The sequence below is a fragment of the Thiobacillus sp. genome (genome assembly GCF_018780105.1).
Taxonomy (GTDB): Bacteria; Pseudomonadota; Gammaproteobacteria; order Burkholderiales; family Thiobacillaceae; genus Thiobacillus.
Genome location: NZ_JADMKC010000033.1, coordinates 1 through 57,162, shown reverse-complemented (window position 1 = coordinate 57,162; position 57,162 = coordinate 1). Strand labels below are relative to the sequence as shown.

General features: G+C 63.2%; 52 protein-coding genes (1 of these 52 only partly in view). 12 read left to right on the top strand and 40 right to left on the bottom strand.

Going from position 1 to position 57,162, the window contains the following annotated elements:
* The 18 genes from IV098_RS13725 to IV098_RS13640 all read right to left on the bottom strand — a co-directional run.
* A protein-coding gene (locus tag IV098_RS13725; RefSeq protein ID WP_296890013.1) for a TonB-dependent siderophore receptor crosses the window boundary here: on the bottom strand, positions 1-208 show its start. The gene continues 1,814 nt to the left of window position 1, outside the view; the window shows 208 of its 2,022 coding nt (coding positions 1-208); it begins with the start codon at positions 206-208; the stop codon falls past the left edge of the window.
* 148 nt (positions 209-356) lie between these two features.
* Complete coding sequence (locus tag IV098_RS13720; RefSeq protein WP_296890011.1) at positions 357-3,305, bottom strand: alkaline phosphatase family protein; 2,949 nt, start codon at positions 3,303-3,305, stop codon at positions 357-359.
* A gap of 338 nt (positions 3,306-3,643) precedes the next feature.
* A complete protein-coding gene (locus IV098_RS13715; RefSeq protein ID WP_296890009.1) occupies positions 3,644-3,934 on the bottom strand; it encodes an energy transducer TonB in 291 nt (96 codons plus the stop codon).
* A gap of 1,182 nt (positions 3,935-5,116) precedes the next feature.
* Complete coding sequence (locus IV098_RS13710) at positions 5,117-6,385, bottom strand: DUF6596 domain-containing protein (RefSeq protein WP_296890007.1); 1,269 nt, start codon at positions 6,383-6,385, stop codon at positions 5,117-5,119.
* Positions 6,382-6,753 (bottom strand): DUF1428 domain-containing protein, encoded by a 372-nt coding sequence (locus IV098_RS13705; RefSeq protein WP_296890005.1) that lies wholly within the window; start codon positions 6,751-6,753, stop codon positions 6,382-6,384. The genes IV098_RS13710 and IV098_RS13705 overlap by 4 nt, the downstream gene beginning before the upstream one ends.
* Position 6,754: 1 nt before the next feature.
* On the bottom strand, positions 6,755-7,156 hold the full coding sequence (locus tag IV098_RS13700; protein ID WP_296890003.1) for a VOC family protein: 402 nt from the start codon (positions 7,154-7,156) through the stop codon (positions 6,755-6,757).
* 17 nt (positions 7,157-7,173) lie between these two features.
* Complete coding sequence (locus IV098_RS13695) at positions 7,174-7,812, bottom strand: glutathione S-transferase family protein (protein ID WP_296890001.1); 639 nt, start codon at positions 7,810-7,812, stop codon at positions 7,174-7,176.
* A gap of 164 nt (positions 7,813-7,976) precedes the next feature.
* Positions 7,977-8,351, bottom strand: coding sequence for a YciI family protein (locus IV098_RS13690; RefSeq protein ID WP_296889999.1), 375 nt, complete (start codon positions 8,349-8,351; stop codon positions 7,977-7,979).
* A gap of 174 nt (positions 8,352-8,525) precedes the next feature.
* A complete protein-coding gene (locus IV098_RS13685; RefSeq protein WP_296889997.1) occupies positions 8,526-8,813 on the bottom strand; it encodes a MoaD/ThiS family protein in 288 nt (95 codons plus the stop codon).
* Positions 8,814-8,850: 37 nt separating this feature from the next.
* Positions 8,851-9,963: a sialidase family protein gene (locus IV098_RS13680; RefSeq protein ID WP_296889995.1), complete on the bottom strand. Its 1,113-nt coding sequence runs from the start codon at positions 9,961-9,963 to the stop codon at positions 8,851-8,853.
* A 27-nt stretch (positions 9,964-9,990) separates the two neighbouring features.
* Positions 9,991-10,395 carry an SRPBCC family protein gene (locus IV098_RS13675; RefSeq protein ID WP_296889993.1) on the bottom strand — a complete coding sequence of 135 codons (405 nt, stop codon included), beginning with the start codon at positions 10,393-10,395 and terminating at the stop codon, positions 9,991-9,993.
* 66 nt (positions 10,396-10,461) lie between these two features.
* Positions 10,462-10,947, bottom strand: coding sequence for a VOC family protein (locus IV098_RS13670; protein ID WP_296889991.1), 486 nt, complete (start codon positions 10,945-10,947; stop codon positions 10,462-10,464).
* Positions 10,948-11,065: 118 nt separating this feature from the next.
* Complete coding sequence (locus IV098_RS13665; protein WP_296889989.1) at positions 11,066-11,422, bottom strand: YciI family protein; 357 nt, start codon at positions 11,420-11,422, stop codon at positions 11,066-11,068.
* Positions 11,423-11,474: 52 nt separating this feature from the next.
* Positions 11,475-11,861 (bottom strand): VOC family protein, encoded by a 387-nt coding sequence (locus IV098_RS13660; protein ID WP_296889987.1) that lies wholly within the window; start codon positions 11,859-11,861, stop codon positions 11,475-11,477.
* A 117-nt stretch (positions 11,862-11,978) separates the two neighbouring features.
* On the bottom strand, positions 11,979-12,428 hold the full coding sequence (locus IV098_RS13655; RefSeq protein WP_296889985.1) for a VOC family protein: 450 nt from the start codon (positions 12,426-12,428) through the stop codon (positions 11,979-11,981).
* A gap of 61 nt (positions 12,429-12,489) precedes the next feature.
* Positions 12,490-12,837, bottom strand: coding sequence for a GFA family protein (locus tag IV098_RS13650; RefSeq protein ID WP_296889983.1), 348 nt, complete (start codon positions 12,835-12,837; stop codon positions 12,490-12,492).
* 17 nt (positions 12,838-12,854) lie between these two features.
* Positions 12,855-13,325 carry a VOC family protein gene (locus tag IV098_RS13645; protein ID WP_296889981.1) on the bottom strand — a complete coding sequence of 157 codons (471 nt, stop codon included), beginning with the start codon at positions 13,323-13,325 and terminating at the stop codon, positions 12,855-12,857.
* Between the two features lie 56 nt (positions 13,326-13,381).
* Positions 13,382-13,789 (bottom strand): YciI family protein, encoded by a 408-nt coding sequence (locus tag IV098_RS13640; protein ID WP_296889979.1) that lies wholly within the window; start codon positions 13,787-13,789, stop codon positions 13,382-13,384.
* A 158-nt stretch (positions 13,790-13,947) separates the two neighbouring features.
* On the opposite strand from IV098_RS13640, the gene IV098_RS13635 reads away from it, so the two are divergent.
* Complete coding sequence (locus tag IV098_RS13635) at positions 13,948-17,367, top strand: DUF2126 domain-containing protein (RefSeq protein WP_296889977.1); 3,420 nt, start codon at positions 13,948-13,950, stop codon at positions 17,365-17,367.
* Positions 17,368-17,409: 42 nt separating this feature from the next.
* Complete coding sequence (locus tag IV098_RS13630; RefSeq protein ID WP_296889974.1) at positions 17,410-18,114, top strand: hypothetical protein; 705 nt, start codon at positions 17,410-17,412, stop codon at positions 18,112-18,114.
* 121 nt (positions 18,115-18,235) lie between these two features.
* On the opposite strand, the gene IV098_RS13625 is transcribed toward IV098_RS13630, so the two are convergent.
* The 8 genes from IV098_RS13625 to IV098_RS13590 form a co-directional block, all read right to left on the bottom strand.
* A complete protein-coding gene (locus IV098_RS13625; protein WP_296889971.1) occupies positions 18,236-18,796 on the bottom strand; it encodes a YSC84-related protein in 561 nt (186 codons plus the stop codon).
* Positions 18,797-19,038: 242 nt separating this feature from the next.
* Entirely contained in the window at positions 19,039-19,329 is a 291-nt protein-coding gene (locus IV098_RS13620) for a hypothetical protein (RefSeq protein ID WP_296889969.1), read from the bottom strand.
* 101 nt (positions 19,330-19,430) lie between these two features.
* On the bottom strand, positions 19,431-20,663 hold the full coding sequence (locus IV098_RS13615; RefSeq protein WP_296889967.1) for a hypothetical protein: 1,233 nt from the start codon (positions 20,661-20,663) through the stop codon (positions 19,431-19,433).
* Between the two features lie 4 nt (positions 20,664-20,667).
* Complete coding sequence (locus tag IV098_RS13610) at positions 20,668-21,624, bottom strand: alpha-E domain-containing protein (protein WP_296889965.1); 957 nt, start codon at positions 21,622-21,624, stop codon at positions 20,668-20,670.
* The gene (locus IV098_RS13605) at positions 21,624-23,075 is read right to left on the bottom strand and encodes a circularly permuted type 2 ATP-grasp protein (RefSeq protein WP_296889964.1); all 1,452 of its coding nucleotides are present in this window, start codon (positions 23,073-23,075) and stop codon (positions 21,624-21,626) included. The genes IV098_RS13610 and IV098_RS13605 overlap by 1 nt, the downstream gene beginning before the upstream one ends.
* Before the next feature lie 307 nt (positions 23,076-23,382).
* A complete protein-coding gene (locus IV098_RS13600) occupies positions 23,383-24,768 on the bottom strand; it encodes an alkaline phosphatase PhoX (protein ID WP_296889962.1) in 1,386 nt (461 codons plus the stop codon).
* Positions 24,769-25,174: 406 nt separating this feature from the next.
* Positions 25,175-25,621: a rhodanese-like domain-containing protein gene (locus IV098_RS13595; protein WP_296889960.1), complete on the bottom strand. Its 447-nt coding sequence runs from the start codon at positions 25,619-25,621 to the stop codon at positions 25,175-25,177.
* 49 nt (positions 25,622-25,670) lie between these two features.
* Entirely contained in the window at positions 25,671-26,108 is a 438-nt protein-coding gene (locus tag IV098_RS13590; protein ID WP_296889959.1) for a rhodanese-like domain-containing protein, read from the bottom strand.
* A gap of 125 nt (positions 26,109-26,233) precedes the next feature.
* Here IV098_RS13590 and queD point away from each other — a divergent pair, with 125 nt between their 5' ends.
* Positions 26,234-26,590, top strand: coding sequence for a 6-carboxytetrahydropterin synthase QueD (gene queD / locus IV098_RS13585; RefSeq protein ID WP_296889957.1), 357 nt, complete (start codon positions 26,234-26,236; stop codon positions 26,588-26,590).
* 327 nt (positions 26,591-26,917) lie between these two features.
* Positions 26,918-28,147, top strand: coding sequence for an META domain-containing protein (locus IV098_RS13580; RefSeq protein ID WP_296889954.1), 1,230 nt, complete (start codon positions 26,918-26,920; stop codon positions 28,145-28,147).
* A gap of 137 nt (positions 28,148-28,284) precedes the next feature.
* Here IV098_RS13580 and IV098_RS13575 read toward each other — a convergent pair whose 3' ends face one another.
* The 5 genes from IV098_RS13575 to IV098_RS13555 form a co-directional block, all read right to left on the bottom strand.
* Positions 28,285-28,455, bottom strand: a complete 171-nt coding sequence (locus IV098_RS13575) for a hypothetical protein (RefSeq protein ID WP_296886207.1) — start codon at positions 28,453-28,455, stop codon at positions 28,285-28,287.
* 225 nt (positions 28,456-28,680) lie between these two features.
* The gene (locus IV098_RS13570) at positions 28,681-29,013 is read right to left on the bottom strand and encodes a hypothetical protein (RefSeq protein WP_296889952.1); all 333 of its coding nucleotides are present in this window, start codon (positions 29,011-29,013) and stop codon (positions 28,681-28,683) included.
* 57 nt (positions 29,014-29,070) lie between these two features.
* The gene (locus IV098_RS13565; protein WP_296889950.1) at positions 29,071-30,246 is read right to left on the bottom strand and encodes a hypothetical protein; all 1,176 of its coding nucleotides are present in this window, start codon (positions 30,244-30,246) and stop codon (positions 29,071-29,073) included.
* A gap of 167 nt (positions 30,247-30,413) precedes the next feature.
* Positions 30,414-33,071, bottom strand: a complete 2,658-nt coding sequence (locus tag IV098_RS13560; RefSeq protein WP_296889948.1) for an outer membrane beta-barrel protein — start codon at positions 33,069-33,071, stop codon at positions 30,414-30,416.
* Between the two features lie 143 nt (positions 33,072-33,214).
* A complete protein-coding gene (locus tag IV098_RS13555) occupies positions 33,215-33,916 on the bottom strand; it encodes a Crp/Fnr family transcriptional regulator (protein WP_296889945.1) in 702 nt (233 codons plus the stop codon).
* A 1,068-nt stretch (positions 33,917-34,984) separates the two neighbouring features.
* Between IV098_RS13555 and IV098_RS13550 the strand changes: the two genes are divergently transcribed.
* On the top strand, positions 34,985-37,666 hold the full coding sequence (locus tag IV098_RS13550) for a molybdopterin oxidoreductase family protein (RefSeq protein ID WP_296889943.1): 2,682 nt from the start codon (positions 34,985-34,987) through the stop codon (positions 37,664-37,666).
* Between the two features lie 98 nt (positions 37,667-37,764).
* Here the strand turns inward: IV098_RS13550 and IV098_RS13545 are convergent, their stop codons facing one another.
* Positions 37,765-38,466, bottom strand: a complete 702-nt coding sequence (locus IV098_RS13545; protein WP_296889941.1) for a CZB domain-containing protein — start codon at positions 38,464-38,466, stop codon at positions 37,765-37,767.
* 169 nt (positions 38,467-38,635) lie between these two features.
* Here IV098_RS13545 and nirB point away from each other — a divergent pair, with 169 nt between their 5' ends.
* From nirB to IV098_RS13525, 4 genes are all read left to right on the top strand, one after another.
* Positions 38,636-41,083, top strand: coding sequence for a nitrite reductase large subunit NirB (gene nirB / locus IV098_RS13540; RefSeq protein WP_296889939.1), 2,448 nt, complete (start codon positions 38,636-38,638; stop codon positions 41,081-41,083).
* 36 nt (positions 41,084-41,119) lie between these two features.
* On the top strand, positions 41,120-41,452 hold the full coding sequence (gene nirD / locus IV098_RS13535; RefSeq protein WP_296889937.1) for a nitrite reductase small subunit NirD: 333 nt from the start codon (positions 41,120-41,122) through the stop codon (positions 41,450-41,452).
* 71 nt (positions 41,453-41,523) lie between these two features.
* Positions 41,524-42,735, top strand: coding sequence for a NarK/NasA family nitrate transporter (locus IV098_RS13530; protein WP_296889935.1), 1,212 nt, complete (start codon positions 41,524-41,526; stop codon positions 42,733-42,735).
* A gap of 131 nt (positions 42,736-42,866) precedes the next feature.
* On the top strand, positions 42,867-44,549 hold the full coding sequence (locus IV098_RS13525) for a bifunctional protein-serine/threonine kinase/phosphatase (RefSeq protein WP_296888221.1): 1,683 nt from the start codon (positions 42,867-42,869) through the stop codon (positions 44,547-44,549).
* 12 nt (positions 44,550-44,561) lie between these two features.
* Here the strand turns inward: IV098_RS13525 and IV098_RS13520 are convergent, their stop codons facing one another.
* From IV098_RS13520 to IV098_RS13510, 3 genes are all read right to left on the bottom strand, one after another.
* A complete protein-coding gene (locus tag IV098_RS13520) occupies positions 44,562-45,071 on the bottom strand; it encodes a DUF4124 domain-containing protein (protein WP_296888200.1) in 510 nt (169 codons plus the stop codon).
* Positions 45,071-47,377 (bottom strand): mechanosensitive ion channel domain-containing protein, encoded by a 2,307-nt coding sequence (locus IV098_RS13515; RefSeq protein ID WP_296888202.1) that lies wholly within the window; start codon positions 47,375-47,377, stop codon positions 45,071-45,073. The genes IV098_RS13520 and IV098_RS13515 overlap by 1 nt, the downstream gene beginning before the upstream one ends.
* Before the next feature lie 61 nt (positions 47,378-47,438).
* Positions 47,439-48,239: a dienelactone hydrolase family protein gene (locus tag IV098_RS13510; RefSeq protein WP_296888204.1), complete on the bottom strand. Its 801-nt coding sequence runs from the start codon at positions 48,237-48,239 to the stop codon at positions 47,439-47,441.
* Positions 48,240-48,314: 75 nt separating this feature from the next.
* On the opposite strand from IV098_RS13510, the gene IV098_RS13505 reads away from it, so the two are divergent.
* On the top strand, positions 48,315-49,064 hold the full coding sequence (locus tag IV098_RS13505) for an energy transducer TonB (RefSeq protein WP_296888206.1): 750 nt from the start codon (positions 48,315-48,317) through the stop codon (positions 49,062-49,064).
* Positions 49,065-49,093: 29 nt separating this feature from the next.
* Here IV098_RS13505 and IV098_RS13500 read toward each other — a convergent pair whose 3' ends face one another.
* The 4 genes from IV098_RS13500 to IV098_RS13485 all read right to left on the bottom strand — a co-directional run bounded on the left by IV098_RS13500 (position 49,094) and on the right by IV098_RS13485 (position 52,924).
* Complete coding sequence (locus IV098_RS13500; protein ID WP_296888208.1) at positions 49,094-49,513, bottom strand: hypothetical protein; 420 nt, start codon at positions 49,511-49,513, stop codon at positions 49,094-49,096.
* A gap of 334 nt (positions 49,514-49,847) precedes the next feature.
* Positions 49,848-50,255 (bottom strand): Cu(I)-responsive transcriptional regulator, encoded by a 408-nt coding sequence (gene cueR, locus IV098_RS13495; protein WP_296888210.1) that lies wholly within the window; start codon positions 50,253-50,255, stop codon positions 49,848-49,850.
* Entirely contained in the window at positions 50,252-52,624 is a 2,373-nt protein-coding gene (locus tag IV098_RS13490) for a heavy metal translocating P-type ATPase (protein WP_296888212.1), read from the bottom strand. Before IV098_RS13490 ends, cueR begins: the two co-directional genes overlap by 4 nt.
* A 99-nt stretch (positions 52,625-52,723) precedes the next feature.
* Positions 52,724-52,924, bottom strand: coding sequence for a heavy-metal-associated domain-containing protein (locus tag IV098_RS13485; RefSeq protein ID WP_296888215.1), 201 nt, complete (start codon positions 52,922-52,924; stop codon positions 52,724-52,726).
* A 271-nt stretch (positions 52,925-53,195) separates the two neighbouring features.
* Here IV098_RS13485 and IV098_RS13480 point away from each other — a divergent pair, with 271 nt between their 5' ends.
* Positions 53,196-54,215, top strand: a complete 1,020-nt coding sequence (locus tag IV098_RS13480) for an ABC transporter substrate-binding protein (protein ID WP_296888217.1) — start codon at positions 53,196-53,198, stop codon at positions 54,213-54,215.
* 128 nt (positions 54,216-54,343) lie between these two features.
* Positions 54,344-57,025 carry an EAL domain-containing protein gene (locus IV098_RS13475; protein WP_296889933.1) on the top strand — a complete coding sequence of 894 codons (2,682 nt, stop codon included), beginning with the start codon at positions 54,344-54,346 and terminating at the stop codon, positions 57,023-57,025.
* A gap of 48 nt (positions 57,026-57,073) precedes the next feature.
* Here IV098_RS13475 and IV098_RS13470 read toward each other — a convergent pair.
* Positions 57,074-57,162: rubredoxin (locus tag IV098_RS13470; protein WP_296890021.1), on the bottom strand; the 89-nt coding region annotated here is incomplete at its 5' end.

Below are 57,162 nucleotides of genomic sequence, written 5' to 3'. Positions count from 1 at the left end.
GGGTGGTGCCGGTATTGGCCTGCTCGACAGCCAGATCATCCAGCACGGTCACCGCTTGGGGGGTGTTGAACACCTCCCGCTCAACGCGGGTGGCGGTGACCACTATCTCCGGAGTGGGTTCGCTGTCGGCGGCGCAGGGCGGGCTGGAAAATACGGTCAGAGCGAGGAAAAGCGCGTTAAGAGAATAGGGAGTGTGATGGGGTTTCATTTTTCAGACTGTGTACTGAGCAGAAGGTCGAAAATGGTGCTGATAGTCGGCTTGAAGCCCGACTTGCAGACGTGGGGGTGGAGTTGTGGGGTTAACGAAAATGGGCGGACAGCCATGGCTGTCCGCCCAAAAGCCTGTTAGCGCAGCTCTAGCGTTGCTGTAGGCTCAAGCTGTCAGGCAGCTTGGTACGCTCTTCGGACAGGTCGCGGCCATGACGTTCGCTGGGGTAAGGCGCGTCCTTCAACCCCTGCCATAGGGTGCGGTTAAAGCGCGGTTCGTCCAGGTTGTCCTCAACGGAGAAGTCCTGGCCTCCCATGGCCTCGGCCCAGTATTCGGCGCTGTGCTTGGGCTTGGCGTAGATCATGGTCAATCCGGTGGGTGGCAGAGAGTTAGCGGCTGTGCGCTCCGGCAATGGCAACCCGGTGGTACGCAACACCTCGGGAACCAGGGCTGAGTAGCCCCAGGGACGCTTCTTCTTCTCGAACAACTCCGCCATGGGAAGGGCCAGGCCATCGGTGATGCCCATAGGCTTGATGCCCAGGATATCTTCGATGGTGCGCAGCATGCTCACCGTGGTGTAGTGCTCGGACACCAAGGCGCCCTGTTTCACATAGGGTCCCACCACGTAGGCGATGCTGCGGTGGGCATCCACATGATCGGGACCATTCTGAGCGTCGTCCTCGACGATGAAGATCAGGGTGTCGTCCTTGAATGGACTGTTTGCCACCTTCTCCACCAGCAGCCCGATGGCATAGTCATTGTCAGCCATTTGTGTCTCCACGGTATTCACCCCGAACTTGGCTGTGGCGTAGTTGCCGAAGTGGTCGTGGGGCAGTCGCACAAACGACAGGTTGGGCAGTTCGCCTTTGGCTGCGTACTGGTCGAACTCTCGCTCCCACTCTTTCAAAAGATAGAAGTCGGCGTTGTTTTGATCGTAGCCGCGGTAGTAGAGATCGGTGTGCGGGGCAAGCGCCTGCTTGCGGGATCCAACCTGCACCAAGTTGTTGTCATAGGGGCGAGCCAATTGCTCTTCGGTCATAGCGTTGGAACTGGCTAGGTTGCCTACGAAGAAGCCGTAGTTGCGAATACTCAGCCCGGCGCGCAAGGCTCCGTCCCACAAATAACCGGCGCCAGCCTCCTCGGCGGTGTCCGGCGCGGCCACGTCCGCCGTACCAGCCAGCAGGTCTGGGTCGTTGGGATTGGCCGGGTCCTGGGCGATACGCTCGGCGGTGGTGGGCAGGCTCACGTTGATGTTGCGATTGGCACCTTCCCAGTCGTAAGTAAAGCCGCGCCCGGCGTAGTTCACCATGATCGTTTTCTCGGTGTAATCGGTTGTGCGCGCTGCGGTCGTCCAGTTCCAACCGTCGTTGCTTGTACTGCCGCTGTCATGAAAATTGTCGAGGGTCACGTACTTGCGGGCCAAGGCGTGATGGTTAGGGGAAATGGGTTCGGGGAAGAGCGTCAGGCTAGGGTCGCCGTTGCCTTTCTCCAGATCTCCCAGCACCTGATCGTAGGTGCGATTTTCCTTCACCACGTAGATCACGTGTTTGATCTTGTTGCGCAGGAAGGCCATCGCCTCTTGGGCTTGGTCGTGTTTGTCGGTCTTGGAGAAGCCGTTGTTCTTCGCCACCTGCCAGGTGAGCTTGGCCAGCTCCCGCTCTTCGGGCATGGGCATACTCAAAAAGCCCGCCTTGGTGATCTGCCAAACGTATTGGTTGTTGGCGTTACAGTCATTGAGAGAGCCCGCCACGATGGATGTGGTGTTTCGGCAGGCGCCCGAGTTGGGGCCGGTGTTGCTCTTGCCGTTGACTACGTAGAGCGTGTCGCCGTTCTTGCTCAGACTCACTGAGTTGGGGTACCAACCGGTAGGGATCAGACCAATCACTCTGCTCTTGCGCTCATCCTCGCGTGCCTCGTCACGGCCTTCGTACATGGCGCGGCCTTCGTGTTCCATCCGGCCGAGCTTCACCACGGCCACGGAGTTGGTACCGCCGTTGGTGACCAGAAGGAAGCGCTCGTCCGGTGTCAAAGCCAAGCTATTGGGGTTGGCGCCGCGCAGCTTTTCGGCTTTGGATAGCACGCGCTTGGGGGCGGTGACGTTGAATTCATCCAGCACGGTGTCGGTATTGGTGTCGATCACCGAGACGCTGTCGCTGTTGCCGTTTGCCACGAACAGGCGGGACTGATCGCGGTTCAGCAGCATCTTGTTTGGCTGCCCACCTACGCTGAAACGGTTGACCACAGCTGGCTGAGCGGCGGCGATGTCCAGCACTACCACCTCGCTGTCGCGCTGACTGGTTACATAGGCTTTACCGTTGCCCTTGATCGCCACCCAGTAGAGATAGGAACCGCCCGGCACACCGGTCTGAGTGGGATCGATCTTGCCGGGGCGCAGATCTAGTTCGGCAATCTCGGCACGGGTCACCAGATCGACCACGCTGACGCTTTCGTTCTGCATGTTGGCGACCACCAGGCGTTTTCCGTCCTGGGTGACGGCCATGCCAGCAGCGACAGGGCGCACGTTGATACCAAGGCCAACATTGCCATGCCCCAGCGTGATGGCGGCCTGTTCGGTCCAGGTGTCGGCTTGCAGGCCATAGACATGGATGTTGTCGTCGACGCCGCCGGAAACGTAGAACTCAAAGCCGCTGGGATTCCAGGCAATGCCGTTGAAGGTGTTGGGTACCTGGATGACCTGGCGTTTGACAGGCTTGTCGGCGGATATGTCATAGACGAAGACGTACTCGTTGGACTCAGTGGCGACGCGGCTGCCGGTTGGGCCGTTATTGCGGTTATAACCACTGGTAAGGATGAGCAGTGTGTTGCCGTCCGGGCTGGTGCTGGTAGCCACTGCCTGGCCGGCCACGAAATCGGGGTTGGTTGGCAAATCGGGGTTGAGGGTCTGGAACATGGCACCGCTGGCCGCCTCGGGGGTAATGCGTACGCCGGTGGGAAGCATTTCGCCTATTAGCAGATCATTGCCGTGCTTGTAGGGGAGGCTGACAGAATCCTTGGCCAGAGCGGCGCCGGAGGTGGCGGTGAAGCTGGCAGCGATGAGCAGGCTCAGGGTCTTGCGTTTGATTTGGAGGTGATGCATATGAATCTCCTGAATACAGTTGGGTGGGGTGGCGTCCGTAGGGGATGCCGGGGTGTCGGTCCAATCGACCAACACCGGTTTCCGCTGGGAAGGAAACCGGCTTACTTGAGCGGCGTCATGCCCTCGCCGATCCATGTCTGATGTTGTTCAGCACCTGCGGCGTGAGGAGGCCTCGCGCAGCTTGAGTTCGCTATATCGGGGCGGCTGAAATCGGAGGAGCTTCATAGCTTTTTCTTCCTAACAAAATTTGAGGGTTAGCGCGCGCTGGGTGCAGTGGTTCCGCGCTTGAAATGGGTGTCTGCTCTGAGTGCCGATCAGGTATGTCTTCTGCCAGTGCATCAGGTCAATTCGAACCGGAAAAGGTAGCGGTACCAAGAGGCAGGTGCCCCTCCCGTAGGGAGTACAAAACGCCAATGGCGCAACGACTCCACCGCTGCCGCATCCAGGTCGGCATGGCCAGAGGAATGCAGCATCCTGACCTCGACCACCGAACCGTCGGCCTCCACGCGAAAGCCCAGGGTCGCCAGCCCCGTCCGCTTCTCCCAGCGGGCCTCTTCGGGGTACTCGGGGGCAATGGAACGCAGGACCTTGGGCGCCTGGTAGGGGGCAGCGAGCGTGCCCGCCAACATGCTTGTGGCCTTAGGTGAGTCGCCGCCAGGCGACCCCGGCAGGCTGCCGATTACTGCAGTGCTGGGAAGTGCAAGAGGCAATAGGGCTGACGTTCCTGGAGTGGGTAGAGCAGCGCTATCCAACGGTTCGGAGTGACGCACCTGACCCTTTACAGTCTCAGATAGGCGCGCGACCTCCGCTGCAGGCGTCACAGCCGACGACTCCTCTGCTGGTGCCATGGCAGGAGAGTGGAACGACGAACCCACAGAGGCATGGCGGCTTTGGGGTGGCTTGGGATGCAATGCCTGGGCGGTTCTGGTGTCTGGTATACCGACAGGGATCGGCCCAACTAACTGGATAGGATGCTCATCAAGCAGACGGACCTGGATGGACAGCGACGGCAGGGCAGTGGTAGGTGGTGGCGCGAAACCTGACAAGGCTACGGCATGCAGCGCGCCGGACAGGCCGAAAGTCAACGGTAGACGCATCGCATCTGGGATCATCGTCATGGTTGGCTGCACACTGCCGCTTCCCGCAGCCTCGTGCCACCTCGTTCTTCCAGGAACTATTTGAATTTGCCCATCATTGCAAGGGAATATGACAAGCAATCGGATGACCAACCTGATCCCCCGCTTTTTGTATCCGACATCCTCTGATCAGCAATCACCGTCAGATTTTGTCAACACTGCTGTCGAAAATTACAAAGAAGTTTTGGATTAGTGAACGGTAACCTACTGATGTCAGCCAGAATTAGCCGACTGAATATCCTGGGCTGGATGACCGTTTCTGATCCCGAATCGGACTTTCACACACCGGCGCTTAACAGTCCTAAGTGGGTCTGGAGTACGCATTCGCTGAAGTTGAAAGCGGCCATTAAGCGGCATTTCTAGCCAATGGCCGGTGCGCGGTGCACTGACCTAGGTGGCGCAGTACGCCACCGTCGGTTCTGGCCGAGCACCGGACAGATGAAGCGGTCTGCTGGAAGACAGAATCGGGTCGAAAGCTGTAGCTGGCGCGAACGGAATGTCTGTCCTGACAAGCGCTGTATATCAGATGGACGAATCGAACATGTAGTAACGCCGTTTCTATTCTCAGCTCGCCATCTGCCCCGCCCCTTGTTTGTAACAGATAGTCCGCTTACTGACTGTCACCATACGCATCCACGATGCAGCGCGCGCCAGGGTGAACCGGGCCTGGCTCACTCACTTCCCGGTTTTCGCCGCCCGCGCCAGCAACAAAGCCCGCTCCCGCGCGTTCTGCGCCAACTGTGCAGCGCGCGCGAATTCGGCGCGCGCTTCTTCGATGCGATCCAGCTTGGCCAGCAGATCGCCGCGTACCGCCGGCAGCAGGTGATAGGTCTTGAGCGCCGGTTCGGTAACGAGCGCCTCGACCAGTTCCAGCCCGGCCGCCGGGCCGTGCGCCATGCCGACGGCGACGGCGCGATTGAGCGCCACCACCGGCGAGGGCGCGACTTGCGCCAGCGCGTCGTAGAGCGCGGCGATGCGCGACCAGTCGGTGTCGGCGGCAACAGCGGCACGGGCGTGACAGGCGGCGATGGCAGCTTGCAGGGTGTAGGGACCGAACGGGCCCGGCAAGCTCTCGGCGTGTGCCAGCGCGGCCAGCCCGCGACGGATCAGCAGGCGATCCCAACGCGTGCGGTCCTGATCCATCAACAGCACCGGCTGACCCAACGCATCGACGCGCGCGGCGAGTCGGGATGCCTGGATTTCCATCAGCGCGAGCAAGCCATGCACCTCGGCGACGTCTGGCAGGCGGCTGGCGAGCACCCGGCCCAAGCGCTGTGCTTCCTCGCACAGCGCGGGACGCATCCAGTCGTCACCCGCTGTGGCGGCATAGCCTTCGTTGAAAATCAGGTAGAGCACTTCCAGCACCGACGGCAGCCGCGCGTGCAGTTCCGCGCCGCGCGGCGTTTCGAAGGGCACGCGCGCTTCGGCCAGGCTGCGCTTGGCACGCACGATGCGCTGTGCAATGGTGGCGGTGGGCTTGAGGTAGGCGCGCGCGATCTCCTCCACCGACAGGCCGCCGACCACTTTCAGGGTCAAGGCCGCGCGGGCTTCCGGCGAGAGCAGTGGATGACAGGCGGTGAAGACGAGCGCGAGCAAATCGTCGCCGATGTCGTCGTCGAGCGCAGCATCCACCGCCTCAGCGAAATCGGCTTCGCGGATGGCGTGCTGCGTATCGAGCTCGACCGCCAGCTCGACGTGCTTGGGCGCGGCCTGCGTGCGGTGGCGCAGGATGTCGAGCGCGCGCCGTTTGGCTGCTGTGGTGAGCCAGGCAGCGGGATTGTCGGGCACGCCTTCCGTCGGCCAGTGCTCCAGCGCTGCCACCAGCGCGTCCTGCGCGCATTCCTCTGCCAGCCCCAGGTCGCGCGTGAGTCGCGCGACCGCCGCGACGACCTTGGCCGATTCGATGTGCCAGATGGCAGCAAGGGTATCGGCAGCAGTCGTCATCGCACCAGACTGACCATAGGTTTGAAGCCGCCCCAGAACATGCGCTTGCCGTCGAAGGGCAGTACCGCGGGATCGGCGCTCGCCATGAAGGCCAGCCGAGGATCGGCCATCACCTTCGCGTTCACTCGGTCGCGATCCCTGCGCGATTTGAACACGATCCAGGAAAACACCACCGTCTCGTCCGGCTTCCGCTTCACCGCCTGCGGAAACGAGGTGAGCTTGCCGGGCTGCACGTCGTCGGCGACGCATTCGTGGACTTCCAGCGCGCCGTGTTCGATCCATATCTTGCCGGCCTTGCGTGCGAGGTGGCGATAATCGGCAAGCTTCGCCAGCGGAACCGGCAGCACGTAGCCATCGACATAGGCCATGTCAGCCTCCTTGCACGGGATTCATCTGGAACACTTCCCAGACGTGTCCATCCGGGTCCTGAAAGCCGTGCTGATACATGAAGCCGTGATCCTGCGGCGCGCTGTAGGTGTTGCCGCCGGCAGCCACCGCCTCGCGCACCATCGTGTCTACCGCATCCCGGCTGTCGAGCTGCAAGGCCAGCAGTACCTCGGTCGCGGCGCGCGCGTCGGCGGGCGGATGCGGGGCAAAGCCGGCGAAGCGTTCGCGCGTGAGCAGCATGGCGTAGATATTCTCGCCGACGATCATGCAGGTGGCGGTGTCGTCGGTGAAGTCCGGGTTGAAGCTGAAGCCGAGCTGGGCGAAGAAGGCGATGGACGCCTTTAGATCGGCCACGGGTAGATTGACGAAGATTTGTTTGACCATGAGTCGTTCTCCTTTGACTAGCCGGCGTTGATCGCCAATTGGGCGGCGAAAGCCCGCTGGTAGGCGGGCCGCGCTTCGCCGCGGGCGACATACGTAGCGAGATTCGGGAATTCGTCAAGAATGCCCGATGCTCTCAACCTGAGCAGCACGGACACCATCATCAGGTCGCCCGCACTGAACGCGCCATTGAGCCAGTCGGCATCGCCCAAGCGAGCAGCAAGCAGGCGCATGCGGACGCGCACGCGATCTTCGACCAGCGGCAGACGCGCCATACTCCAGGATTTGTTGCCCTCAAGTATCTTTGCGTTTGCGAGGTCGAGGATCGGCGGCTCCACGGTGTTGAGCGCGGCAAACACCCATGTAATCGCACGCGCCCGGGCATTGGCATCGTCGGGCAACAGCCCCGCATTGTGATCGGCGATATGCAGGACGATCGCGCCGGACTCGAACAGCACGAGGTCGCCCTCTTCGTAGGTGGGGATTTGCCCGAACGGATGCAGCGCCAGATGCGCGGGTTCCTTCATTGCAGAAAACGAAAGCAGACGAACCTCGTAAGGCCGGCCCACCTCCTCAATCGCCCAGCGCACGCGCGTGTCACGCGCCAGCCCCTTGCCGCCGTCGGGCGATCGTTCGAAGGCGGTAATGATGATGGTCATTGCGAGTTCCTCTGCGCTTCAAAAAGTTTAGTGGTCGGGAATGCTTTCCCGGTATTCGGGTGAACCAGCACGCACGCCGAAGGAACGTATTTCCGCCGACGTCTGATTCCAGCGTGGCAAAGGGAAATTCGGGGTTCTGCCTTTTCATTCCGATTCGGGGCTGGTCAACCATCCAGCCGCAGCGCGCGGGTCGGCGCATCGTCCGCGATCGGCCGCACTTCCACGCAGCCGCGCTGCGCGCCGGGGATGCGGGCGGCGATTGCAAGCGCCGTGTCCATGTCCGGCGCTTCGATCAGGTAGTAGCCGCCGAGCAACTCCCGCGTTTCGGCGAAGGGCCCGTCGGTGATGTGCGCCTGGCCATCGCGCACGCGCACGGTTTTCGCCGTGCCGGGCGGGGTCAGGCGGTTGCCGGAAACGAAATGGCCCTCGCGCTTGATCGCCTCGGTGAACGCGGCGTACTCGGCGAAATGTCCCGCCGCGTCGGCGGGTTCGAGGTGTTCCATCATCTGTTCGGCGCAAATCAGGCAAATGAATTTCATGGCTGCGTCCTCAAGCTTCTGCCGCGCGTTCGAGCGCGGCGATGTCGATTTTTTTCATCCGCATGGATGTCTACTGCGTTGCCCGAACTCTCCGGACTCATTTTAACGACGCACGGAAACAGGCGAATTCGACAGCGAGAGATGAATTTTCTGCGTGTGGCATCGTTCTGGGCTTCAGCCGCCCGCGATGGCGCCGACGACGACCAGCGGTTCGCGTCCGGCGGCGACCTCATATGGCAGCAGCGCATCGGGCGCGATATTCGAGAGATCGTCCTGGCAGGCGTAGAAGCGCACCAGCGGGCGGCGCTGACCCGTGACACGGTCGCGCACGGCACCGGCGAGCATGGGGTAGGCCGCTTCGAGCGCGTCGAGCACGGCGGCGAGTGTGACTGGGCCGGTCAGGTCGAGCTCGACCTCGGTGGTGCTGCACCGCGCCAGCGTGTACAGGTGGTACGGCAGCACGACGCGGACGGTGTGCCTGTCGAGATCGGCAGCCATGTCAGGGCAGCGTCTGTACGCTGACCGAGAGCACGGCCGGCAGGTCGCGCACGATCGCCTGCCAGTGGTCGCCCGCGTCGGGTGAGACGTAGACCTGGCCACCGGTGGTGCCGAAGTACACGCCGCAGGGATCAAGACTGTCGACTGCCATCGCGTCGCGCAGCACATTGACATAGCAGTGCTGCTGCGGCAGGCCGTCGGTCAACGCTTCCCAGGCGTTGCCACCCGCCTTGCTGCGATACACGCGTAGCTTGCCCTCGGGCGGGTAGTGCTCGGAATCGCTCAGGATCGGCACGACGTAGACGGTGTCGGGTTCGTGCGCATGCACCGCCATCGCGAAGCCGAAATCGCTGGGCAGGTTGCCGCTGATTTCGAACCACGAATCGCCGGCATCGTCGCTGCGCATCACATCCCAGTGCTTCTGCATGAACAGCGTCTCGGGCCGCGCCGGATGCATCGCGATGCGGTGCACGCAGTGGCCGACTTCGGCTTGCGGGTCTGGAATATATTGCGAATGCAGGCCACGGTTGACCGGTTTCCAGCTCGCGCCGCCGTCGTCGCTGCGGAACGCACCGGCCGCCGAGATCGCCACGTACATCCGCGCCGGGTTCACCGGGTCGAGCAGAATCGTGTGCAGACACATACCGCCCGCGCCGGGCATCCATTTCGCGCCCTGCTGTTCGCGCAGGGCGGGCAGTTCCTGCCAGGTCAGCCCGCCGTCGGTCGAGCGGAACAGCGCGGCGTCTTCCACACCCGCATAGACCGTGTCCGGGTCGGTCGGCGAAGGTTCCAGATGCCACACGCGCTTGAACGCCCACGGCTTGGCCGTGCCGTCGTAATACAGATGCGTGCCGGGGTCGCCGACGTAGGCGAAATCGTTGCCGACCGGGTTCCAGGTTGCGCCGCCGTCGTCGGAACGCTGGATCACCTGGCCGAACCAGCTGCTGGTCTGCGAGGCATAGAGCCGGTCGGGGTTCGCCGGCGAGCCTGCGATATGAAAGATTTCCCAGCCGCCGAAATGCGGCCCGCTCACCTGCCAGTCGTTACGGGCCGCGTCGGAGGTCAGGATGAACGCGCCCTTGCGCGTTCCAACCAAAACACGAATACGGGGCATCTCACTCTCCTTGTTCGAGTATATGCGTCAGCGCGCCGCCACGTGGCGCGTGAAGTTATCGAGAATCGCTTGCCAGCCCGCGCGCTGATACTCGACCGGGAACGTGGTTTCGGGGTCGAAGGCGACGCGCACACGTACGCCGTCGGCCGTTTCGTCGAACTCGACGCGCGCGTGGCGGTCGCCGAAGACGTATTCGATCAGGCGGTGCGGCACGATGCGGGTGTAGGTGCCGGCAAAATCGAAGCCCTGGCTGCCGTCCCTGGCTTCCATGCGCGCGGAGAAGGCGCCGCCTTCGCGCAGGTCGACTTCGGCCCGCGTGGTGTGCCAGTCGTCCGAGGCGGCGTTCCACTGCACGATGTCCTCGGGGGTGGTGTAGGCGCGCCAGACGGCATCGACCGGCGCGGCCACGGTGGTTTCAACGGTTACTTGCATGAAAGACTCCTCAAGGATGATGGCGCTTCGCCCGGTATCGCGGTCTCCGCTTGAACGCCGGAAATTTTAGCCACGGCGCGCCGCCTCGATCGTGGCGATGTCAATTTTTCGCATGGTCATCATCGAATCAAACGCGCGTTTGGCGGCAGCAGGATCGGGGTCGGCGATCGCGTCCATCAGCGCCCGTGGCGTGATTTGCCAGGACAATCCCCATTTGTCCTTGCACCAGCCACACTCACTCTCCTCGCCGCCATTGCCGACGATTGCGTTCCAGTAGCGGTCCGTTTCGGCCTGGTCATCGGTCGCAACCTGAAACGAGAACGCTTCGCTGTGACTGAATGCGGGGCCTCCGTTGAGCCCGAGGCACGGAATGCCCATCACGGTGAAACTGACCGTCAACACATCCCCTTGCTTCCCGGAAGGAAAATCTCCCGGTGCGCGATACACCGCGTCGACCGAGGAATCGGGAAAGGTGGCGGCGTAGAACTGCGCCGCGTCCTCGGCGGTTCGGTCAAACCAAAGGCAAATCGTGTTCTTGGCGATCTTTGTCATGATATTTCTCCATGAGATTGAGGTCTGCACATCTCCGCACGCGCATCGATCCGCGCGTCAATGAACGCGTGAAACGTTCGAGGGCCGGGATTGGGTCATCGCCCTGTTTTTCCGGGTTTCATTGCACGTAGCACGGCGCGCATTCGCGCACCTCGACGGTGGCGAAGCGCGCGGCCGGGCAGTCCTGGGCGATGGTCAGCGCCGCGTCGCGGCCGGCGCATTCGACGAGATAGAAGCCGCCGACCATTTCGCGTGCTTCGGCGAAGGGGCCGTCGACCAGCGAGGGCGTCTCGCCGCGCTGTTGCACGCGCACGCCGTGGCTGTCCGGGCGCAGCGATTCGCTGGCAATCAACTGCCCGCGTGCGGCGAGCCGCTGGCCGAATTCGACCATTTCGGCGTAGAGCGCGCGGCCTTCGTCCTCGCTGCGCGCTTCGCGCGCGCCGCGTGGTTCTACGATCATCAACAGGTAACGCATGGGATTTTCCTTGTTCGAGAGTGAATGGGCTTTCCACCACATGGCGCGCCGCTTATTTCATCGAGTGCAGGCCGACGACGTTGCCTTCGGTGTCATTGATCAGGGCGATGTGGCCGTATTCGCCGATGGCGAACTTCTCCTTGAGAACGCTGCCGCCGGCCGGCGCGGCGCGCGCGGCTTCCACGGCGCAATCCTCGCAGGTGAAATACACCAGCGTGCCGCCGCCGCCCGAGCCGCACCCTTCCATTTTTACCAGCGCCCCGGACGCACCCATGGCCGTCGAGTCCATGGGAAAGGCCCACAATTCAACGCCGCCTTCCAGCGTGTCGGGCGTGTTGAGTTTTTCCAGGGTGCGCTGCAGCAGGGTTTCGTAAAACGCTTTCGCGCGCGCCATGTCCTGCACGTAGATTTCGAACCAGATGACGGGGTTGGTTTGCATGATGATTCCTTTCGTTCGGGTTGAGCAATGCGGCGCCCGTGTGTTTCCGCATGGATACGACGAACCAGGTCGAGCCGAATCGACAACGGTTCGAAAAAATTTCGCGCGACCGATCGCTCATCCCGCGTCGTCCTTCGCCGCAGCCGTGTAACGGCGCTGCATCTCGTCGGGCTCGACCGCCTCGATGGCATGGCCGATCAACCAGCGATGGCCAAAAGGATCGGTCACGGTTCCGGAACGTTCGCCGTAGAAATGATCCTCGGCCGCGCGTTGGAGCGTTGCGCCCGCGGCCAGCGCGCTGGCGATCATGGCGTCGGCGTCATCCACGTGCAGGTGGATCGTCACCGGCGTGGCGCCGATGGCCGTCGGCGAACGGATGCCGCATTCGGGAAACTCGTCGCTGAGCATGATGGTCGCGGCGCCGAAGGCGAGTTCGGCATGGCCGATGCGTCCGCCGGGTTCGACCAGGCGGAGTTTTTCGGCGCCGCCGAAGGCGCGCCGGTAGAAATCGATGGCGGCATCGGCGTTGGATACGCACAGATAGGCGAACACTTCTTCGATCTTCATCGCAAGTCTCCTGGGGGGTAGCGACTGCAATTTCGCCCACGACGGTACGCGCGCGATGTCATTAAATTGCCCGGCCATCGAAATGTTTAACGGGAACGCTTTCCAGATCGACTTGATCGAGGCATCGAATATTGATGGCAGCCATTCGGGTTCCGGCCGGATCTGTGGCTTCGCCATACGGATGGATGCCGCATTTCGGGCAGAAGCGGTGCTTGATCGTGTGTGGGCCGAATGTGTAGGTCGCGCAGTTTTCCTCGGGCGTGAGCAGGCGCAGGCGGTCGCGCGGGACAAACCACAGCAGCGACCCTTTCCGTTGGCAGATCGAGCAGTTGCACGCCATCGCCCCATCGAGTGTGCCTTCGACTTCGAAGCGGACGTGGCCGCAGTGACAGCTTCCTGTGTATGTCATAGCTGATTCCCCCAGCGTCAGGCGCCTACGCAGCCGGTTTTCGACGCTGCCTGAATTTCTTCGGGTGACATGTCGCGGATATGCGTCGCGATCGACCACTGGTGGCCGAACGGGTCGCGCACCTGGCCGTAGCGGTCGCCCCAGAACATGTCGGTGGCGGGCATGGTCAGCGTCGCGCCGGCTTCAACCGCGCGCGCCATCGTCGCGTCGACGTCCTCGACATACAGGTGGACGATTACCGGCGTGCCGTTCAGGCCGAGCGGACTATGCATGCCCCATTGCGGGTTTTCGTCGACCAGCATCAGCGCGGAATCGCCGATCCACATCATGCCGTGCATGAGCTTGCCGTCGGGGCCGGGCAGGCGGCCGCCGTCGCGCGCGCCGAAGGCGGAGATGTAGAAGTCCATTGCCGCGTTCGCGTCGCGGCAGACGAGGTGGGGGGTCAGGCTGTGCATGCCTTCGGGGATGGGTTTGACGGGGGCGGTCATGGCAGGGCTCCTTGGAAAAGTTATAAAGAAAGGGTTCGGCTATTCACAAGTTAAGGTCAGAATATTTCGCGCATGCGTTCGATCTCCGGCGACGGCGCGAAGTCGTCCAGCTCGTACAGCGGCCGCACTTCGATTTCCGCCGGTTTGCCGCGCCCGGCCGGGTTGGGAAAACGCCGCGCCCATTCCATCGCCTCTTCGCGCGATTTCACCTGGATGAGGGTGTAACCGGCGATCAACTCCTTCGTTTCGGCGAACGGCCCGTCGATGACGCTGCGTGCGTCGCCGTCGTAGCGGATGCGCCAGCCATGCGAACTGGGTTTCAGGCCCGAGCCGTCGAGCAGCACGCCGGCCTTCATCAATTGCTCATGGTAGTCGGCCATCTCGGCCAGCAATTCGGCCTCGGGCGCCGGGGTGGTTTCAGCCTCGGACTCCGGGGTGGCCTTGACGATGAGCATGTAGCGCATGATGGACTCCTGTAAAAAAGCGGACCGGGAATCAAAATGGTCTCTGCTACTACGACGTGCCAGTACGGTAAAAATCGACACGGCCCATGACAAATATAGATTGAAAACGCTGGCTCGACCTTTGCTTGTAACAGTCAGTCCGCACACTGACTGTCGCCATGAGCATCCACGTCGCCATCCGCCACACCACCGTCTACAAGTTCGACCGCCGCGTCTCGCTGAGCCCGCACGTGGTGCGGCTGCGTCCGGCGCCGCATTCGCGCACGCCCATCCTCGCCTACTCGCTGAAGATCACGCCGGAGACGCACTTCATCAACTGGCAGCAGGATCCGTTCGGCAACTATCTGGCGCGGCTGGTGTTCCCGGAGGCGACGCGCGAATTTTCGGTCGACGTCGAGGTGATCGCCGATCTGACGGTGATCAACCCCTTCGATTACTTCGTCGAGGAGAGCGCCGAGCACTATCCGTTCGACTACGACGCAGCCCTGAAGCGCGAGCTGACGCCCTACCTCGAGACCGAGCCGGCGGGGCCGCTGTTGCAGGGCTGGCTGGATCAGGTGCCGCGCGAGCGGGTGCACTGCAACGATTTTCTGGTGGCGCTGAACCAGCGCCTGCAGCGCGACATCGCCTACACCGTGCGCATGGAGCCCGGGGTGCAGACGCCGGAAGAGACGCTGCAGAAGGCGCTTGGCTCGTGCCGCGACTCGGCCTGGCTGCTGGTGCAGATCCTGCGCCATCTGGGCCTGGCGGCGCGTTTCGTGTCGGGCTATCTGGTGCAGCTCACCGCCGACGAAAAATCGCTCGACGGCCCGTCGGGTACCGAGAAAGACTTCACCGACCTGCACGCCTGGACCGAGGTGTATCTGCCCGGCGCGGGCTGGATCGGGCTGGACCCGACTTCGGGACTATTCGCCGGCGAAGGCCACATTCCGCTCGCCGCCACGCCGCAGCCGTCTTCCGCCGCACCGATCGAGGGCATGACCGATACGTGCGAGGTCGAGTTCGAGTTTTCCAATACCGTCAGCCGCATTCGTGAAGATCCGCGCGTGACGCTACCGTATAGCGACGACGCGTGGGCGGCGATTCTGGCACTCGGTTATGCGGTCGATGACAAGTTGCTGGCCAGCGACGTGCGCCTGACCCACGGCGGCGAGCCCACGTTTGTCTCGATCGATGACATGGAAGCACCAGAATGGAACACAGATGCTTTCGGTCGCCACAAAAGGGAGCGCGCCGAAGTGCTGGCGCGGCGCTTGCGCGAACGTCTGGCGCCCGGCGCGCTGCTGCACACCGGGCAGGGCAAGTGGTATCCGGGCGAGCCGTTGCCGCGCTGGGCGCTGGGGATCTACTGGCGCAAGGACGGCGTGCCGATGTGGCGGAACCCGGCGCTGCTGGCCGAGGCGGAGCAGGACAGCGGCCGCAGCGTGATCGACGCGCGGCACTTCGCCAAGACCCTGGCGCAGCATCTTGGGCTGGCGATGCGCTACGCGCAGCCGGTGTACGAAGACGCGCTCGCTGCGCTGCTGCAGGAGGCGGAACTGCCGCCCAATGTGGAGCCCGGCCACGCCGAACTCGACAGCGCCAGCCTGCGCGGCTCGCTGGCCAACAAATTGTCGCGCGGCCTGAATACGCCGACCGGCTACGTGCTGCCGCTGGCCTGGCGCGGGAGTGAAAAGGACGGCGGCGAACATCCGTGGCACAGCGCGCCGTGGAAGACCCGGCGCGACCGTCTGTATCTCACCCCGGGCGACGCGCCGATCGGCCTGCGCCTGCCGCTGAATTCGCTGCCGTGGGTGGCGGAGGACGAGCGCGAACCCTGGGTCGAGGTGGACCCCTTTGCCGCCCAGCCGCCGCTGGCCGATTTTCATGGCGAAATCGCCGCGCGTTTTTCCAGCTACACGCCTGCGCCATTCGGTGCGGACGACCCCGAGCATCCCGAGCTGCATCCGCAAACCGCATCGGCGAGGTTGAGCGTTGCGGTGCCGCACACCGCCTTGTGCGTCGAGGCGCGCGGCGGCTGTCTGTACGTCTTCATGCCGCCGACCACCACGCTCGAACACTACCTCGACCTGCTGGCGGCGGTCGAAGCCAGCGCCGCCGCGCACAATTTTCCGCTGGTGATCGAAGGCTATGCGCCGCCGTCCGATGGGCGTCTGGAAAAGCTGCTGGTCACCCCCGACCCCGGCGTCATCGAGGTCAACATCCACCCCGCGCACAACTGGCAGCAACTGGTGGACACGACGACGCTGGTATACGAAGAGGCGCGGCTGTCCAGGCTTGCTGCCGAGAAGTTCATGCTCGACGGCCGCCACGCCGGCACCGGCGGCGGCAACCATGTCACGCTCGGCGGTGCGACGCCTGCCGACAGCCCCTTCCTGCGCCGTCCCGATGTGCTGGCCAGCCTGATCACCTACTGGCAGCACCACCCGGCGCTGTCGTATCTGTTCTCCGGCATGTTCATCGGCCCCACCAGCCAGGCGCCGCGCGTCGACGAAGGCCGCATCGAACGGCTGTACGAACTCGAAATCGCGTTCCAGCAAATGCCCATCGGCGACACCCCGCAGCCGTGGCTGGTGGACCGCCTGTTGCGCAATCTACTCACCGACCTTACCGGCAACACGCACCGCTCGGAGTTCTGCATCGACAAGCTGTATTCGCCCGACAGCGCCAGCGGGCGGCTCGGCCTGCTCGAGTTTCGCGGCTTCGAAATGCCGCCGCACCTGCGCATGAGCCTGGCGCAGATGCTGCTGTTGCGCGCGCTGGTTGCGCGCTTCTGGAACGAGCCCTACCGCAAGCCGCTGGTGCGCTGGGGCACGCTGCTGCACGACCGCTACATGCTGCCGCATTATTTGTGGGCCGACCTGAAGGACGTCATCGACGACCTCAACATCGCCGGCTTCCCGTTCCAGCTCGACTGGTACAAGCCGTTCCTGGAATTCCGTTTCCCGCGCCACGGCACCCTGCAGCTCGGCGACATCGCCGTCGAACTGCGTACCGCGATCGAACCGTGGAACGTGCTGGGCGAAGAAAACACCAGCCTTGGCACCGCGCGCTACGTCGATTCGTCGGTCGAGCGCCTGCAGGTCAAGGTCAGCGGGCTCACCGACAGCCGCTACGTGCTCGCCTGCAACGGCCACCGCGTGCCGCTGGTGCCGACCGGCGTGCATGGTGAGTTCGTCTGCGGTGTGCGCTACCGCGCCTGGCAGCCGCCGTCGGCGCTGCACCCCACCATCGGCATCCATTCGCCGCTGGTATTCGACCTGATCGACACCTGGAACGACCGCGCCGTCGGCGGCTGCACCTACCGCGTGGTGCACCCCGGCGGGCGCAGTTACGACACCTTTCCAGTCAACGCGATGGAGGCCGAGTCGCGCCGTCATATGCGCTTTCAGGATTGGGGGCACAGCATCGGCAGCTTCAGCCATCCGCCTGACGTCAGCCCGATGCCGGCCACCCAGTCGTCTGCGGAGACAGTGCGCATTTTCATTCCCGGCGGCAGCGCGCCCGGACCGATGGTGCCGCCGCCGGTGGCCGACGTCGGCGAATTCCCGCACACGCTCGACCTGCGTCGGCGCTAGCCGTCTTCCCCTTACCGTTCACCTCTCACGGCTCACCCACATATGGCACACATCCACTTCATCGGCGGTGAAAAGGGCGGGGTTGGCAAATCGCTGGTCTCGCGCCTGCTTGCGCAATACCTGATCGACCACGAACAGCCTTTTCTCGGCTTCGACACCGATCGTTCGCACGGCGCGCTGATGCGCTTTTATGCGGGCTACGCCTCGCCCGTCGTCGTGGACAGTTATGAAAGCCTCGATGCTATCGTCGAAGCCGCCATCGCCGAGCCCGCCGTTGATGGAACCCAGCGCTGCATCCTGGTCGATCTCGCCGCGCAAACCCAGGACGCGCTGACGCAATGGATGGACGACTCCGGCGTGCTGGAACTGGCGGGCGAAATGGGTCTGGTGCTGAGCTACTGGCACGTCATGGACTCGGGCCGCGACCCGGTCGACCTGCTGAAGAAACTGCTCGACCGCTTCGGCGCGCGCCTCAACTACGTGCTGGTGCAAAATCATATTCGCGGCGACAACTTCGATCTACTCGAAGCCTCCGGCGAAAAGCAGCGCGCGCTCGACCTCAATGCACGCGTCATCAATATCAAGCGCCTGCACGAAGCCGCCATGATCAAGATCGACGGCCACAGCAGCAGTTTTTGGTCGGCCACCCAGCGCACCGACGACCATGCACTCGGCATTCTCGAGCGCCAGCGCGTCAAGCTGTGGCTGAAAAGCGCTTACAGCGAAATCGACAGCCTGCATATCTGATTAATTAATCGCACCTGAATGGAAACCACCCCAGGGCGCAAGCAATGACGACTGAGTCCGGCAGATGAAAAACGGCCCCTTCGATGAGGGGCCGTTTTTCGTGTTGCCGGAAACCGGGAGCTCAGTTCAGGTCCTTGTCCTTCCAGAACTTGGTGCCGGCTACGGCGCCGCCCGCCTGGAAGCCGTTTTTGGTCAGGCTGTACAACTTGCCGCCGGTGAATTGACCGACTGTGCCACCCGCCGATTTCTTGCCGGCGCCGGCCCCCGCGCCGCCTTCGGCGCCCGCTTCCCATCCCGAGTCGATGAAGCCCTGCATCGATTTGGCATCCTTGAACACGAACAGATAGCGGGTTTGCGACGCGCCGATCTGCAAGCCCGCGCTGGCCTGGGCCAGCGACATGAACGTGTCATTCATGGTTTTGTTGTCGTGCACCAAGCCCTTGCCGCCGCTGCCGCCGAGCAGAAAACTCAACCCATATGTGGTGAATACGCCATAGCCCGGTGCTTTTGCGACGGCATCTTTGAGCTTCGGATCGGCTTGATAAAAATCCGTGAGCGTCTTGTCGACCGTGGTCCGGATCTCGGCGCGCTGCTTTTCAACGTCCGACTCGGCAAAAGCAGCCGGGCCTGAAAGCGAAATCAGTGTGGCCGTTGCGAATGCTAAAAAATGGCTCAGTTTCATGATGTGCCTTTCATTTGCGTTGAGGGGGATGCGCCGGGTTGCCAGCACCTGGCCGCGAGTCAGGTCGGCTGCGCCAGGATGCGTTCAGCAACGCGGCAGTTATCGTGCGGGGGGCGGGAATGGAGTCGCTCCGGCAGCAGCCAAGCCTGACATCTGTATAGGCCGGAGAAATGGATTTGCAAGGCACGGGCAGGTCGCGCCGCGTGCCGGCGATCACCTGTTGCGGGTGGTCTGCCCAGCTGTCAGCCGCGTGCGCCGCCGATGTAGCGTTGAACGGGTTCGGCAGTTTTTTCCTTGACGGGTTCTGGTGTGGGAGCCGCTTGCGTGGGCTTGGCAGCGAGCAGGCCGAATTTGTCGCGCAGGGTCATGGCCAGCAGCACCAGCGATTCGTCGGGCAGGTTTTCCACCGCGCTGAGTATGCTGTCGGCGTAGCCGGCGTCGGCGGCCAGCTTCACCAGATCGATTTCAGGACCGCCCGCCTTGCGGGCGCCAAATTTCAGTTTCACCATTTCGTTCAGGGTGTCGCGATCCATGGTTTGCTCCACAAAATAAGTATTTAATCGATTGCTGATGTATCGGTTAAAACGATGCCGGCTTGAGCGTTTTTTTTGCGCATCAATCCGGCGGTTTTGAATCAGGCTTGCGCTTCGGCCTGCAGTTCGCGCAGGCTTTCCTCAACTCCGGCGGCATGCGTGAGTTCGGCCACGTTGTCCTTGGTAAAAAAGCCCTGGAAGCCGCCGAAGCGCTGGACGTACTCGATGATCAGCGAGGAGTATTCCGACGCGCTGGAGAAGATCTGCTTGAGCCCTGCTTCCTTCGAACCGATGACATCGAGCAGGAATTTCTGTCCGCAATCGCGCAGCGAATTGACCACAAAGTCGATGTTGGCGAGCTCGGCGGTTTCGCCGTCTTTCACCGCCACGGCAACGTGGTGCAGGCGCGGGCCGAAGTTGCGCACGAAGGCCTCGGTTGGCGATTCGGTCAGCAGGTGGTTCATGAAGTAGGGGTGGTTGGCGGCGGTGAATACCTTGGCCGGACATTCGAGCTCGTTGGCGTAGTGCACGCTCTTGGTGACGTTGGTCGAGGAATTCTGGTCTTCGATGTCGTAGGCGCCCCAGAAGTAATAGCTCGTCAGGGTCAGGTACTCGAGGATGGCTGCCTCGCGGTTCTGGCTGTAGATGCGGGTGGCCAGGTGGTCGATCGGCAGCAGCAGCGTGTCGATACCGAGTCGCTTTTGCGTCGCCTTGGCGGCTTCGTACGCGGCCTGCATGTCGTCGCGGATGCTGCTCCAGCCGAGCGCGTAGACGCGGATGTCGGTTTCGGGCCGCTCCCAGTAGGCGACGATGTTGTGGGTGTAGGGGCTGGGTTTGACCACCGCCATGTTGCCCGGCAGTTCCAGCTTGCGGATCTGATCCTGGTTGAAGAAGCGGATGTCGCGCGCCTTCTGCATGTCGACCACCGCGTGCGGGTCGGTCACGCGCAGCACTTCGCCCATGTAGCGCGAGTTGGGCTTGACTGCGCCGATCGGGTAGACCTCGTTGAGGCTGCGAAAAATGCCGCGCACATTGGGGTCTTTCACTTCGCGCACCAGGATGTCGGGCGCGCTCATGTCGATGCGCAGGATGTGGGTGTAGTGCGTCTCGGTTTCCAGCGTGACCAGGTAATGGTACGGCGTCATCACGCACAGCTCGGCGAGGTAGGCGACCGCATGGCTGGGCTCGACGGTGATCATCAGCGCGTCGATCTGGCGGATCGCTTCGGTCAGGCCGATGCGGTCGCGCTCGTTGAGCAGCTGGCCCAGATAATCTTCGAACTGCGGTGAGTTCTGCTTGTCGCCGACGCGGGGGAAACTGAGCGAGACGGTCATGGGATCAAACCAGACTGAAAAGGGATTGGGACATTTTTTGCGGATGCGCCGCACGGAAGTATGTCTGGCTGATGATGCCGTTGAGGTCGGCCAGCCGCTTCTGGATGTCGTCGCAGAACTCGTGCAGGCCGTTGGCCGCCAGTGCGCGGTAGTCGGCGCGGTCGACCAGGTCGAGCATGCCCTGCAAGCGCCGCATCGGCTCGGCGCCCGGCAGCTCGCCGAGCGCAAACTGGATTTCGTGCAGGCAGTGGCGCACGCTGCGCGGGAACAGCAGATCGTTGAGCAGGAAACCCAGCACCTTGTGGCCGCGCGCATGCACGCCGACGTGGCGGCGGTACATCTGGTGCGCCGACAGCGCATGCAGCACGCTCATCCAGATCAGGTCGTAATACTGGCTGTTTTGATAGGGCAGGTTGATGGCGTAGCTGACGTCGAGCACGCGCGAGGTCATGTCGGCGCGTTCGACGTTGCGCCCCAGCCGCATGAACTGGAAGCCGTCGTCGCGGCTCATCGTGCCGGACAGCAGCCCGACCACTGCCTGACGGCGACGGATGATTTCAGTCAGCACTTCGAAGCGTTTACGGCGGTCGAGCGCGTGGCCGAGATGGGTGCTGGTGTAGAGATACAGCTCGTTGACCCATTCCCAGGATTCGCGCGGCAGCACCTCGCGGAAGGTGCGGGTGTTCTCGCGCGCCATCCGCACGCAAGCGAAAATCGACGACGGATTGCGCTCGTCCTGGATGAGAAAACTCATCACGGCGGTCTCGCTCGCTTCGTCGTAGTGTTTGTGGAAGGCCTCGTCCAGCCCCACCACTTTCAGCAGGTCTTCCCAGCCGAAGCTGGCGCCGCGCGGCATGTCCATCAGCAGCATGGTGGTGGCGTTGATCAGCCGTGCGGTGTCTTCGGCGCGTTCGAGATAGCGCGCCATCCAGTACAGGTTTTCAGCTACGCGTGCCAGCATCAGATCACCCCCTGCACAATCCATGTGTCCTTGCTACCGCCGCCCTGCGATGAGTTCACCACCAGCGACCCGCGTCGCAAGGCCACGCGCGTGAGGCCACCGCGGGTGACGTTGATGTCCTTCGATTGCAGGATGAACGGCCGCAGATCGACATGGCGCGGCTCGATGGCGCCGTCGCACAGCGTCGGCACGGTGGACAGCGACAGCGTGGGCTGCGCCATGTAGTTGCGCGGGTTTTCCCGGATCAGCCGGGCGAAGGTCGCCTGCTCTTCCGCGGTCGATTTCGGTCCGATCAGCATGCCGTAGCCGCCGGATTCGTTGGCCGGTTTCACCACCAGCTTGTCCAGGTTGGCCAGCACATAGTCGCAGTCCTCCTGGTGCATGCACAGGTAGCTCGGCACGTTGGGCAGGATGGCTTTTTCGCCGAGGTAATACTCGATCATCTGCGGCACGTAGGCGTAGACCACCTTGTCGTCGGCGACCCCGGAACCGGGCGCGTTGGCGATGCCGACCTTGCCGGCTTTCCAGGCGCGCATCAGGCCGGGCACGCCGAGGGTGGAGTCGGCGCGGAAGACTTCGGGGTCGATGAAATCGTCGTCGACCCGACGGTAGATGACGTCGAGCCGGGTCAGGCCCTCGATGGTTTTCATGTAGACGCAGTCGTCGTCGAGCACGACCAGGTCGGAGCCTTCGACCAGGTACGCGCCCATCTGCTGCGCCAGATACGAATGCTCGAAATACGCCGAGTTGTAGACGCCCGGGGTAAGCACGGCGATTTCCGGGCGATCGCCCGAGCGCGGCGACAGTGCGGCCAGCATGTCGTACAGCTGCGCGGTGTAGCTGTCGACCGGCAGCACGTCGTAGCGCGCGAACAGCTCGGGGAACAGGCGCTTCATCAGCTGGCGGTTTTCCAGCATGTACGAAACGCCCGAAGGCACGCGCAGGTTGTCCTCCAGCACGTAGAAGGTTCCGTCGCCGTCGCGCACGAGGTCGGTGCCGCAGATGTGCGCCCACACCCCGAACGGCGGATTGGCGCCGACGCAGGCCTGGCGGAAGTTTTTCGAATCGGCCAGCACCTCGGCGGGGAACACGCCGTCCTGGATGATCTTCTGTTCGTGGTAGATGTCGTCGATGAACAGGTTGAGCGCCTTCAGGCGCTGCTTGAGGCCGGCCTCGATGCCGTCCCACTCGGATTTTTCGATGATGCGCGGCACCACGTCGAACGGCCATGCGCGGTCGATATTGCCGGCCTCGGAATACACCGTGAAGGTGATGCCTGCGGCCATGATCGCGGCGTCCACCGCACGGTGGCGCGCCTCCAGTTCATCGGCCGGCAGCCCGGCAAAATAGTCGCACAGACCCTCGGCGCTGGGGCGCGGCTTGCCCGCCGCCTCCAGCAATTCGTCGAACCCGCCTGTCAGCGGATACGTTCCGCAATCAATCTTCATCATCCGGTCTCCGATCTTCGCGCACCTTTATTATTTGAAATGGTCGCGTACTTGTATTGATCCTAATTTATTGAATAGCAGCCTCTGTGCCAGCTTGGAAAGCTGTTTTTAATCAATGTGATGTTGGCGCTGTTGGGGGGTATCCAGCGCACCGCGCACCGGTGTGGGGCGAATGGGGCCTCTTTTTGAGGCGGGTATGCCAACACAATGCCCCATTGAAAAAGCCCCGCACGCGTGCGCGTGCGGGGCTTTGTTTTATCCGCCGCCAGGTCTGGCTACGGCGAACGGAACAGCAGGATCAGATCAGGTTTCAGTCCTTGTCGTGGCCTTTGTCGTGGCCGTAGTGATGGCCATCGTCGCCCTTGGTCTTCTGGCACGGCGTGGTGATCATGATGGTGCGGTCGACGCCGCTATCGGGGTGCTGCACGTTGACGTAGGCTGTGTTCGACTTGAAGGGGTCGAAGTACAGGCCGGTGCTTTCCGCGCCGACGGTCGACAGGCTGGCCCACTTGCCAACGGCTTCGGCCACGCCGTCGTTGTTCTCGTCCTTGGCAAACCAGAGGTCTTCCACTCCGCCCGCCTGATCTTCGACGATATAGATGTTGCCATCGGCGTCGATCGCCAGGTTGTCCGGGTTGGTGAACGGGGTGCCGACGGGGGCGCCGGTGGCCATGTCCAGCGTGTTGCGGCTGGCGAACAGTTTGACCGTGTTGCTGCGCAGGTCGATCGAGAACACCTTGTGGTTGGTGGTGGTGGCGACGAACAGCATCTGCTTGCCATGCTTCAGTGTCTTGATTTCCAGATCTTCAGGACGGTCGAAGTTGGTGCCGAGGAAAGCGGGCAGGTTCGGAGTGGCGCGGCCGTCGATCGCAGTCAGGCCGTTGGGGTCGGTGACGACCACGGCGCCCGGCAGGGCAACGCCATTGGCGTCGGTCAGCGGAATCCAGGTGGCAGCACCGGTGGCTTCTTCAACCGTGCCGTCGCCCACGCGCAGCACGAAGGTCTGGCCGGCAGCGAAGAAATCGTCGCCGTTGTCGGCTTGCGGATTGGCCGAGGTGAACTTGAAGATGTGGCTGTCGTTGCGCTCGTCAATGAAGTACAGGTTGTTCTTGTTGTCGAACGCCAGGCCTTCGTGCGACACGCGCGGCAGGATGTCGCGGTGCTTGATCACGATATCGGCGGCGTCAGCCAGTGGGTTGGTCACCTCGAACAGGCGGCCGTACATGCTGGTCGGGCCGGCCGGATCGCTCCACGATTCTTCAGCTGTGAGCAACGTGCCCCACGGGGTCCAGCGCGAAGCATCGAAGGCCACGTGGCTGTTCAATGCGGGGGCTGCAGCCGGGCTCGACCAGATGGTGGTGGTCTGCATGGTGCGCAGATCGGTACGCTGGATGCCAGCCTGGTCGGTTTCGTACACGGTGAACAGGAAGCGGCCGGCTTCGGGGCCGTTCTCGTTGACGGTGTGCATGTCGTAGTTGCCGCTGTCGAAACGGGTCGCCTGGGCCGGGTCACGGGCCACGATGGTCATCTGGCTGAAGTGCGGCGAGGACAGCTTGTAGGGGGCGGCCTCAGGCAGCGTGCCGGCACCGACGTCGCCGGTCATGGGGGTGAAGTCTTCGAAGGACGTTCCAGAGGCGAAAGCGGACGAACCTACCAGCATCAGGCCGATTGCGAGTGAAAGCTTCTTGAGTGTCATAGCAGAAATCCTGTATGTGAATTAGAGGGAAGGGTGTACAGGCTCGATGGGAGCAGCGCGATGAACGCAAAATGAACTGGTTTTTCACCATACGGTGTACGCTCAGTAAACGTGCGCGCCCACCTTGAATCGACTCGTACGAGGTGCATCCTAGCGAGCCAACATGTCAGGTTTATTTCAGGATGTGTGCTGATGGTGACGCGCACCCTCGCCTGAGTGCGTGCTCAGGTGCGACAGACTTGACGCACGATGGCGAGTCGGAGGGTGCTACCCGCTCAGGCGGGGGAATTGATGCCCTGCCGGGTGCAGGTTCAGATTGCTTATTACAGCAACGATGCCGTGTGGGAGTGGCGTATCTTACGGCCTGAATTTGACCCCTGTGTTCATTGCCGAGGCAGGGTCTTTTTTAGCAGCGCTCGCACGCCTCTACCGGCAGGCCGCGCGCGACCCAGCCCGGCCCAGCGCCGCTGCCGGCCATGCCTTCCTTGATGTTGTACACCTGGGTGAAACCCGCCTCCGTCAACACCCGTTGCATCTGCGTGGTGCGGTTGCCGGTGCGGCAGATCAGGCCGATCGGCACGTTCTTGTCGCCGCCGGTTTCGGCCGTCACCTGCGCGACGAAGCCGGCATCGCCTTGCGGATGCGCCATGTTGATCTGCAGCGCGTCCTTCGCCACGCCGGTCTGTTTCCATTCGTCCGGGCGGCGGATATCGATCAGGGTGAGCTTGCCGGCCTGCGCCTGGGCATAAGCATCCGGCGCGGCGAGGGTGGGGCCGCTGTCCTGCGAACAGGCATTGATCGACAGCAGCATGAAGGCCGCCGCAGTGACGAGGGTAAGGCGTTGCATCAACATGAAAGCTCCAGCTTGAAAAATGTTCTTGGGTCTGGATGGCGTCGCGCCCTCAGCAGTCCGGACACGGCTCCATCGGCAGACCGCGTTCAATCCAGCCCGGCCCGTTGCCGTTGCCCTGCATGCCTTCCGGGATGACGTAGACCTCGGTGAAGCCGGCTGCGCGCAGGGCATCGCGGGCATTGGCGGCGCGGTTGCCGGCGAGGCTCAGCAGGCCAATCGGCGTGCGCAGGTTGCCGCCCACGCTGCGCGTCACTTCGCGAACGAAGCCTGCTTCACCCTGCGTGCCGGTCATGTCGATATGCAGCGCGCCCTTGGCCACGCCGGTCTGTCGCCATTCGTCGGCATGCCGCACGTCGATCAGGGTGAGACTGCCGGCCTCGGCGCGTGCATAGGCGTCGGGCGCACTGAGTGTGGCGCCGCGGTCTTGCGAGCAGGCGGTGAGGCAGAGCAATACGAAAGCAGCAAGCGACAAACCTTGAATCAGCATGGTTATTCACGACAAACCGGATGGGCGGCAGTTTAGCTGTTGAGCCGGCGCGCCGATAGCGCGGCGCAGGCTCGAATCGGCCGCGGCCGCATAGCCAGCCCCGGAGACTTGCGCGAGAATGGCGCATGGAAATCTTTCGCCGCTTTCACCTGCAATGCGCGCGCCGCCTGCCGGCCTTGCCCGCAGCCCATCCCTGTTCGCGCCTGCATGGCCATTCGTTCGAGGTCGAGCTCACGCTCAGCGGCGAGGTCGATCCTACGCTTGGCTGGGTGCTCGATTTCGCCGACATCGAGGCGGCTTGGCAGCCGGTGCATGCGGCGCTCGATCACCGTTATCTCAACGATATAGCCGGCCTGGACAACCCGACCAGCGAGAATCTGGCGCTGTGGCTGTGGCGGCGGATCAAGCCCGAACTGCCGGGCCTGTCGCAGATCAAGGTGATGGAGACCCACGATAGCGGTTGCGTCTATCGCGGGGATTGAAGCAGGGGCCTGTTCACACTAATTTCGCACCTGCGTTGCCGCGAGAAAGCGATGGATGCAAGGCGCGTCCCTTGGCAAGGGCCATCCCTTGCCAAGGGACGCAACGCCGCAGACGCGCTTTCTCGCGGCAACCCGAAGGGGCGGGCCGATTCAAGCGCATCTCTTTGTCGCAGTCCGCTTGCTGTGCCCGCACAGCAAGCGGACTGCTTCGCGGGCTGCATCTTGAATCGGCCTCGCCGCAGGTGTGAAATTAGTGTGAACAGGCCCTAGAGCCCTCTGAGTTTTTACCGGGAGAAAATGGGAATGCTGCGTGCTGCAATTTGGGCAATGGTGTCTGTCGGCGTATTGGCCGGGTGTGCGGGAGAATCGGCGCTGAAGCCATCGGAGCTGCCGATCACGGGCGCGCTGGCGTACCGCGAGCGGATCGCTCTGCCGCCCGACAGCGTCGCGGTGGTCGAGTTGCGCGAAGCCGGTGCGAGCGCGCCGATTGCCGTCCAGCGGAGGGTGCTGGCTGGCAGGCAGGTGCCGATTCCGTTCGCGCTGTCGGCCAGCCGGCCCGCTTTGGTTGCCGGCAAAACCTACAGCGTGCGCGGGTCGATCGAGCAGGACGGCGAGGTGAAGTGGCTGAGCGCGGCGGCGCCCATCGATCCGCAGCAGGCTGCGGTCGATCTCGGCACGCTCACGCTGCTGGCCGTGCAGGGCGAGGCGCCACAGATGTTTTCATGGCGCTGCGGCGACCAGTTGATCCAGACCGAGCAGTTTGGCGACAAGCTGCGGTTGCAGCTGGGCGACGCGCAATACCACCTGCTGCAGGCAGAGACGGCGTCGGGCGCGCGCTACGTGACGGTCGACGACCCGACGACGCTGTTCTGGTCCAAGGGCGAACGCGCCCGCCTGACAATCCGCGGCCACGCCTATTCCGAATGCGTGCGCGCCGATACCGCCACCGTGGCCTTCCGTGCCGGCGGCAACGAACCGGGCTGGCAACTCGAAATGGGCGTGCGCACGCTGTTTACCACGGCCGATGGCAAAACCCGCATCGAGTCGCCAACGCCGGTTGCCGAATCCATCGCCAGCGTGCGGCGCTATGCCGTGGCGCCGAACCTGCAGGTGACGGTCTCGCCCCGTTTGTGTGTCGACAGCATGAGCGGCCTGCCGCGCCCGGATACGGTCAGCGTGGTGCTGGACGGCCGCACCCTGCGCGGGTGCGGCGGCGATCCGGCCAGCCTGCTGCAGGGCGGCGAGTGGGTGGTCGAAGACATCGGCGGCGCCGGCATGGTCGACGGCTCGCGCGCCACGCTCAACTTCGACGCGGATGGCCAGCTGGCCGGCAGCGCTTCGTGCAATCGCTACAGCGGTAGCTACCACCTGAGCGGCGAAGGCCTGAGTATGTCGTCGAAAACCGCGATGACCCTGATGGCCTGCGTGCCGACATTGATGCAGCAGGAAAGCCGGTTTATGCAGTTGCTGAGTCAGGTGCGGCGTTTCCGGTTCGGCGCGGACGGCGCATTGATCCTGGAAACGGACGGCGGTGGGACGGTCACGGCGCGGCGTTAAACCATGCACGGTCAAACCGCACTGGCTCGGGACAAAATGCAGGCCGGCTTGCTGGCGAAGTTTCCCCGTCAGCAAGCCGGCCTTGTTCGTTCACGGGAATGACCGGGCGTATTTGCCCGGATCAATCCGTTGTGCGATTACAGCCCCATGCTGGTGAAATCCAGATCGGCGTGCGGCGTGTCGGCCACATTCTCATCGATCATTTCATAGATGTCTTCATCGACGATATCTTCGGCGGGGTGATGGGCGAAAGCCGAGAACGATGCGAGGAAAGAGGTGAGCACTGCAACCTGAAGAATGTTTTTCATAACGGTATTCCCATAAAAGTTGAACATGTCATTCAGCGTGCTGCGATCGCGTGTTGAACGTTCGCGTCAGCTGATGGAGGGCATCGTAAGCAAGGGATCTTTCTACGGCGTTACTTGCCCGTTTCAGTTTGTGTCAGTGTGTTTCAATGGCCAGAAAAGCCCGGCGCCCACAAGCAAATGGGGCACACGAATCGTGTGCCCCATTTGCTTTGCATCGTGCCTGCGTTAGTGAGTGTGCTCGGTTCCGCCATCTTCGCCGCCGGTTTCGTGGCCGCCAGATTTGCTGCCCCCCGACTTGCCGTGAAAAACCTTGTCTTCCACCGACTTGCTGCCGCCTTCCGAGCTGTCATGGTGTTGACTGCCACCCTTGTGCGAACTGCTGCTGTGGCTCGTGCCACGGTCGCCACCCATGTACTTCGGACCCTTGCCCTTGCCGCCCGAGTGACCGGAGGAATGGCCGCCGTCCGAATGGCTATCGGCCGCAAAACTGCCTGCGCTACCCACTGCCAGACCTGCGGTCAGCAACAGAACCGCTGCCCATTTGCTGTAAGCCTGCATCTTGAATAACTCCTGTTAAGTGCACTTCACCGGGCGGCCAGCCGCCCGGTGAGCCGATTAACGAACTTCGTTGTCGTGAATGAACTGGATCACGGTCAGGTAGTCGTCTGCAGCAGCCGCGAAGTCATCGGCGCCGGCATCGCCGACGGTGGGCGTCGGGTCGATCCAGTTGGTGCTGTTGAACAGCGTCTCGTACAGGTTCACCACGGTCGGCACATACACGCCATCCTTCAGCACCAGCACGGTTGCGGTCGCATTCTTCCAGGTGGTGTAGCGATCATAGTTGTAGGTGTCGAAGTTGTAGTAAGTACCCGAGGCCAGATTGTTGATCCCCAGGATGGAGTTCATGTAGACCACGGTGTCAATCTTGATGTCGCCGGTCTTGTCGGCAGCGGCGGCCAGCAGCGAAGCGGGGGTGAACCCGGTCGGCAGCGTCAGGGTCGACGGAAGTGTCCCGGTCATATACGCATCGTACAACGCCAGATTTTCCAGCGGCGAGTCGATGGCCACGCCATTCACCGTCAGGCGACCGGCCGCGTCCAAGCCAATCACGACACCGGTGGCGGTGAGCTTGCTCAGCGCTTCGTCCAGCGAATGCTGCAGCACTTTTTCCGGTGCGCGCGCCACGCTCAGACGACCCAGATCGACCTCGGCGCCGACGACATCATAGGTCTTGCCGTCAAGGGTAACCGTCGGCAACAAGTCACCTTCCGCGTTGTAGGGAATCACCACCAGATTGCCGGCGGAGTCCTTCAGCGGAACCAGCGTGGTGCTGCCTTCCGGGTAGTAATACGCGATCACCTGCACCAGACCGTCGGCGGTCAGGATGGGTACACCGTTGCTGTCGCGCAGCAGGATGACCATATCGCCAAACAGATCACCCTTCTTGGTGCCTGCGCCGCCCGGCTTGCCGCCGCCGCCCGCTTTGCCGCCCTTCACGCCCGCCCAGGCCGGACGGTCGCTGTCTTCGGCCGTGTCAACCGGTGCACGGAAAATTTTGTTGCTAGAACCGCCCTTGCCCTGGCCGCCCTTGTTGGCAGAACCTTTCTTGGTGCCGCCCTTGGTGGCGCTGCCTTTTTTGGATGCGCCACCCTCCTCGGCGGCTTGGGCATCCGAAATTACGCCCAGATCCAACCCGGTCACTGTATTAACAGCCAGCGGCACCGCCAGCATGGCAAACATGGTACCGCCCGTGAGGATCAGTTTTTTAAAATTGTATGTGGGGTGTGTCATATGTTTCTCTTTCTCCATTGATATAAAGACTGCGACTATTTGTCCCTGGCCTTGCGACCGGAGTACTGAACCCTCTTTTCCTACAATTTGAGAGTAGCAACTCTTTTTAAGAAAGACATTGATCTTTCTCAATCATTTGTGACTGAATGTGCGACGGAACGCCATGGTTAAAAACGGAAACCAAGTCCCAGGCGGAACAGGTTTTCGCTGTTCTCGAAACTCATCTCGTCCAGATTGTTCGCGGATACAAAGTCAACCTCACCGTAGTGGGTGTGGCTGTAGTCCATGCGGACAAACGCGTTTTCCGCAGCCTGGATCTCGGCGCCGACGCCAATCCGGGTTCCGTTGCGCGTATTGCTCAGGTCGGTCACATTGTTCCCCACTCTGTAGTGCGTGTTGAAGCGGGTCTGAACGGGCCCAACCTGGCCGTACAGCAGGCTGCCGTTGTCGACGACATAGCCAACCCGCAGCGCAGCGCCGTAGCTGCCGGTTTTTTCCGCCGAAAAATCGCGGCCGCCGGGGCCGCCGGTGTCGCGTACGTGATACCAGCCAAAGTTGGCGGCCTCTGCGTCCAGTTCCAGACCGACATAGATCTGGTTGAAGGTGTAGCCGTAGCCGGTGAAGATGCCGCCGGAAAAGCCCGAATTCGCGAAGTCGCCGGTAAAGGAAACAGGCGCCACGCCAATGTCGTGCGTCCCGGTTGCCGAGGTGCCCAGCGTGCCATAGCCGAGGCTGGCGCCCAGATACAGGCCGCGCAGTTCAGTCGCCGAGCGTGAGGGCAATGTGGGCCCCTCATCGCCAAAACGCCAGCCGAGACCGACGCTGAATATGGACACGCTGGTGTCGAAGACTTCCGTTTCGACGACACCGGTGGCCAGATAAGGCAGGGTGTTGCCGTCATAGCGGGTGTGGCTGTAATCCGTGCGCACGAACAGATTGCGCGACGCCGGGATTTCCAGGCCCACGCCCCAGCGGGTGGCGTCTTCGTCGTGTTCCTGCGCGAAGGCACCGGCCAGACTATCGTTTTGGGTGTAGTAGGTGCGGTATTTTGTGCTCACCGCGCCCAGCTTGCCGTACAGCATGCCGCCATCGAACAGGTAGCCAACGCGGGCGCTCAGGCCATAGCTGTAATCCTTGTCGATATAGGTGGTGACCGCGTCTGGTTTGTCCTTGTTGTGAAACCAGCTGGCATTGCTGTCGCTGGCATCGAGTTCGACGCCGAGATACCAGTCGTTGATCTCGGTGCCCCAGCCGCCAAACAAGCCATAGTTGCCGCCGAATCCGCCCATGTCGGCTTCATCCGTACCGGCGCCGCGCGTGCCCAGGGTTTTGGTGGTCAGCGCGCCATGTCCCAACTGGGCGCCGAGATAGAAGCCGGAAAACAGGCCTGGCGTGCGCGGCGCTTCGGGTGCGCCCGCCTCGGCTTCGGGAATGATGGAATAGTCCCGGTTGCGCGCCGGGGTGTAGCCAATGTTGACCATGATCTGGTTGCTGGCGTATTGCCCATTGAGGTCGTTGGAGTCGCGGTCGGTGATGCGCAAATCGGCACCCAGGTAGATCTGCGGTGCCACGAAATAACGCAGTCCGGCGCCAGCGTCGATGATGGTGTCGAGGCGGTCGTAGTTCTGGAAGTCGCTGCGCGTGTAGGCTGCGCGGCCATTGACTGACAGCTTGCTGCTGAGCTGGTGCTCGACCTCGAAGCCGTAGGTGGTGTCGAGCGAGCCGGACGCATAAACGGTGCCATCGTTGACGGTGGTTTCTTCCAGCGTGCGATCGATGAAGCCGGTAGCCGTCACTTGCGATGTCGGTTTCCACACGGCCAGCGCGCCGAAATACGGCTGGCTGATGTCGGAAAATCCGCTGTAGTCATAATCCTGGCGCATGGCGCCGGCGAACACCTCGCCGACCAGACGCTGGGGCTGCAGGGTGAATCTCACTCCGACGGCGGCACGGTAGCCGTCCGAATCGCGATTGAATGCCTGACTCGGGATCAGGTTGTCGTATTCGCGGTTGTCGGTCGCAAACTGGCCAAACAGTTCGTATTGCGGGGACAGTACATACCCCAATCGCGCGCCCAGCGAGTCCAGCACATGGTCGCGATAATCGTTGTCGACCGCGACGCCGAGGCTGGAGACGCCATCTTCGTAGTCGTACTGGTCGTAGGTGCCGCCGACGCGCAGACGGAAAGCGCCGGATGAGTGGGCCAGGCCAAGATGCGCCTCGTCGTGGTAGTACGCGGTCGGGTTAAGCTCGGCAGTGGGGTTCCGCGAGCCCGGTGTGGAGCGGTCTTCATGATCGCGCGAGTGGCGGGCACCGCCAAAGAGATTGGATTTGGCACCCAGATCGTAGTGGCCGTCGAAGCCCAGCCAATAATCCGTGACGTCTTCCGAGTCGTTGCCGCGGTAACGGTCGATATCCCCACCCAGATCCAGATTCAGCGCGTGCTGCGTCCAGTTGGATTTCAGCGCAAGCGTGGGTGTCAGGGTGTAGATGAAATCTGCGCTGACGTTGGTGCGTTCCGCGTAGATGTTGTCATCGTAGGTGGCGGCCAGCGACAGTTCGGGATACACCAGGAACGAACCCCATGGGATGCCGGGGTATTCGGTCGGCTGGCCCGGGAACACCGATTCACTGGAACGGGGTGCCAGTACCGGAGAAATCGTGGGAGCAGGGGAGGTGACGCCTGACTGTGTACCGGCACCCACCCCGGCGGGGCTCTGGCCTTGCACGGGCGCTGCGGCAGGCGGGGCGGCCCACACGTTGCACGCAGCCACACCAAACGCAGCCGCCATGCATGCGGCAAGCGGTTTCAAAGCATATTTCATTGGAATCCTCCGCAGGCGGGTAACCCGCCTTTTTATTGGATATCAGTTAGTTAGGAAAAACTTTGGGCAATTTTAATGTGCCTTCGGTGGGCGTTTTTTTCGATTGATAATTATCAATACAACAGTGTTGTAAATTAGCGACATCAGCAATGAGCCAGCTTGGACAAGCCTGTTTGATCGCAGACAAATTCATTGCTTTTGTCTGCATGGATCAGTCCGCGCCGCTTGAACTCCGCCACGATGCGGCTGGCAGTTTCGGTGGTGATGCCGAGCAGCGCCCCCATGTCTTCGCGACTGGGTATGGTTTCCGGGTGCTCACCCGTGCAGTCGAGCGTGATCAGCAGCCGTGCCATGCGGGCTTCCGCGGGTCCGGTGGATAGTGCCACGATGAAATGGTCGGCCTGGTCGACCGACCTTTGCCAGCGTTGTTGCAGCGCCTGGTGAATGCCGGGATTGGTCTGATCCAGTTGCGTCACCACCTCTCGCGGGATGCGGCAGACATCCGCGTCCTGCAAGGCGATGGCAGTGTGGTGGTAGCGATCGTCCACAAGCGTTTCCAACCCCACCACATCGCCCGCCCGGAGCAGACGCACGATGCGCTGACCCCCGTTGGGCAGGTCGACCTTGAGCTTGATGCGTCCGCTGCGCAGGGTGTAGACACAGAATGCGGACGCCCCTTCTTCATACAGCACTGCATGTTGCGGGACATGTAGGTTGTCGATGGGCCGCAGAATCGAATCCAGCTCTTGACTCGACAGCCCCGAGAACAAGGCAAAATTGCGTACCTCGCAGGCGGTGCATTTGGCACGGCCGTGCCACTCAATATTGGTGCAATTGGGCTTCATTGAACGAATCCCCGTTCTGACGAGGCGGAGTTAACCAACGGACTGTTTGGAACCATCAAAAATCAACACACCTTTCTAGAAAGGGAAGCCTGTGGCGTGACGCGGTGTAAACATTTTGTTACACAGCCGAAACCAGCTGGCGAACTGTGCATTCGGCGACGAAGCCGCATCGCGTTTGCGTGCTGGCCGTCGTAGGGCAGCTCGACTATGAGTGTGATGAGCCCGCTGCGCAAGGTGTAGACGCTCGGCGTCACATCGCCCTGTTCGTGTTGCCCCGAATTGCTGTTACATGACGCACTCATTGGTGAGGAGGTGTGACTGATTAACAGCAACGCTTGTGCCATCCTGGTCGGCGGCGCTGCCGTGGAAAAAGTCCAGTAAACCAATGCGTTGAGAGCTTCTGTTTGAGAGGGGGGATTCAGGCGCCTGTTTGGGTTGGCGGTAATCCATCATCCGTGTCGAGGCGGCAATTAGCAAGCACCCTCGGCAGTTGGAGATGCGTGACAGGGTGGATACCGGCTTTCGGCTTGGGCTGCACGCATCCGGAGGAGCGCCGTGCCCCTACAGATCATTCTGAAAAGCTCAGCTTGTGGCGTGGCACCCGGGGCCTGCTCACGTCCGTAACATGGGTGATCCGGTGGCATGGGGAGGTGTTCGTACCGTCATTTTTACCGACGCGTTGATCGAGCGTTAAGGCGCGCTACTTGAATTCGCCGGTGACGGCTTCCAGTGCGTCCTGCAAGGTGACCTGGACGTTGAGCTTGCCGTATTCATATCAGATGTGGGCGCAGTGCTGGTGCGATAAATCCAGGCCACTGAGGCGTCAATGGCGACACGTTATGCGGCGCGTTGTTGAAGCAGGGAGTGCTTCATTAAGAAGCAACTCGCGAGCGCTCGTGGTTTGTTCGGGGCTTTGTGCACCAATTTGTGGCATGCGGGAGGCGTTATGCACACCTGTCGAACACGCAATGTGTTCGATTGTGGGGCCGAACCTGCCAAGCTTATGAATCCACGCTTATTAAATGAGCTGGCATCCGCCGTGCTTTATTCTTCGCGCGAGGTATGTCCATGTCTATCGTTTCATCTGTTTGTTGTTATTGCGGGACCGGCTGCGGGGTGTTGATCGAAACCGAAGCCGGAACAATCACCGGCGTGCGTGGCGATCCGGCGCATCCGGCCAATCAGGGCAAGCTTTGCACCAAGGGCGCGAACCTGCATTTGTCGGCGCAGGCCGGCGGGCGGGCGCTCCATCCCGAATTGCGCACTGACCGCGCCGCATTGCGCCAGAAAACGAGCTGGGCGGCGGCGCTCGACCATGTCGCCGACACTTTCGGCGCCGTCATCCGCGAACACGGGCCGGACGCGGTGGGCTTCTATATCTCCGGCCAGCTCACCACTGAGGCGTATTACGCCTTCAACAAGCTGGCCAAAGGCCTGATCGGCACCAACAACGTCGACACCAACTCGCGCCTCTGCATGTCGTCGGCGGTGGCGGGCTACAAGGCCACGCTGGGCGCGGATTCGCCGCCCGGCTGCTACGACGACATCGACCACGCCGGGGTGATTTTCATCGCCGGGTCGAACACCGCTTTCGCCCATCCCATCTTGTTTCGCCGCATCGAGGCGGCGCGCAAGGCCAACCCCGCGCTCAAGCTGATCGTGGTGGATCCGCGCCGCACCGATACGGCGGCGGAGGCCGATCTGCATTTGTCGATCCTGCCCGGCACCGATGTGGCGCTGTTCCACGCCATGCTCAACGTGATGCTGTGGGAAGAGCTGATCGACCGCGATTACATCGCCGCGCACACCGAAGGCTGGGACGCGCTGCGCGCCAGCGTGCGCGAGTATTCGCCGGAAAAAGTCGCGCCGATCTGCGGCGTCGCCGCGGCCGACATCGTGCAGGCGGCGCGATGGTTCGCCCAGGGACCGACGCTGTCGCTGTATTGCCAGGGTCTCAACCAGTCCAGTTGCGGCACCGACAAGAATGCCAGCCTCATCAACCTGCACCTGGCGACCGGCCAGATCGGCAAGCCGGGCGCCGCGCCGCTGTCGCTCACCGGCCAGCCCAACGCGATGGGTGGGCGCGAAGTCGGTGGTCTGGCCAATCTGCTGTCGGCGCACCGCGATCTCGCCAACCCTGAACACCGCGCCGAGGTCGCCGCGCTGTGGGGGGTGGACGACGTGCCGGCGACGCCGGGCAAGACCGCGATCGAAATGTTCGAGGCGGTGAAGCGCGGCGAAATCAAGGCGCTGTGGATCGCCTGCACCAACCCCGCGCAGTCGCTGCCGAACCAGGCGCTGGTGCACGAGGCCTTGCAAGTGGCCGAATGCGTGGTGCTGCAAGAGGCCTTCGCCGATACCGAAACAGCCCGCTACGCCGACGTGCTGCTGCCCGCCACGAGCTGGGGCGAAACCGAGGGCACGGTGACCAATTCCGAGCGCTGCATATCGCGCGTCCATGCAGCGGTGCCGCCGCCGGGCGAAGCGCGCCCCGACTGGGCCATCGTCTGCGATTTCGCGCGGCGGCTGTTGCCGGAGAAGGGTGCGCGCCTGTTCCCGTACGCCGACGCCGAGGCCATTTTCAACGAACACCGCGAATCGACGCGCGGGCGCGATCTCGACATCACCGGGCTATCCTATGCGCTGCTGGAACAGGCGCCGCGGCAATGGCCGTTTGCCGCAGGAAGCGATGCGGGCACGGTCCGCCTGTATGCCGACGGCCTCTACCCCACCGCCAGCGGCCGCGCGCGCTTCCACAACGCAGCCTACTGTCCGGTGTCCGAAGCCATCGACGCGCGTTACCCGCTGCATCTGAACACCGGCCGCCTGCGCGACCAGTGGCACGGCATGAGCCGTACCGGGCTGGTGGCGCGGCTGTATTCTCATGTCGAAGAGCCGCTGCTGTCGATGGCGCGCAGCGACATGGCGCGCCGCCGCCTTGCCGACGGTGAACTGGTGCGGGTGAAAAGCCGGCGCGGCAGTCTGGTCGTCAAAGTGGCGGCCAGCGACGAACTGCGTGCCGGGCAGACCTTCATGCCCATGCACTGGGGCGGCCGCTTCATGGCTGGGCAGGGCGTGAACGCGCTGACGCTGGACGCGTTCGACCCGGTGTCGCGCCAGCCCGAACTCAAGCATTGCGCGGTGCAGGTCGAAAAAACCGAGCTGCCGTACCGGCGCGCGATCATGCGGCGCGGCGACGGCGCCACCCTGCTGCGGCGGGCGCAGCCCTTCCTGGCGCACTTCGATTACGCCACCGCCAGCCTCACCGGGCGCGACAAGACCGTGCTGGTGTTCCAGGCGGCAAGCGTCGGGCCGCTGCCGGAAGCGCTGGTGCAGGAAATGGACGCCGCCTTCGGGCTGGACGATCCGCTGCTGACCATGAACTACCAGGATGCGCGGCGCGGCATCTGGAAAAAGGCACGGGTGGAGGAGGGCGTCATCACCGGCGCCCGCCTGTCCGGCGAAACCGCCGCGCAGGACTGGCTCAAGGATCTGATCGCCGCCGGCGCCTCCGCGATGGACGTGCGCGCCTGGCTACTGGCGCCGGTGACGCAGCCGCCGGCGGGCGGCATCGGCCGCGGCCGCATCATTTGCAACTGCCTCGACGTAGCCGAGCCGGATATCGTCGCCGCCATTGCCGCCGGCGCCGACCTTGCCGCCTTGCAGGCCACGCTCAAATGCGGCACCGAGTGCGGATCATGCGTGCCTGAGTTGAAGCGGTTGCTGGCGGCTAAACCGGCTGTGGGGTAGGGAACTAGCCGGGAAGAAATAGAGCGGTCATGCTGTTTTGAACGATCCGGTTGAGCTTGAGCGTGTGCTGCTGGTCGCGTTGTGTACAGCCGGCGGCTTCAGTCTCGTTTTTCGGTGGCTTGAGTGGTCGCTTCAGGGGTCGCTGCGGCGTCATGCGTCGGCGTTGCCGGTTTGTGGTTGTCGTGCAGGGTCAATTTTCGCAGAAAGGCGCATACCGCATGGCTGGCCCGGTCGAAATCGCCGCCCGAAGCAAGTGACTGTCGCGCGGCCTCGAAGTTTTTCTGCTTGATGTTGTGGACAATCTCACCGGCCACTTGATGAAATCGGTCATGCATTTCGCAGGCTTTAGCGTAGTTCTCTGGCGATAGCTTCCTGCGCCCCCCATCATTCAGCCATATACCCAATTTACAGGCATCGGCGCGGCCAACACTGGATAAATCCAGCTCAACCTTACCGCTCAGAAAATTTCGGAATGTGGCTTTCCAGGCACCATGCACGGCAATGGCCTCTTCGATATCGCTTTTGATTGTCATACCAGCTCCGATGAACGAGTAAACCCTGAAATCAATAACGGCATGGCCGCAATTTTTTTTAGCGGAAAATTTATCGGGATACAGAAACCGGGTCTTTCCATCCGGGTAGCGGGCTGGTTTAGATGCGCTGAAATAAGGCGTCTGGTCCAGTACGAGTGCATCCGTGCTGTCGCGGTGCTCGATTTGCAGGCAGAACCGCTGCGCGACGTTGTGGAACCGAAATGACCGCGCACTTAAAATGGGCAAAAAATCCTGTTTCGCCGCCATATGGTGCGCAGTCTTGATACGTGCACTTATCTGGTGCCCGTCAAGGGGGTGATGCAATCGGGTCACTGGAAAAATCCCAATTCATTCAATGCGTCCCGTGCATTTATGAGGATGGCATTGCTCTTGCTTACATAAACTCAAGCCTATTGATACCGGAGTTGAGAGCAAGATGGATATGAGCACCCCCGCCAAGAAAATGAAGCTGGTGATGGTTGGCAACGGCATGGCCGGCGTGCGTGCGCTGGAAGAACTGCTGAAGCTCGCCCCAGACCTGTACGAAGTCACGGTGTTCGGCGCCGAACCGCACCCCAACTACAACCGCATCCTGCTGTCGCCGGTGCTGGCGGGCGAGCAGACGGTGGACGACATCGTGCTGAACCCGCTCGACTGGTACAGCGAAAACAACATCACGCTGCATGTCGGCCAGAAAGTGGTGAAGATCGACCGCAACGCGCGCGCAGTCGAAACGGAGGACGGCATGCGCGTCGGCTACGATCGTCTGCTGCTGGCGACTGGTTCCAATCCGTTCATCCTGCCGGTCCCCGGCGCGGACCTGCCCGGCGTCATCGGCTTTCGCGATATCGCCGACGTCGACGCGATGGTTCAGGCCTCCAGCCAGTATCAGCACGCAGTGGTGATCGGCGGCGGCCTGCTCGGGTTGGAGGCGGCCAATGGCCTGATGAAGCGCGGCATGCAGGTATCGGTCGTGCATATCGGTCCGTGGCTGATGGAGCGCCAGCTCGACGAACCGGCGGCGCGCCTGCTGCAAAAGAGCCTGGAAGAAAAAGGCATGAAATTCCTGCTGCAGAAACAGACGGCGGAACTGGTGCGCGGCGAGTCGGGCCGGGTCTGCGCGATCAAGTTCAAGGACGGCGATTCCGCACCGGCCGACCTGGTCGTGATGGCGGTCGGCATCCGTCCGAATACCGAACTGGCCGAGTCCTCCGGCCTGCATTGCAACCGCGGCATCGTGGTGAACGACACCATGCAGACTTTCGATCCGCGCATTTATTCGGTGGGCGAATGTGCCGCGCACCGCGGCATTGCCTACGGTCTGGTGGCGCCGCTGTTCGAGCAGGCCAAGGTGGTGGCCAACCATCTGGCGCAGCACGGCATCAGCCGCTACCAGGGTTCGGTCACCTCGACCAAGCTCAAGGTCACCGGCATCGACCTGTTTTCCGCCGGCGATTTCATGGGCGGCGAGGGCACCGAATCCATTCTCTATTCCGACCCCATCGGCGGCGTCTACAAGAAGCTGGTGATCCGCGACAACAAGCTGGTCGGCGGCGTGATGTACGGCGACACCGTGGACGGCGCGTGGTATTTCTCGCTGCTGCGCGACGGCAAGAACATCAACGAATTGCGCGACCATCTGATGTTCGGCCAGGACCACTGCGGCAACCTTGGCCACAGCGGCATCAACAAGGCCGCGTCAATGACCGACGACATGGAAGTGTGCGGCTGTAACGGCGTGTGCAAGGGCGACATCGTCAAGGCGATCCGCGAGAAGGGCCTGTTCACGCTGGAAGACGTGCGCAAGCACACCAAGGCCTCGGGCTCGTGCGGTTCCTGCACCGGTCTGGTCGAGCAGATTCTGGCGGTGACGGTGGGCGGCGATTATTCGGCCACGCCGAAAACCAAATCGATGTGCGGCTGCACCGAGCACACCCACGAAGAAGTGCGCGCCGCGATCCGCCAGAACAAATTGCTGACGATTCCGCAGGTGCAGGAATTCATGCAGTGGAGCACACCCAACGGCTGTGCCAGCTGCCGCACAGCGCTGAACTATTACCTGATCTCGACCTGGCCGGGTGAGGCGGAGGACGACCCGCAGTCGCGCTTCATCAACGAACGCGCCCACGCCAACATCCAGAAGGACGGCACCTATTCGGTGATTCCGCGCATGTGGGGTGGCAACACCACGCCGTCGGAATTGCGCCGCATCGCCACCGTGGCCGAGAAGTACAACATTCCCACGGTACACGTCACCGGCGGCCAGCGTATCGACCTGCTCGGCGTGAAAAAAGCCGACCTGCCAAAAGTGTGGGCCGACCTCGACATGCCGTCGGGCCACGCCTACGGCAAGGCGCTGCGCACGGTGAAGACCTGCGTCGGTTCGGAGTGGTGCCGTTTCGGCACGCAGAACTCGACGCAGATGGGCATTGATCTGGAAAAAGCCTTCTTCAAGATGTGGGCGCCGCACAAGGTCAAGCTCGCGGTGTCGGGCTGCCCGCGCAACTGCGCCGAAGTCGCGATCAAGGACGTCGGCATCATCGGCGTCGACTCCGGCTGGGAAATCTATGTCGCCGGCAACGGCGGCATCAAGACCGAAGTCGCGCAGTTCCTGATCAAGGTCAAGACCGAAGCCGAGGTGATGGAATATTCCGGCGCCTTCCTGCAGCTGTACCGCGAAGAAGGGCGCTATCTCGACCGCACCGTGCACTACGTTGAACGCGTGGGGCTGGATTACGTGAAGAAGAAAATTCTCGACGACCACGAAGGCCGTAAAGCGCTGTACGAGCGCCTGGTGTTTGCCCTGTCGGTCGAAAAAGACCCGTGGCTGGAGCGCACCCAGGAAGGCAAGTACGCGCAAGAGTTTGCTGCGCTGACGGTTTGACGCGTTTTAACTGACTCTGAATAACAAGGAAGCAACATGACCCAATGGCTTGAAGTATGCGATTTGACCGAGATTCCCAAGCTCGGCGCGCGCGTGGTGAATCACGGCGCACTCGCGATTGCCGTGTTCCGCAACGCCGACGATGAAGTGTTTGCGCTGGAAGACCGCTGCCCGCACAAGGGTGGCCCGCTGTCGCAAGGCATCGTGCACGGCCGCAGGGTGACCTGCCCGCTGCATGGCTGGAATATCGAACTGATCGCCGGCTGCGCGGTTCCCCCGGACGAGGGCTGCGCCCGCGAGTTTCCAGTCAAGATCGAAGCGGGGCGGGTGTGGCTCGACCCCGTGGCGGCCGCCAGCGCGGTAGCCTGAACAGCACGACCGTAGTCCAAAAAACATAACTTATACGGGCGGAAAATCCGCCCTTCGGCAGGAGCATCACCATGACACGCGACTTCTGGAAGTCGGGGCACACGCCTACCCTTTTATCAGCCTTTCTCTATTTCGACATCGCTTTCATGGTGTGGGTGATGCTTGGCCCGCTCGGCGTGCAGATTGCCGAAACCCTCGGCCTCACTGCCGCCCAGAAGGGCATGATGGTGGCCACACCGGTACTGGCGGGCGCGCTGCTGCGTATCGTGATGGGCGTGCTGGTCGACCACCTCAAGCCGAAAATGGCCGGCCTGATCGGCCAGCTGGTGGTGATCGCGGGCTTGCTGTGGGCGTGGCTGGCGGGTATTCACAGTTACCGCGAGGTGCTGATTCTCGGCGTGCTGCTCGGCTTTGCCGGCGCGGCTTTTGCGGTGGCGCTGCCGCTGGCGTCGCGCTGGTATCCGCCGCAGCATCAGGGCACAGCGCTCGGCATCGCTGGCGCGGGCAACTCCGGCACCGTGTTCGCGGCGCTGTTCGCGCCCAGCCTCGCTGTGGCCTTCGGCTGGGGCAACGTGTTCGGCATCGCGCTGATTCCGGTCGGTGTGGCGTTTCTGGTCTACCTCTTTTTCGCCAAGGACGCGCCCGACTGCCCTCCGCCGAAATCGCTGCACCAGTACCTGAACGTGCTGAAAGACCGCGACGCCTGGTGGTTCATGTTCTTCTACTTCGTCACCTTCGGCGGCTTCGTCGGCCTGGCCTCCAGCCTCACCATTTATTTCCACGACCAGTACGGCATGACGCCGGTGCACGCGGGCTATTTCACCGCCGCCTGCGTGTTCGCCGGCTCGCTAGTGCGGCCGATGGGCGGCATGCTGGCCGACCGCATCGGCGGCATCCGCACCTTGCTGGTGGTGTATTCGCTGGCCGCCGCGTTTCTGGTCGTCGTCAGCTTTGGTGCGGACAGCGCCTGGCTGGCGCTGGCAGGATTCATGCTCGCCATGGGCACGCTCGGCTTTGGCAACGGCGCCGTGTTCCAGCTGGTGCCGCAGCGCTTCCGCAAGGAAATCGGCGTGATGACCGGCATGGTCGGCATGGCCGGCGGCGTCGGCGGCTTTTATCTGGCAGCGAGCTTGGGCTACATCAAAGGGCAGACCGGCAGCTATCAGCTGGGACTGTTGATTTTCGCCGGGCTGAGTGTGGTCGCGCTGCTTGGGCTGACCGTGGTGAAACAGCGCTGGCGCACCACTTGGGGCGCGGCGGCGATTGCGGGGGCGAAGGTTTAAGGGCGGTAAGCGGTAAGCGGGGAGCGGTGTGCGCGTCGTGCTGACGCGCCAACCTATAATCCTGCTCACCGCTCACCGCTCACCGCTCACCGCTCACCGCTCACCGCTCACCGCTCACCGCTCCCGTCCCCATGCCCCTGAAACTCGATTTCGGCTACGCCACCGCCACCGGTCCGCGTGAGCGCAACGAAGACTTCGGCGGTTTCGTCGAGCCCGCCGATCCGCAGCTGGCGGCGACCAAGGGCATGCTGGCGGTGGTGGCCGATGGCGTGTCGGGCGGCTCGCACGGGCGCGAGGCGGCCGAGACGTCGGTGCGCAATCTGCTCGCCGACTACTACGCCACCCCCGACTCCTGGGAGACACCGCACGCGCTGGGCGCAGTGCTGGCGGCGATCAATCGCTGGCTGTCGGGGCAGACGGCGTCGCGCACCGATGCCGGCGGCATGGCGACCACGCTCACCAGTCTGGTGCTGCGCGGCCGCAGATTTCACTACGCTCATGTAGGCGACACCCGTCTGTATCGCCTGCGCGGCGAAACGCTGGCGCAGCTGACCGTCGATCACGTGTGGGAAACCCCCGGCATGTCGCATGTGCTGAAGCGCGCGCTCGGACTGGACACCCACGTGTTGCCGGATTTCGGCGAGGGCGATCTGCTGGCGGGCGATGTTTTTCTGATCGCCTGCGACGGCGTGTGGGAGCCGCTCGGCCAGCTCGACCTGCACCGCCTGCTGAAGCTGCACGACGCGCCGCAGCGGGTTGCGGATGCGCTGGTCGAGGCGGCGCACGCGCAGGGCGGGCAGGACAATGCGACCGCGCTGGTGGTGCGGGTGGCCGAGCTGGGGACGGACGAATCCACGCTGAGCGACGCGCGCGACCTGCCCTTGCCCGGCAAGCTGAACGCCGGCGCCCGGCTCGACGACTTCGTGATCGAGGACCTGCTGCACAACGGGCGCGACGCGCTGGTCTACCGCGCGCGGCATGAAAAAACCGGTCAGCGCTGGGCGCTCAAAACCCTGCAGCCCATCCTCGCAGGCGACGCCGACGCGGCGTGCCGGCTGCTGGCCGAGGAATGGTTTCTGAAGCGGGTGCATTCGCACTATTTCCCCGACGTGCTGGCGCTGCCCGGCCGCAACTTTCTGTACTTCGCAGTGCGCTATCACGAAGGCGCGACGCTGCAGGACAAGCTCGACGCCGGCCAGCATTTCTCGCCAGTGGAGGCCGTCACCCTGATGATCCGGGTGCTGAAAGGCCTGGCTGCGCTGCATCGGCTCGACATCGTGCATCGCGACATCAAACCGGCCAACCTGCATGTCGACCCCGCAGGCAAGCTGCGCATTCTCGACCTGGGGGTGGCGCGCTGTCCCACGCTCGACACACGCGAACTGCATGCCCAGCCCGGCACCCCGAGCTACATGGCGCCCGAACTTTTCAACAGCGCGGAGGCCAGCCCGCAGAGCGATCTCTACGCCGTCGGCGTGAGCGTGTATCACCTGTTGACGCGCAAGTACCCCTACGGCGAAATCGAGCCGTTCCAGCGTCCCAAATTCGGCGAACCGGCGCCGCCATCGCGGGCCCGGCCGGACATTCCGCCGTGGCTGGAAAACGTGTTGCTGAAGGCGGTTGCGCGCGATCCCGCGCAACGTTTCGAGACGGCCGAGGAAATGCTGCTGGCGCTGGAACGCGGCGAAGCCAATCCGCTGCTGCGCCGCCGCACGCCGCTGATCGAGCGTTCGGCGGCAGGCGCGTGGCCGCTGGTCGCGGCGCTCTCGATCGGCCTGAACCTGCTCCTGCTGTTCGTGTTGCTGGCGAGCTGACGGTCAGGTAACTCAGCGCGGCTGCGGCGTCGGCCGCGGTGCAATCGGGATCGGTCTGTTGGTCGGCATGCCAGGCGGAAAGCCTGCACCGGGCGGCGGGTAATACACCGGCTGCGGCACATACACCGGCGTTTCAATCACCACCGGCTGCACCGGCTGCTGCGCCGCCCGCTGGCGCTCGGATTCCGCTTCGCGCTCGGCCTCTACGGCTTCCTTCTCCCGCCGCTCGGCTTCCAGTTCCTCCGCCTGGGCGGCGTTCTTTTTCAGGCGGGCTTCGGCGGCCTGGACTTCCGCTTCGCTGGGCGGTGGCGCGACCTCCACCTTTTCCACCTTGACGCCCTGCGGCGGGGTGGAGGAGTAGGTCACGTTGCCCGCGCTGTCGACCGATTTGTAGAGTTCGTCCGCAACGCTGGGGGAGCTCACCAGGGCAGCGAGCAGCAGGGGGAAAAGCTGCGCGGGTTTCATCGGTTTCCTTTCAGGCTTGAGCAGGCTGGGCGGGTTGAACGGGCTGGGTGGGTGCATCAGGTGGCGGCCACCATCTCCACCCGGATCGGTTCGCGGCTGTCGAGATGGACATCGCGTTGCGGGAAGGGGATGGCGATGCCGTGTTCGGCGAAGCGCTTGTCGATGCCGAGGCGGATTTCGCTGGCGACCTGGCGGCTGTTGTCCTGTAGGCTGATGTCCAGCCAGTAATCGACGCGCAGCAGCAGCGCGTTGTCGCCGAAGTCTTCCAGCAGCACCAGCGGCATCGGCACCTTGAGCACGGAGGCATGGTCGGTCACCGCCTCGCGCACCAGCCGCATGGCCGTTTCGATGGGCGATCCGTAGGCGATGCCGACTGTCACAGAAAAACGCAGCAACTGGTCGGACAGCGTCCAGTTGGTGACGGTTCGCTCCAGGAACACGCTGTTCGGAATCAGCATGTCGATGCCGTCGTAACGCTGCACCTGGCAGCAGCGGCTGCCGATGTCGTGTACGCGGCCGCGGATGCCGTCGACTTCCACGATGTCACCCAGCTTGATGGGTTTTTCCACCAGTAGGATCATGCCGCTGATGAAGTTGTTGAGGATGTTCTGCGCACCAAATCCGAGGCCGAGGGCGAGCGCGCCACCCATGAAGGCAAATGCGGTGAGCGGAATATGCGCGGTGATCAGCGCCAGCACCACCAGCCCGACGCCCATGCCGATACTGGCCAGCCGCAGCCATAGCAGCGCTGCGCTTTCGTCGCCGGCATACCGCTTCAACATCCAGCGCCGCGCATAGGCGCTGATGCGGCCGGTGAGCCACAATCCCAGCACCAGAATCAGCAGCACCTGCACCAGCTTGCCCAGGGTCACGCTGCGCTTGCCGGTGATCTCGCGGCCCTCGACCACGATGGTGTCGTCGACGGTGATCAGTTCGAAATTCCACACGGCCGTGATGGCGCCGGCGGTCGTGATCCACGCGCCACGCAGACGGCCGCTCCAGCTCAGTTCCTGGCTGGCGAGCTGGCCGATCTGCTGCCAGTTGTAGAGCATGCCTTCCAACTGCTCAATCTGGCTCTGGTTCTGCCGTAGCAGGGCGTCGCGCGTCTGGTACGCCTGGTATTGCCGTTCGACCTGTTGCCGGTCGCCTTGCCCGGGTTTCCATTCCGCGAGCTGGGTGCCCAGCAGGGCCAGGCTGGCCTGGACCCGATCGCTATCCGCGCGCACGGCGCTGCGCCATTCGCCCATCCGCGCCTGGTAAGCCTGGAGCATGCTTTCGGATTGCCTGACGGTTTGGCTGTCGTGCGCCTGCATCCCCTGATAGCGTTGTTGCCAGGCTTGTTGCATCAGGCTGTTGCCGTAATTCAGCAGCCGCAGCGAGCTCATCCTGCCATCGGCCACGTCGGTTTCGACGCGGGCGGTTTCCAGTTGTTGCAGCAACTCGGGGGAAGACCGGCCTGTCGCAAGTTGTGCCCTGATGCGGCCCAGCGCGGTCTGTGCCTGCTGTTCCTCCTTTTCCGCCAGCGCGGTCTTTTGCGTGATCGCTTGCGACTGTTCGGCCAGCCTGGCAAGCAGCCGGTCCCTTTCCTGCAGGCTGAACGTCAGCGAGCGGCTGGCCTCTGTCGCCTTGCTCTCCAGCCATTGCTGCTGGGTCTGCAGGTTGGCCGCTGTTTCTTCTTGCAAATTGCGCAGCGCTTCAAACAGGCCAAGGCGGTTTTCCGATTGGCGGTTGCCGGCTCCGGCCAGTTCGGCCAGCCAGCGCAAGCGCGCCGCCTGCGCGAGTTCGTCCGAGGTCTGCAGCTGTTCGTCCGCCAGGCGCTTCGCCTGTTGCGCCGCCTTCAGGTTTTTTTTCTCCTGCTCGAACATGTTGTCGATCAGACGCTGCTCAACCCGGGTCGCTTCGATTTCGCGGCCGATGCGCCGCACCTGCGCCCACCAGTTGTCGGCCAGCTCGATGGTGTAGGGCGGTTTCTGGCCAAATCCTTTCCAGGTATTGCGGGCTGCAGCCCGGTCTTCTTCGGTGCGCCGCTCTTCCGCCAGATCGTTCAGCGCGTTGACATGCGCAGTCAGCGTGCGCGCTTCGCTGGTTTGTCGCTGCAGGTATTGATTCCATTCCGCGTCGCTGGCCTCGACTGGCGGAACCTGCAGGATCTGGCTTTGCAGCTTGGCCAGCCGTTGCTGGAGGGTCTTGACCTGCGCGTCGAGCGAGTCGGCCTCGGCATCCGGTTTGTTCTGGGCCGCCGTCTGGCTGGAAGCGCCGGATTTCATGCCGGGAATCAGGTTTTGCGCCTGGCCTTGCGCAGTGCCGACGAGGAGCAGCAAGCCGAAAAGGGCGTGGCTGAAAGAGGCTTTGCGTGCGGTCATGATGTGTACAGGACAGGATTCGACAAGGAGGGGCGGGGGAACGGGCGCATGCACGGGCGATTCACGAGCAGCGCATGTCGGGCGTCAACTGCATCCACTTCATCAACCAGTTTTTCGCACGTTCGCGCGCATGCCGCGCCGCAATCTTTTCCTCGGGCGTCTGATCCGGGCGGAAATCAAACGCGCGCCGCGCCATCGGGTATTCCTGCCATTCCACCGGCACACCGCGTTCCCACAGGGCGTAAAAGGCGCGACCGCTGTTCATGCGACGCAGTTCGTAATCGGCGTCGCCGATCAGGAACAGTATCGGGGTCGTGATCTGCGTGACTTCGGGCGCGATGCGGAACAGCTGGTCCGGTTCCGGTGCGTTGGGATTCTGCATGTGGCCGTAGTAGCTGACGATGGCGGCAAGTTCAGGGCCGCGTTTGGCCGCCAGGCGGATCGCGTAATACGGACCGCGCGACAGGCCGACCACGCCGACCGGCTGCTTGCACGCATTCGGCAGCGACTTCAGGTAATCCAGCCCGGCTTCGACATCGAGCTCGGTCTCCGGGTTGTGCGCCGACGGCCAGCGTTCGATGAAGCGGCCGCTCTGCCAGTCAGGGGCGACCACCAGAAAACCCTGCGCGGCGAGTTCGCGGACGTGGGCGCGTTCGTCGCCTTCGTAGCCGCGCTTGGCATGGATGAACAGCACCGGCGGGAATGGCCCCTTGCCGGCCGGGGTGGCGATCTCGACCGGCACCGCGGAGCCGTCGGCGGCCTTGAGCGTGTGCTGGGTCAGGCTGATTTCGTCTGCGCTACCCGCACCGGCCCAGCCGTGCGCCGATGCTAAGATGGCGGCCGCAATGACGAGTCTTTTCATGGTTGATTCCCGCAATTTTTCTGCGGCCTATTTTAGGCCAGCGCAGCGCGTTTACCGTGCCGTGCGGGTGGATTCATGAACATGCCTTTCGAGGAGCCCACCCTGCCGCCGATTTCGCCGCGCGCGCAACGCGTGCTGGTTGCCGGGTGGATTTCGCTGGGGCTGCATGCCGCCTTGATCGCGCTGGTGCAGGTGGCGCCGCCCGCACCCGTCAGCCTGGGCGAAACGGTGATCGAAGCGCGGCTGGTGTCGCGGCAGGCCGCATCGGTGGCCGCTGTCCAGCCACCTGCAACTGGAGCGAACCCGCCGGAAGTCCCGACGGAAACACCCAGGCTGGTGCCGAGCGAGGCTGTGGATATGCTGCCGGTCGCCCGGCCTCAAGTGGCGCTGCCGCCGGACGTGCCACCCGCTCCCGCACCTGCGCCTGCTGATCCCGTAGCGTCCGCTGAGCCGGCCGTTGCCGTGCCGCCGCCAGCCCCCGCGCCGGCAACCGCCATCACCAGCGCAGTCGACCTCACTTACTACAGCGCGCGCGATGTCGATGTGCATCCGCGTGCGCTGCATGAAGTGATACCGGTTTATCCGGCCGATGCCGACCGTCGGCGCGTGTCCGGCAAGCTGCGTCTGCAGTTGAAGTTGCAGGCCGACGGCCGCGTCAGCGACCTCGAAGTCCTGAGCGCCAGTCCGCCCGGCGTGTTCGACGAATCGGCACTGCAGGCGTTTCGTACCGCGCGCTTTGCGCCGGCGCAGAAAAATGGCCGCCCGGTGCGGGCGCTGGTACAGATCGAAGTGGTGTACGACTGGGCGGGCCAGGATCGGCGTTGATCGCCGCGCCTGCCCCGGGTTTTCAGGTATCAGTCATCGTAGTCATGGCCGTGCTTGTTGCCCTGGCCGTTATGGTCTTTTCCATGGTTGCCTTTGCTGTTCTTGCCCGGTTTGCCATGGTGTTTTTCCTGGTAACGCGGAACGTACTCGTTCTGATACCAGCTATCCTGAACAAAGTAGACGCGCTCGCCGCAGGCATGGTATTGGCCACAGTACTTGCGCCAGTTCTTGGCGTGGCCGGGCGGGACGTGCAGGTAGACCGGCGGGCGGTGTATCGGTCCCCGCTCGATGATCAGGGGTTCCGGATAGACGAAGTGTGGCGGCGGAAAGTCGCCGATGTCGATGCGTCCGTAGAAACCGGGCTGGCCGACGCTGATGGAAACGCCGACATCGGTCGCGTGTACCGGTGTGACGATGGCAAGTGCGGCTGCAAAAAATATTCGTTTCATTCTGATTCTCCTGCGTGATGTCGCCACGTTTGGCGCAAGGGTTGGAATGTTGCCGAACAGGCTTTCAGCATGCCCCGGATTTTACCCCCGGTCTTTTCCGGCGACTCGGATTCAGGGTGCCAGCGCTGCAGCAGCAGGGCATTGCTCACCACGCTGACGCTGGAAGCCGATGGTCGCGTCAACGATGTCGAGGTGGTGAGCGTCGTCCCGCCTGGTGTATTTGACGGCAGGCGTTCCGTCCCACGCGCTTTGCTCCGGTGCAGAAGAACGGCCGCCCGGTGCGTGCGCCGGTTCCGACCGCAGTGGGGCACGAGTAGGCGGAACGTTTCTGCACTCAGTGACCCTGCTGCGAGGCCGGTTCGACCAACCCTTGCAGGATAGGGCAGTCGGGCCGCTGGTCGCCGTGGCAGGCGCGGGCCAGGGCAAGCAGCGTGGTGCGCATTTCGGTCAGCGCGGCGATACGGGCATCGAGATCGGCGATGTGTGCCTTGGCGAGGCGCTTGACGTCGGCGCTGGCGCGTTCGGGGTCGTCCCACAGCAACAGCAATTGCCGGATCTGTGCGAGCGAGAATCCGAGGTCGCGCGCGCGACGGATGAAGCGCAACAGGTGGGCATCGCGTTCATGGTATTGCCGGTAGCCTGCCAGGGTGCGGCTGCTTGTGCGGATGAGGCCGATGCTTTCGTAGTGGCGGATCATCTTGGCCGACACGCCGCTGGCGCGGGCGACTTCGCCGATGTTCATTTCCTCCCTCCTTCCGGCCGCCAGCGCTTGAGCGTGAGTGCGTTGGTCACCACGCTGACGCTGGAGAACGCCATCGCTGCGCCGGCGATCACCGGGCTCAGAAAACCGAATGCCGCAAGCGGAATGCCCACCACGTTGTAGACGAAGGCCCAGAACAGGTTCTGCCGGATCTTGGCGTAGGTGCGCTTGGAAATGTCGATGGCGTCGGCCACCAGCGCCGGGTCGCCGCGCATCAGGGTGATGCCGGCGGTATGCATGGCAACGTCGCTGCCGGAGGACATGGCGATGCCGACGTCGGCGGCGGCCAGCGCGGGCGCGTCGTTGACGCCGTCGCCCACCATCGCCACGGTTTTGCCGTCGGCCTTGAGTGCGCTCACGTGCTCGGCCTTGTCGGCCGGCAATACCTCGGCCAGCACACGGTCGATGCCGAGCATCGCCGCCGCCGCCTGCGCGGCGCCGCGGTTGTCGCCGGTGAGCATCACGGTGTCGACGTTCAGAGCTTTCAGGCGCGCCATCCCCGTTGCTGCAGTGGCCTTGACTGCGTCGCCGAACGCCAGCAGGCCGAGCACGCGACGGTCGCCGGCATGCGCGAGCCATGACACGCTGCGCCCGGCGGCTTCCTGCTCGGCGGCAGCGGCGTCGAGCGCGGTGATGTCGACGCCGTTCTCGTCCATCAGGCGGCGATTGCCGAGCCAGTAGTCTTCGCCCGCCACCTCGCCGGCCATGCCGCGCCCGGGCAGCGCCTGCTGCGCGCGAGCGGGCCGCGGCGAGATCCCCGCCGCGGACGCTTCGGCCTGCACCGCACGCGCCAGCGGATGCTCGCTGCCTGCCTGCAGGCCGGCAGCGAGCGCCAGCACGTCGTTGCGATCATGGCCGGCGGCCGCCACGCAGGCGGCGACGTGCGGCGTGCCGTCGGTGAGGGTGCCGGTCTTGTCGAATACCACGGTGCTGATCTTGTGCGCGAGTTCCAGCGCTTCGGCGTCCTTGATCAGGATGCCGTGCTGTGCGGCGACGCCGGTGCCGGCCATGATCGCGGTCGGGGTGGCGAGCCCGAGCGCGCATGGGCAGGCGATCACCAGCACCGCGACGGCGTTGAGGATGGCGGTCTCGACCTCGCCGCCATACGCCCACCAGCCGACGAAGGTGACGAGTGCGACCGCCATCACCACCGGCACGAACACCGCGCTGACCTTGTCGACCAGGCGCTGGATCGGCGCCTTCGCCGCCTGCGCGTCCTCGACCAGGCGGATGATGCGCGCCAGTACGGTCTCGGTGCCGACCGCCGTGGTGCGCGCGATCAGCACGCCGTGGGCGTTGATCGCGCCGCCGGTCAGTGCGTCGCCGGGCTGCTTGTCGACCGGCAGCGATTCGCCGGTGAGCATCGATTCGTCGACCTGGCTGCTGCCCTCGACGATTTCCGCATCGACCGGCACGCGCTCGCCGGGGCGGATCACCACCACGTCGCCGACGCGCACGGCTTCGATCGGCAGATCGCGGTCGACGCCGTCGTGGCGCACGCGCGCGGTGGCCGGGCGCAGCGCCTGCAGGGCTCGGATCGCTTCGGTGGTCTGGCGCTTGGCGCGGGCTTCCAGCCATTTGCCGAGCAGCACCAGGCTGATCACCACCGCCGAGGCTTCGAAGTAGAGATGCATCGCATCGGCGTGGGCCAGCAGCAGGTAGACCGAAAGGCCGTACGCTGCACTGGTGCCTACCGCCACCAGCAGGTCCATGTTGCCGCTGCCGGCCATGAGCGCCTTCCAGCCGGCGCGATAAAAGCGCGCGCCGAGCCAGAACTGCACCGGGGTGGCGAGCAGCCACTGCAGCCAGCCCGGCAGCATCCAGTGCGCGCCGAACAGGCTGGCGAACATCGGGGCGATCAGGGGTAGCGACAGTGCCATTGCCATTGCCACCGGCCACCAGTCGGGCAGCGCGCGTGCGGGTGCCGCCGGTACGGTACCCGCCGGCGCCGGCAGCTGCGCGCCGTAGCCGGCACGCTCGACCGCGGCGATCAGCGCGGCGGGCGAGGTGCCCTGCGCCAGCTTTACGGTGGCCTGCTCGGTGGCGAGGTTGACGCTGGCCTCGAGCACGCCCGGTACCTTGCCGAGTGCCTTCTCCACCCGCGCCGAACAGCTGGCGCAGGTCATGCCGCTGATGTCGAGGGCGCAGGATTCGGTCGGTACGCTGAAGCCGGCCTTCTCGATCGCCTGCTTCACTACCGTGGCGTCGGTTTCGCCCGACACCGTCGCGGTCTCGGTGGCGAGATTCACCGTGGCGTCGGTCACGCCCGGCAACTGTTTGAGGATTTTTTCAACCCGCGCTGAGCAGCTGGCGCAGGTCATGCCCTGGATGGCTACGGATAAGTGGGTCATGCCGAACTCCTTTTCGATGCGATAACTGCACCGTAAACCTTCCTATCATGGGAGGGTCAAGCCGTTTGTTCAAGCCTCTTCGCAGGGGCGGGGCCGGGGTCAGCCTGGATCGCCTACGTGATAGCCGAGCGCCGAAATGATGTTTCGCAGTGAAGCGGCGGGCAGATCGCTAGCGATGCTGACGCAGCGCGATTCGAGGTCGGCCATCACGACAGCCGAAGCGTCGCACTTGAGGATGGCCTGGGTGATCTTGTTGGCGCAGCCGCTGCAGCGCATGCCCTGAATCTGGAACTGGATCATGAAGCGTCTCCTGTTGCCCGGTCAAATCTACCGTGGGAGACAGCGTTGGCTTTACCAGGGCGGGAAGGTCAAGCGCCAATGGCGGCGCTATGCGAAAGAATGCGCCAGGGAGACGCGGCCGGGAGGTGTGTTTTACAATGGAGTCGGATAATCAGAATAAATTAAGTTAATGAGTGTTGGCGGGGCACCTGCAGACGGTGCTGACCGGATACGCCGACGCCGCGGAACGGCTCGCAGCGTGCCGGGCTCTGGATGAGTGAGGGAGAACGCGATGCAACGTCGAACCATGCTCAAGGGCCTGGCTGCTTCAGCCATGCTGGGGGGTTTCAGGGCCCAGGCCGCACAGGATGCCGGGCCTGCCGTCATCCGGGTGAATATCCCCGGGCCGCACCTGCTGCCCTTCCTGCCGATCGAACTGATACCGAAGCTGGGAATAGACCAGGCGCTGGGCGTGCAACTGGCCATTCGTTACCTGCCGAGCGGCATTCTGGCGCTGGAAGATGCGCTGGCGGGCAATGCCCAGTTTGCCGGGGTCGCGTTTACCGCCCTGCCGGCCTTTATCGCCAAACACAAGCCGGTTGCGGCCATTGCGGTCCTGAGCAGCGGCGTGCCGCCTTATTCGGTGCTGATCCGGCCCGATCTGGCCAGCTCGGTGCGCAAGCTGAGCGATCTGCGGGGACGCAGCATCGGCATCCCGATGGGGAGCGTGACGTCGAAAACCTACCTGCAGGTAATGCTGGAGCTCTGGCTGGCCGAACACGGCGTGCGCAGCAACGAAGTCCGCTGGGTGCAGACCAACCAGAATCTGGCCGGCATGCAGGGTAGCCTGGTCAGCGGCATGGTGGATGCGGTTTTCTGCGAGGAGCCGCTGGCCGGTACCCTGGTGCGCAAGAAAATCGGTCTGCAACTGGCCAGCCTGTCCGAGCCCAGCGCGCTGGGCCGTGTGGGGTGGGCAAAACACATCCGTGCGGTGCTGGCATGCCCGCGTGAAGTCGTCGAGCGTCAGCCGCACCAGATCGAACTGATGACGGCCATGCTGAAGCGCAGCCTGCGCTGGATGCAGCAGCGCAAGGCCGAAGAGATCGTGGCCAAGCTGGGGGTGGAAGATGCGGAGTTGCGGCAGGATCTGATCAATCCGATCAAGCGGATCCCCAATCTGTTCAGCTCGGACGGGCGTTTCAAGCCTGCAGAGGTCGAGGCGAGCAGGCAATTCCTGATCGAGACGAAAGTGCCTTTACCCCCGGGGATGAGTATTCAGGGACTCATAGCCGATAAATGGGTTAATCAGTAGAACGCGATCCGCACCCCATGCTCGTTTGCCTCCTTACCCGACCTGTCCGCTGGGTCGCCCGCATACGCTGGCCGTTCAATCCGGCCGGGCGCGGCGCGAGCAGCGCTTGCGGGCACTGAACGCCCATTATGGAACCGTGTTTGCGGCAGCGCCTGACGGCGTTCTTCTCGGGAGGCTTGCGCCGGCAGGCCTACTGGCATCTTGCGCTTACCATCCTGATCGCCGCCGTCATCATTTTGCTGGCGGCCAGCTGGACCCTGTCCAACATCCGGGAACGCGATCTCGCGCTACAGCAAAACCAGCTGCTGGAGCATTACAGCGCCGTGCTGCCGCGGCGGGAAATCGCCTGGTCCACCGCGGCCAAGCAGGCGCAGTCCCGTCTCGAATATCTGCGCTTTCTCGAAGAGCCGGACGCGATAGCGCAACCCAAGCTCACCGCTTATCTGAACGCCCAATGGACGCTGAGCGAGTTCTCGAACCTGCTCATTCTGGACGGCGGCAATCAGGTGATCTTTCATCACGGTTCCGAATCGGACTCGCTGAAATCCCTGTTCGGCGAGCAGGCGACATGGATTTATGTGCCGCAATTCCACCAGCTTTACCGTGTGTTCCAGTTTCCGATCTGGCTCGGGCCGCGCGGCGAAGGGCGCCTGATCCTGTTCAAATCCCTGTCCAATTCGACCTTGCGGGAAATCGTCATTCCGCAGGCCCACCTGCAGCTCAGTTATCACGGCCAGCTGGTCGCCCAGTCGCACGACACGCCGCCGCCCAGCGGCGAAAACACCTTGCGCATCGAGCTGCCCTGGTCAGACGGGCAGGCGGCAAGCGAACTTGCGGCCGGACCGATGCTGGAAATTTATCGCGAGGTCGTCGACCAACTGCCCTATTCCAGTTTCATCCTGCGTACCGGCAGCGCCATCGCGCTGCTGACGCTGCTGATCTGGCTTTCGGTGGGGCGCTGGCTGGCGCGGACGGCCTATCGCATCGAGACTCTGGGCAAGGGCGCCCGCCTGTATGCCGAAGGCGAAACGCGCGAAGCCCTGGTCGCCGAACTGGAACCGGCGCGCCAGAATGCAGATGAAATCGGCGAAACCGCCGCCGCCTTCGAGCAGATGATGGAGACGATCCAGAGCCGGGCGCAGGAGCAGCAGTATTACCTGGAGACCTTGTCCTTGCTGGAAGAGGCGGTCGTCGAGTTGAGCGTGGCGGGCATCATCCTGCGCGCCAGCCCGGGCTGGAACAAGATCGTGCATCGCAAGGACGCGATCGGCGTATCGATATTCGAAGACATTCACGCCGAAGACGTCGAAATGCTGCAAACGCAACTGAACACCCTGTTCGCGGGCGAGAAACAGCAGATCAGCCTGCGTTTCCGGCTGCGTCCGCAATGGGTGGTCAAGCATGAAACCTGGGTCGAGTGCCAGCTGCTCCCGAACACGCACAAAAACGGCAAAGTGACCGGCATCCGCGGCGTGTTGCGCGACATTACCCAGACCTATCTGAACGAGCGGCAGATCACCCACATGGCGCTGCACGACGCGCTCACCGAGCTGCCCAACCGCATCCTGCTGGAAGACCGCATCAAGAATGCCTTGAGCATCGCCGAGCGCAACCGTCATCTGGTGGGGGTCTGCTTCATCGACCTCGACAATTTCAAGGTCATCAACGACACCCTCGGCCACAAGGCCGGCGACCGCCTGCTGGTGACGTTCGCCGAGCGGCTGCGTGCCAGTCTGCGCAGCGGCGATACCCTGGCGCGTTGGGGCGGGGATGAGTTCGTGCTGCTGCTGCCGGACATGCAGTCGATGCATGCGATTCGCAACGTGACCGAAAAGATCGTCCAGTCGCTGCAGCCTCCGCTGATCCTCGACGGCAACGAAATCCGCGTCACCTTCAGCATGGGGGCGGTCGTCTACCCGAGCGATGGCGTGGATATCGAGGTGCTGTTTTCGCAGGCGGATCGCGCCATGTTCTTTGCCAAGTCGCAGGGGCGCAACCAGGTCTGCTACTTCCAGGACATGGAGCGCAGCGAGCCGGGACGGCGCGAGCTCTACATCCAGAGTCACCTCACCCTGGCGGTCAATCAGGGCAAGATCGAAACCTGGTTCCAGCCCATCGTCGATGCACGCAGCGGCAAGTGCCACGCGGCCGAGGTGCTGGCGCGCTGGCATGACGGCGAATACGGCTGGGTCAGCCCGAGTACCTTCATCCCCATGGCCGAGAGCTTGGGTCTGATCGGCGAACTGGGGTTGCACATCATGAAGTCCAGTCTGGATGCCGCGCAGGTGTGGCATGCCCGGGGCGAAAAAGTGGCGCTCGCAGTCAATATCTCCAAGCGCCAGCTGTTCACGCCCTCGTTCACCCAGCATCTGCTGAGGGAGTTCGACGAGCGCGGTCTCGAGCATTCCATGCTGGTGCTGGAGGTGACCGAAAGCGTGGCCCTGAGCGACGTGCAGAATGGCGCCGAGCGGGTGACTGAACTGCGGAAGGCAGGCTTCGGCATCGCCATCGATGACTTCGGAACCGGCTATTCGTCGCTCTCGCAGCTGCATGAAATGCGCGCCGACGAACTGAAAATCGATATCAGTTTCGTGCGCCGCCTCGACGAGCCGTCCGGTCGCAGCATGGTTCAGGCCATCATCAACCTGGCTCAGCTGTTCGGCCTGAAAACCGTGGCGGAAGGGGTCGAGGATGCGGCGACGGCGCAGAAGCTGCGCGATCTGGGGGTCGATTACCTGCAGGGCTACTGGTTTGGCAAGCCCATGCCGCAAGCGGAGTTTCTGGCCTGGCTTGAAACCCGGTCCAGATGAATCCCTGAAAACTGCTGTTCAGGCGGCTGGCTTGGGCGTGGCCGGCCGTCAGTCGTCGAAGCAGTAGAAGTCCGTCTTGGTTACGCCGCAATCGGGGCAACTCCAGTCGTCGGGGATCGCCTCGTAGCGGGTGCCGG

Excerpts from the sequence above, each read along its gene's own strand:
- IV098_RS13720 (WP_296890011.1), bottom strand. The coding sequence starts at position 3,305 with ATGCATCACCTCCAAATCAAACGCAAGACCCTGAGCCTGCTCATCGCT.
- IV098_RS13715 (WP_296890009.1), bottom strand. The coding sequence starts at position 3,934 with ATGTTGGCGGGCACGCTCGCTGCCCCCTACCAGGCGCCCAAGGTCCTG.
- IV098_RS13710 (WP_296890007.1), bottom strand. The coding sequence starts at position 6,385 with ATGACGACTGCTGCCGATACCCTTGCTGCCATCTGGCACATCGAATCG.
- IV098_RS13705 (WP_296890005.1), bottom strand. The coding sequence starts at position 6,753 with ATGGCCTATGTCGATGGCTACGTGCTGCCGGTTCCGCTGGCGAAGCTT.
- IV098_RS13700 (WP_296890003.1), bottom strand. The coding sequence starts at position 7,156 with ATGGTCAAACAAATCTTCGTCAATCTACCCGTGGCCGATCTAAAGGCG.
- IV098_RS13695 (WP_296890001.1), bottom strand. The coding sequence starts at position 7,812 with ATGACCATCATCATTACCGCCTTCGAACGATCGCCCGACGGCGGCAAG.
- IV098_RS13690 (WP_296889999.1), bottom strand. The coding sequence starts at position 8,351 with ATGAAATTCATTTGCCTGATTTGCGCCGAACAGATGATGGAACACCTC.
- IV098_RS13680 (WP_296889995.1), bottom strand. The coding sequence starts at position 9,963 with ATGCCCCGTATTCGTGTTTTGGTTGGAACGCGCAAGGGCGCGTTCATC.
- IV098_RS13675 (WP_296889993.1), bottom strand. The coding sequence starts at position 10,395 with ATGCAAGTAACCGTTGAAACCACCGTGGCCGCGCCGGTCGATGCCGTC.
- IV098_RS13670 (WP_296889991.1), bottom strand. The coding sequence starts at position 10,947 with ATGACAAAGATCGCCAAGAACACGATTTGCCTTTGGTTTGACCGAACC.
- IV098_RS13665 (WP_296889989.1), bottom strand. The coding sequence starts at position 11,422 with ATGCGTTACCTGTTGATGATCGTAGAACCACGCGGCGCGCGCGAAGCG.
- IV098_RS13660 (WP_296889987.1), bottom strand. The coding sequence starts at position 11,861 with ATGCAAACCAACCCCGTCATCTGGTTCGAAATCTACGTGCAGGACATG.
- IV098_RS13655 (WP_296889985.1), bottom strand. The coding sequence starts at position 12,428 with ATGAAGATCGAAGAAGTGTTCGCCTATCTGTGCGTATCCAACGCCGAT.
- IV098_RS13650 (WP_296889983.1), bottom strand. The coding sequence starts at position 12,837 with ATGACATACACAGGAAGCTGTCACTGCGGCCACGTCCGCTTCGAAGTC.
- IV098_RS13645 (WP_296889981.1), bottom strand. The coding sequence starts at position 13,325 with ATGACCGCCCCCGTCAAACCCATCCCCGAAGGCATGCACAGCCTGACC.
- IV098_RS13640 (WP_296889979.1), bottom strand. The coding sequence starts at position 13,789 with ATGCGCTACATGCTCATCGTCAAGGCCACCCCGGAGTCCGAGGCTGAA.
- IV098_RS13635 (WP_296889977.1), top strand. The coding sequence starts at position 13,948 with ATGAGCATCCACGTCGCCATCCGCCACACCACCGTCTACAAGTTCGAC.
- IV098_RS13630 (WP_296889974.1), top strand. The coding sequence starts at position 17,410 with ATGGCACACATCCACTTCATCGGCGGTGAAAAGGGCGGGGTTGGCAAA.
- IV098_RS13625 (WP_296889971.1), bottom strand. The coding sequence starts at position 18,796 with ATGAAACTGAGCCATTTTTTAGCATTCGCAACGGCCACACTGATTTCG.
- IV098_RS13620 (WP_296889969.1), bottom strand. The coding sequence starts at position 19,329 with ATGGATCGCGACACCCTGAACGAAATGGTGAAACTGAAATTTGGCGCC.
- IV098_RS13615 (WP_296889967.1), bottom strand. The coding sequence starts at position 20,663 with ATGACCGTCTCGCTCAGTTTCCCCCGCGTCGGCGACAAGCAGAACTCA.
- IV098_RS13610 (WP_296889965.1), bottom strand. The coding sequence starts at position 21,624 with ATGCTGGCACGCGTAGCTGAAAACCTGTACTGGATGGCGCGCTATCTC.
- IV098_RS13605 (WP_296889964.1), bottom strand. The coding sequence starts at position 23,075 with ATGATGAAGATTGATTGCGGAACGTATCCGCTGACAGGCGGGTTCGAC.
- IV098_RS13600 (WP_296889962.1), bottom strand. The coding sequence starts at position 24,768 with ATGACACTCAAGAAGCTTTCACTCGCAATCGGCCTGATGCTGGTAGGT.
- IV098_RS13595 (WP_296889960.1), bottom strand. The coding sequence starts at position 25,621 with ATGTTGATGCAACGCCTTACCCTCGTCACTGCGGCGGCCTTCATGCTG.
- IV098_RS13590 (WP_296889959.1), bottom strand. The coding sequence starts at position 26,108 with ATGCTGATTCAAGGTTTGTCGCTTGCTGCTTTCGTATTGCTCTGCCTC.
- queD (WP_296889957.1), top strand. The coding sequence starts at position 26,234 with ATGGAAATCTTTCGCCGCTTTCACCTGCAATGCGCGCGCCGCCTGCCG.
- IV098_RS13580 (WP_296889954.1), top strand. The coding sequence starts at position 26,918 with ATGGTGTCTGTCGGCGTATTGGCCGGGTGTGCGGGAGAATCGGCGCTG.
- IV098_RS13575 (WP_296886207.1), bottom strand. The coding sequence starts at position 28,455 with ATGAAAAACATTCTTCAGGTTGCAGTGCTCACCTCTTTCCTCGCATCG.
- IV098_RS13570 (WP_296889952.1), bottom strand. The coding sequence starts at position 29,013 with ATGCAGGCTTACAGCAAATGGGCAGCGGTTCTGTTGCTGACCGCAGGT.
- IV098_RS13565 (WP_296889950.1), bottom strand. The coding sequence starts at position 30,246 with ATGACACACCCCACATACAATTTTAAAAAACTGATCCTCACGGGCGGT.
- IV098_RS13560 (WP_296889948.1), bottom strand. The coding sequence starts at position 33,071 with ATGAAATATGCTTTGAAACCGCTTGCCGCATGCATGGCGGCTGCGTTT.
- IV098_RS13555 (WP_296889945.1), bottom strand. The coding sequence starts at position 33,916 with ATGAAGCCCAATTGCACCAATATTGAGTGGCACGGCCGTGCCAAATGC.
- IV098_RS13550 (WP_296889943.1), top strand. The coding sequence starts at position 34,985 with ATGTCTATCGTTTCATCTGTTTGTTGTTATTGCGGGACCGGCTGCGGG.
- IV098_RS13545 (WP_296889941.1), bottom strand. The coding sequence starts at position 38,466 with ATGGCGGCGAAACAGGATTTTTTGCCCATTTTAAGTGCGCGGTCATTT.
- nirB (WP_296889939.1), top strand. The coding sequence starts at position 38,636 with ATGGATATGAGCACCCCCGCCAAGAAAATGAAGCTGGTGATGGTTGGC.
- nirD (WP_296889937.1), top strand. The coding sequence starts at position 41,120 with ATGACCCAATGGCTTGAAGTATGCGATTTGACCGAGATTCCCAAGCTC.
- IV098_RS13530 (WP_296889935.1), top strand. The coding sequence starts at position 41,524 with ATGACACGCGACTTCTGGAAGTCGGGGCACACGCCTACCCTTTTATCA.
- IV098_RS13525 (WP_296888221.1), top strand. The coding sequence starts at position 42,867 with ATGCCCCTGAAACTCGATTTCGGCTACGCCACCGCCACCGGTCCGCGT.
- IV098_RS13520 (WP_296888200.1), bottom strand. The coding sequence starts at position 45,071 with ATGCACCCACCCAGCCCGTTCAACCCGCCCAGCCTGCTCAAGCCTGAA.
- IV098_RS13515 (WP_296888202.1), bottom strand. The coding sequence starts at position 47,377 with ATGACCGCACGCAAAGCCTCTTTCAGCCACGCCCTTTTCGGCTTGCTG.
- IV098_RS13510 (WP_296888204.1), bottom strand. The coding sequence starts at position 48,239 with ATGAAAAGACTCGTCATTGCGGCCGCCATCTTAGCATCGGCGCACGGC.
- IV098_RS13505 (WP_296888206.1), top strand. The coding sequence starts at position 48,315 with ATGAACATGCCTTTCGAGGAGCCCACCCTGCCGCCGATTTCGCCGCGC.
- IV098_RS13500 (WP_296888208.1), bottom strand. The coding sequence starts at position 49,513 with ATGAAACGAATATTTTTTGCAGCCGCACTTGCCATCGTCACACCGGTA.
- cueR (WP_296888210.1), bottom strand. The coding sequence starts at position 50,255 with ATGAACATCGGCGAAGTCGCCCGCGCCAGCGGCGTGTCGGCCAAGATG.
- IV098_RS13490 (WP_296888212.1), bottom strand. The coding sequence starts at position 52,624 with ATGACCCACTTATCCGTAGCCATCCAGGGCATGACCTGCGCCAGCTGC.
- IV098_RS13485 (WP_296888215.1), bottom strand. The coding sequence starts at position 52,924 with ATGATCCAGTTCCAGATTCAGGGCATGCGCTGCAGCGGCTGCGCCAAC.
- IV098_RS13480 (WP_296888217.1), top strand. The coding sequence starts at position 53,196 with ATGCAACGTCGAACCATGCTCAAGGGCCTGGCTGCTTCAGCCATGCTG.
- IV098_RS13475 (WP_296889933.1), top strand. The coding sequence starts at position 54,344 with ATGGAACCGTGTTTGCGGCAGCGCCTGACGGCGTTCTTCTCGGGAGGC.